At 68.0% G+C, this 57027-nt stretch carries 49 protein-coding genes and 2 pseudogenes (2 of these 51 running past the window's edge); 29 read left to right on the forward strand and 22 right to left on the reverse strand.

All coding sequences use genetic code 11. The annotated features are described in order from the left end of the window. The 5 genes from AUL34_RS13940 to ald all read left to right on the forward strand — a co-directional run. Positions 1-233 carry the 3' portion of an efflux RND transporter periplasmic adaptor subunit gene (locus tag AUL34_RS13940; protein ID WP_061934811.1) on the forward strand. 1051 nt of this gene lie to the left of the window's left edge, so 233 of the gene's 1284 nt are visible here — the last part of the coding sequence; its start codon lies beyond the left edge, outside the window; it ends in the stop codon at positions 231-233. Positions 234-236: 3 nt separating this feature from the next. Further along, on the forward strand, positions 237-3374 hold the full coding sequence (locus AUL34_RS13945; RefSeq protein WP_061934813.1) for an efflux RND transporter permease subunit: 3138 nt from the start codon (positions 237-239) through the stop codon (positions 3372-3374). Positions 3375-3402: 28 nt separating this feature from the next. Continuing rightward, positions 3403-4293 carry a YghX family hydrolase gene (gene yghX / locus AUL34_RS13950; protein WP_061934815.1) on the forward strand — a complete coding sequence of 297 codons (891 nt, stop codon included), beginning with the start codon at positions 3403-3405 and terminating at the stop codon, positions 4291-4293. Positions 4294-4445: 152 nt separating this feature from the next. Continuing rightward, positions 4446-5783 (forward strand): aspartate aminotransferase family protein, encoded by a 1338-nt coding sequence (locus tag AUL34_RS13955; RefSeq protein ID WP_061934817.1) that lies wholly within the window; start codon positions 4446-4448, stop codon positions 5781-5783. Between the two features lie 66 nt (positions 5784-5849). Further along, positions 5850-6965 (forward strand): alanine dehydrogenase, encoded by a 1116-nt coding sequence (gene ald, locus AUL34_RS13960; RefSeq protein ID WP_061934819.1) that lies wholly within the window; start codon positions 5850-5852, stop codon positions 6963-6965. A 135-nt stretch (positions 6966-7100) separates the two neighbouring features. Here ald and AUL34_RS13965 read toward each other — a convergent pair whose 3' ends face one another. Further along, complete coding sequence (locus tag AUL34_RS13965; protein WP_061934821.1) at positions 7101-8123, reverse strand: SDR family oxidoreductase; 1023 nt, start codon at positions 8121-8123, stop codon at positions 7101-7103. 213 nt (positions 8124-8336) lie between these two features. Further along, positions 8337-10025, reverse strand: coding sequence for an MHYT domain-containing protein (locus AUL34_RS13970; RefSeq protein ID WP_061934822.1), 1689 nt, complete (start codon positions 10023-10025; stop codon positions 8337-8339). Between the two features lie 732 nt (positions 10026-10757). On the opposite strand from AUL34_RS13970, the gene AUL34_RS13975 reads away from it, so the two are divergent. After that, a complete protein-coding gene (locus tag AUL34_RS13975; protein ID WP_061934824.1) occupies positions 10758-11117 on the forward strand; it encodes a helix-turn-helix domain-containing protein in 360 nt (119 codons plus the stop codon). A 118-nt stretch (positions 11118-11235) separates the two neighbouring features. Here the strand turns inward: AUL34_RS13975 and AUL34_RS13980 are convergent, their stop codons facing one another. The 4 genes from AUL34_RS13980 to AUL34_RS13995 all read right to left on the reverse strand — a co-directional run bounded on the left by AUL34_RS13980 (position 11236) and on the right by AUL34_RS13995 (position 18774). After that, entirely contained in the window at positions 11236-14589 is a 3354-nt protein-coding gene (locus AUL34_RS13980) for an EAL domain-containing protein (RefSeq protein WP_082653376.1), read from the reverse strand. Positions 14590-15043: 454 nt separating this feature from the next. Then, the gene (gene ligD / locus AUL34_RS13985; protein WP_061934828.1) at positions 15044-17584 is read right to left on the reverse strand and encodes a DNA ligase D; all 2541 of its coding nucleotides are present in this window, start codon (positions 17582-17584) and stop codon (positions 15044-15046) included. A gap of 15 nt (positions 17585-17599) precedes the next feature. Then, positions 17600-18472, reverse strand: a complete 873-nt coding sequence (locus tag AUL34_RS13990; RefSeq protein ID WP_061934964.1) for a Ku protein — start codon at positions 18470-18472, stop codon at positions 17600-17602. 116 nt (positions 18473-18588) lie between these two features. Next, on the reverse strand, positions 18589-18774 hold the full coding sequence (locus tag AUL34_RS13995) for a DUF3606 domain-containing protein (RefSeq protein ID WP_061934830.1): 186 nt from the start codon (positions 18772-18774) through the stop codon (positions 18589-18591). A gap of 421 nt (positions 18775-19195) precedes the next feature. On the opposite strand from AUL34_RS13995, the pseudogene AUL34_RS14000 reads away from it, so the two are divergent. The 7 genes and pseudogenes from AUL34_RS14000 to AUL34_RS14030 form a co-directional block, all read left to right on the forward strand. Next, positions 19196-19624 (forward strand): annotated as a pseudogene (locus tag AUL34_RS14000) (DNA polymerase IV); the annotation flags it as partial. 110 nt (positions 19625-19734) lie between these two features. Beyond that, entirely contained in the window at positions 19735-21120 is a 1386-nt protein-coding gene (locus AUL34_RS14005) for a site-specific integrase (RefSeq protein WP_082653378.1), read from the forward strand. Beyond that, positions 21113-22669, forward strand: coding sequence for a hypothetical protein (locus AUL34_RS14010; RefSeq protein ID WP_139224543.1), 1557 nt, complete (start codon positions 21113-21115; stop codon positions 22667-22669). The genes AUL34_RS14005 and AUL34_RS14010 overlap by 8 nt, the downstream gene beginning before the upstream one ends. After that, on the forward strand, positions 22662-24701 hold the full coding sequence (locus AUL34_RS14015) for a hypothetical protein (protein ID WP_139183986.1): 2040 nt from the start codon (positions 22662-22664) through the stop codon (positions 24699-24701). The genes AUL34_RS14010 and AUL34_RS14015 overlap by 8 nt, the downstream gene beginning before the upstream one ends. Positions 24702-24747: 46 nt before the next feature. After that, positions 24748-25152, forward strand: coding sequence for a hypothetical protein (locus tag AUL34_RS14020; protein WP_061934837.1), 405 nt, complete (start codon positions 24748-24750; stop codon positions 25150-25152). Beyond that, the gene (locus tag AUL34_RS14025; RefSeq protein ID WP_061934839.1) at positions 25149-25550 is read left to right on the forward strand and encodes a hypothetical protein; all 402 of its coding nucleotides are present in this window, start codon (positions 25149-25151) and stop codon (positions 25548-25550) included. Before AUL34_RS14020 ends, AUL34_RS14025 begins: the two co-directional genes overlap by 4 nt. Then, a complete protein-coding gene (locus AUL34_RS14030) occupies positions 25547-27439 on the forward strand; it encodes an ATP-dependent RecD-like DNA helicase (protein WP_090672816.1) in 1893 nt (630 codons plus the stop codon). Before AUL34_RS14025 ends, AUL34_RS14030 begins: the two co-directional genes overlap by 4 nt. Before the next feature lie 354 nt (positions 27440-27793). Here AUL34_RS14030 and AUL34_RS14035 read toward each other — a convergent pair whose 3' ends face one another. The 3 genes from AUL34_RS14035 to AUL34_RS14045 form a co-directional block, all read right to left on the reverse strand. Next, a complete protein-coding gene (locus AUL34_RS14035) occupies positions 27794-28549 on the reverse strand; it encodes a DsbA family protein (protein ID WP_061934843.1) in 756 nt (251 codons plus the stop codon). An 86-nt stretch (positions 28550-28635) separates the two neighbouring features. Beyond that, positions 28636-28959, reverse strand: coding sequence for a hypothetical protein (locus AUL34_RS14040; RefSeq protein ID WP_061934844.1), 324 nt, complete (start codon positions 28957-28959; stop codon positions 28636-28638). 97 nt (positions 28960-29056) lie between these two features. Then, positions 29057-30412: an Nramp family divalent metal transporter gene (locus AUL34_RS14045; protein ID WP_061934846.1), complete on the reverse strand. Its 1356-nt coding sequence runs from the start codon at positions 30410-30412 to the stop codon at positions 29057-29059. 117 nt (positions 30413-30529) lie between these two features. Here AUL34_RS14045 and mntR point away from each other — a divergent pair, with 117 nt between their 5' ends. Beyond that, a complete protein-coding gene (mntR, locus tag AUL34_RS14050; RefSeq protein ID WP_061934848.1) occupies positions 30530-30958 on the forward strand; it encodes a manganese-binding transcriptional regulator MntR in 429 nt (142 codons plus the stop codon). Between the two features lie 64 nt (positions 30959-31022). On the opposite strand, the gene AUL34_RS14055 is transcribed toward mntR, so the two are convergent. After that, the gene (locus AUL34_RS14055) at positions 31023-32039 is read right to left on the reverse strand and encodes a murein L,D-transpeptidase family protein (RefSeq protein ID WP_061934850.1); all 1017 of its coding nucleotides are present in this window, start codon (positions 32037-32039) and stop codon (positions 31023-31025) included. A gap of 143 nt (positions 32040-32182) precedes the next feature. Beyond that, complete coding sequence (locus AUL34_RS14060) at positions 32183-32605, reverse strand: helix-turn-helix domain-containing protein (RefSeq protein WP_061934852.1); 423 nt, start codon at positions 32603-32605, stop codon at positions 32183-32185. Between the two features lie 68 nt (positions 32606-32673). Between AUL34_RS14060 and AUL34_RS14065 the strand changes: the two genes are divergently transcribed. The 6 genes from AUL34_RS14065 (at position 32674) to AUL34_RS14090 (ending at position 37676) form a co-directional block, all read left to right on the forward strand. After that, a complete protein-coding gene (locus AUL34_RS14065; protein ID WP_061934854.1) occupies positions 32674-34857 on the forward strand; it encodes a heavy metal translocating P-type ATPase in 2184 nt (727 codons plus the stop codon). Then, positions 34854-35456, forward strand: coding sequence for an isoprenylcysteine carboxylmethyltransferase family protein (locus tag AUL34_RS14070; RefSeq protein WP_061934856.1), 603 nt, complete (start codon positions 34854-34856; stop codon positions 35454-35456). The genes AUL34_RS14065 and AUL34_RS14070 overlap by 4 nt, the downstream gene beginning before the upstream one ends. 20 nt (positions 35457-35476) lie before the next feature. After that, entirely contained in the window at positions 35477-35920 is a 444-nt protein-coding gene (locus tag AUL34_RS14075) for a DUF411 domain-containing protein (protein ID WP_061934858.1), read from the forward strand. Continuing rightward, positions 35917-36402, forward strand: a complete 486-nt coding sequence (locus AUL34_RS14080; RefSeq protein ID WP_061934860.1) for a copper chaperone PCu(A)C — start codon at positions 35917-35919, stop codon at positions 36400-36402. Before AUL34_RS14075 ends, AUL34_RS14080 begins: the two co-directional genes overlap by 4 nt. Next, positions 36399-37103, forward strand: coding sequence for an SCO family protein (locus tag AUL34_RS14085; RefSeq protein ID WP_244492575.1), 705 nt, complete (start codon positions 36399-36401; stop codon positions 37101-37103). Before AUL34_RS14080 ends, AUL34_RS14085 begins: the two co-directional genes overlap by 4 nt. Before the next feature lie 162 nt (positions 37104-37265). Then, a complete protein-coding gene (locus tag AUL34_RS14090) occupies positions 37266-37676 on the forward strand; it encodes a hypothetical protein (protein ID WP_061934863.1) in 411 nt (136 codons plus the stop codon). 66 nt (positions 37677-37742) lie between these two features. Here the strand turns inward: AUL34_RS14090 and AUL34_RS14095 are convergent, their stop codons facing one another. Further along, positions 37743-38207: a hypothetical protein gene (locus AUL34_RS14095; protein ID WP_061934865.1), complete on the reverse strand. Its 465-nt coding sequence runs from the start codon at positions 38205-38207 to the stop codon at positions 37743-37745. Positions 38208-38445: 238 nt separating this feature from the next. On the opposite strand from AUL34_RS14095, the gene AUL34_RS14100 reads away from it, so the two are divergent. The 8 genes from AUL34_RS14100 to AUL34_RS14135 all read left to right on the forward strand — a co-directional run bounded on the left by AUL34_RS14100 (position 38446) and on the right by AUL34_RS14135 (position 48078). After that, positions 38446-40983, forward strand: a complete 2538-nt coding sequence (locus tag AUL34_RS14100) for a heavy metal translocating P-type ATPase (protein ID WP_061934867.1) — start codon at positions 38446-38448, stop codon at positions 40981-40983. Then, positions 40970-41431 (forward strand): Cu(I)-responsive transcriptional regulator, encoded by a 462-nt coding sequence (gene cueR, locus AUL34_RS14105; RefSeq protein ID WP_061934869.1) that lies wholly within the window; start codon positions 40970-40972, stop codon positions 41429-41431. Before AUL34_RS14100 ends, cueR begins: the two co-directional genes overlap by 14 nt. 59 nt (positions 41432-41490) lie before the next feature. Then, complete coding sequence (locus AUL34_RS14110) at positions 41491-41694, forward strand: heavy-metal-associated domain-containing protein (protein WP_061934966.1); 204 nt, start codon at positions 41491-41493, stop codon at positions 41692-41694. A 128-nt stretch (positions 41695-41822) separates the two neighbouring features. After that, complete coding sequence (locus AUL34_RS14115; RefSeq protein ID WP_061934870.1) at positions 41823-42233, forward strand: hypothetical protein; 411 nt, start codon at positions 41823-41825, stop codon at positions 42231-42233. 89 nt (positions 42234-42322) lie between these two features. Continuing rightward, positions 42323-44011 carry an efflux RND transporter periplasmic adaptor subunit gene (locus tag AUL34_RS14120; protein WP_061934967.1) on the forward strand — a complete coding sequence of 563 codons (1689 nt, stop codon included), beginning with the start codon at positions 42323-42325 and terminating at the stop codon, positions 44009-44011. 10 nt (positions 44012-44021) lie between these two features. Then, positions 44022-47168: an efflux RND transporter permease subunit gene (locus AUL34_RS14125; protein ID WP_061934872.1), complete on the forward strand. Its 3147-nt coding sequence runs from the start codon at positions 44022-44024 to the stop codon at positions 47166-47168. A 20-nt stretch (positions 47169-47188) separates the two neighbouring features. Beyond that, positions 47189-47554, forward strand: a complete 366-nt coding sequence (locus AUL34_RS14130) for a hypothetical protein (protein ID WP_061934874.1) — start codon at positions 47189-47191, stop codon at positions 47552-47554. 74 nt (positions 47555-47628) lie between these two features. After that, the gene (locus AUL34_RS14135; protein ID WP_061934877.1) at positions 47629-48078 is read left to right on the forward strand and encodes a DUF305 domain-containing protein; all 450 of its coding nucleotides are present in this window, start codon (positions 47629-47631) and stop codon (positions 48076-48078) included. 63 nt (positions 48079-48141) lie between these two features. Here AUL34_RS14135 and AUL34_RS14140 read toward each other — a convergent pair whose 3' ends face one another. The 7 genes from AUL34_RS14140 to AUL34_RS14170 all read right to left on the reverse strand — a co-directional run bounded on the left by AUL34_RS14140 (position 48142) and on the right by AUL34_RS14170 (position 53002). After that, entirely contained in the window at positions 48142-48450 is a 309-nt protein-coding gene (locus tag AUL34_RS14140; RefSeq protein ID WP_061934878.1) for a hypothetical protein, read from the reverse strand. A 127-nt stretch (positions 48451-48577) separates the two neighbouring features. Beyond that, entirely contained in the window at positions 48578-49759 is a 1182-nt protein-coding gene (locus AUL34_RS14145; RefSeq protein WP_061934969.1) for an MFS transporter, read from the reverse strand. Beyond that, positions 49756-51060 (reverse strand): arsenic transporter, encoded by a 1305-nt coding sequence (locus AUL34_RS14150; RefSeq protein WP_061934880.1) that lies wholly within the window; start codon positions 51058-51060, stop codon positions 49756-49758. Before AUL34_RS14150 ends, AUL34_RS14145 begins: the two co-directional genes overlap by 4 nt. 22 nt (positions 51061-51082) lie before the next feature. Beyond that, complete coding sequence (gene arsH / locus AUL34_RS14155; RefSeq protein WP_061934882.1) at positions 51083-51808, reverse strand: arsenical resistance protein ArsH; 726 nt, start codon at positions 51806-51808, stop codon at positions 51083-51085. After that, entirely contained in the window at positions 51805-52248 is a 444-nt protein-coding gene (locus AUL34_RS14160; protein ID WP_061934884.1) for a GNAT family N-acetyltransferase, read from the reverse strand. Before AUL34_RS14160 ends, arsH begins: the two co-directional genes overlap by 4 nt. Continuing rightward, on the reverse strand, positions 52245-52652 hold the full coding sequence (arsC, locus tag AUL34_RS14165; protein ID WP_061934971.1) for an arsenate reductase (glutaredoxin): 408 nt from the start codon (positions 52650-52652) through the stop codon (positions 52245-52247). Before arsC ends, AUL34_RS14160 begins: the two co-directional genes overlap by 4 nt. After that, entirely contained in the window at positions 52649-53002 is a 354-nt protein-coding gene (locus tag AUL34_RS14170; protein WP_061934886.1) for a helix-turn-helix transcriptional regulator, read from the reverse strand. The genes arsC and AUL34_RS14170 overlap by 4 nt, the downstream gene beginning before the upstream one ends. A 285-nt stretch (positions 53003-53287) precedes the next feature. Here AUL34_RS14170 and AUL34_RS21945 point away from each other — a divergent pair. Next, positions 53288-53838 (forward strand): annotated as a pseudogene (locus tag AUL34_RS21945) (HAD-IC family P-type ATPase); the annotation flags it as partial. Positions 53839-53940: 102 nt separating this feature from the next. Here AUL34_RS21945 and AUL34_RS14180 read toward each other — a convergent pair. The 3 genes from AUL34_RS14180 to AUL34_RS14190 form a co-directional block, all read right to left on the reverse strand. Beyond that, a complete protein-coding gene (locus AUL34_RS14180) occupies positions 53941-54675 on the reverse strand; it encodes a hypothetical protein (protein ID WP_244492576.1) in 735 nt (244 codons plus the stop codon). Between the two features lie 68 nt (positions 54676-54743). Then, positions 54744-55181, reverse strand: coding sequence for an EamA family transporter (locus tag AUL34_RS14185; RefSeq protein ID WP_061934890.1), 438 nt, complete (start codon positions 55179-55181; stop codon positions 54744-54746). Positions 55182-55260: 79 nt separating this feature from the next. Continuing rightward, positions 55261-57027, reverse strand: partial view of a DUF190 domain-containing protein gene (locus AUL34_RS14190; protein ID WP_061934893.1) — the 3' portion only. It continues 78 nt past the right edge of the window; only the last 1767 of its 1845 coding nucleotides appear in the window; its start codon lies off the right edge, out of view; its stop codon occupies positions 55261-55263.

Consider the following 57027-nt stretch of genomic DNA (forward strand, 5'->3'; position numbering starts at 1 on the left):
CCGACATCGGCGGCAACTGGGTGGTGACATCCGGCGTCTTCGACGGCGACCGCCTCGTCGTCGACGGGTTCCAGAAGATGCAGGCGGGCAAGCCGGTGTCGGCGGTCGAGGTCACGCTGGACGAGAACGGCGTTGCGCGTCCCGTCGAAGCCACCGCACCGACCACCCCTACGCCGGTCGAGGCGCAGAAGGTCGCGGGGCGCGGCGAGACAACCGGCAAGGCGCAGGACTGAACCATGGCCCAGTTCTTCATCCGCCGGCCCGTCTTCGCCTGGGTCATCGCGATCGCGATCATGCTCGGCGGCCTTCTCGGCCTGACGCAACTCTCGATCTCGCGGTACCCCGACATCGCGCCGCCCAACGTGCGCATCTCAGCCACCTATCCCGGCGCCAGCGCCCAGACGCTCGAAAATTCGGTGACGAAGATCATCGAGCAGAACATGACGGGGCTCGACGGCCTTCTCTACATGGCGTCGAACTCGACGTCGGCCGGCACCGCCTCGATCACGCTGACCTTTCGGAACGGCACGGACCCCGACATCGCGCAGGTCCAGACGCAGAACAAGCTCGCCCAGGTCACCTCGCAGCTCCCCGAGGCGGTGCAGCGCCAGGGCCTGACGGTGTCGAAGTCGTCGTCCGGCATCCTGATGGTCGCTGCCCTGACCTCGACCAATCCGTCCTACACCTCGATCGACCTCGCCGATCTCGTCTCTACCAACCTCGAGGATGCGATCCGCCGCGTGCCGGGCGTCGGTGATCTCAACCTCTTCGGCTCCGGCTATGCCATGCGGGTCTGGCTGGACCCGGCCAAGCTCGCCCAGTTCCAGTTGACGCCCGGCGACGTGACGTCGGCGATCGCCGCGCAGAACAGCCAGGTTTCAGTCGGCCAGCTCGGCGCCTCGCCGTCTGCGCCCGGCGCACAGATGAACTACACCATCACCTCGCAGAGCCAGCTGCAGACACCGGACCAGTTCCGCTCGATCATCCTGAAGACGGCGACCGACGGCTCGCTCGTGACGATCGGCGATGTCGCGCGCGTCGAGATCGGTGCGGAAAGCTACAACACCAGCGCTCGCTACAATGGCCAGCCGGCCGCCGGCTTCGGCGTGAACCTGGCAGCCGGGGCCAATGCGATCGACACGGCGGAGGGCGTCCAGGCGGCGATGGAGCGGCTGAAGGGCTCGCTGCCCGCGGATGTCGACATCGTCTATCCTAACGACACGACACCCTTCGTGAAGCTCTCGATCGAGAAGGTCGTTCACACGCTGATCGAGGCGGTGGTTCTCGTGTTCGTAGTGATGCTCCTGTTCCTTCAGAACTGGCGCGCGACGCTGATCCCGACCATCGCGGTGCCCGTGGTGCTGCTGGGCACGTTCGGCGTGCTGGCCGTGGCGGGGTACTCCATCAACACGCTGACCATGTTCGCCATGGTGCTCGCCATCGGCCTTCTCGTCGACGACGCGATCGTGGTGGTGGAGAACGTCGAGCGTGTCATGGAGGAGGAAGGCCTCGGCCCCCGCGAGGCGACCGAGAAGTCGATGCGCGAAATCACGGGCGCGCTCGTCGGCATCGCGCTCGTCCTGTCGGCCGTGTTCCTGCCGATGGCCTTCTTCGGCGGCTCGGTCGGCATCATCTACCAGCAGTTCTCGATCACCATCGTCACCGCCATGCTTCTCTCCGTGGTGGTAGCCGTGGTGCTGACGCCGGCCCTTTGCGCCACCCTTCTGAAACCGACGCACGGCGCGCGAAAGAACTGGTTCTTCCGCGGCTTCAACCGGGGCTTCGGCGCGCTCACGAACGGCTACGAGCGCGCGACCGGCGGCCTCCTCGCTCGCCCCATTCGCGTCCTCGTCGTGTTCCTCGTGATCTGCGGCGGCACGGCCTACCTCTTCACGCGCCTCCCCTCGTCATTCCTGCCCCCGGAGGACCAGGGCGTGCTGATGACGCAGATCGAACTACCCGTTGGCGCGACGCGGGCGCGCACGCTCGAGGTGCTCAATCAGGTCGAGCAGTTCTACCTCACGCAGGAGAAGGACAGCGTCCAGGCGGTCTTCGCGACGCAGGGCTTCTCCTTCGGCGGCCAGGGCCAGAACCTCGCGATGGCCTTCGTACGGCTGAAGCCTTTCGACGAACGCACGGCGAAGGGCCAGGACGCCGCTTCCATCGCCGGCCGCGCGATGCGCGCCTTCGCCAAGGTCCGCGACGCACGCGTCGTCGCCCTATCGCCGCCCGCCCTGCCGGGTATGGGTCAATCCGGCGGCTTCGAGATGTATCTCCAGGATTCGGGCGGCCAGGGCGCGCAAGCCCTCGCCGACGCCGGGCAGCGCCTTCTCCAAGCCGCTGGCTCCGACCCGATGCTGTCGGGCGTTCGCCGCAACGGCACGCCGACGCAGCCCCAGCTCGACGTGAAGATCGACCACCAGATGGCTGGCGCGCTCGGCATCGACGTTGCGGCGGTCAACGGCGTCCTCTCAACGGCCTGGGCCGGCGACTATGTCAACGATTTCGACAACAACGGCCGCATCAAGCCCGTCTATGTCCAGGCCGACGCGCCCTTCCGCATGGTGCCCAGCGATCTCGACCGCTGGTACGCCCGCAACACCAAGGGCGAGATGGTCCCGTTCTCGGCTTTCACGCAGATCGGCTGGGATCAGGGAGCGGCCCGTCTGGAACGCTTCAACGGGCTGAGCGCGATCAACATCCAGGGCTCCGCCGCCGGCGGCACGTCGTCTGGCGAGGCCATGGCGCGCATGGAGCAGCTCGTCGCGGACCTCGGACCCGGCTGGACGGTAGACTGGAGCGGCCTTTCCTATCAGGAGCGCCTTTCGGGATCGCAGGCGCCGCTTCTCTATGCCCTGTCGGTGCTCGTCGTGTTCCTGTGTCTCGCGGCTCTCTACGAGAGCTGGACGGTACCGTTCTCGGTGATCCTCGCGGTTCCGATCGGTGTCTTCGGCGCGCTGGTCGCAGCCAGCGCCAGCGGTCTTTCGAACGACATCTACTTCAAGGTCGGCCTTCTCACGACGATCGGTCTGGCCGCCAAGAACGCGATCCTGATCGTCGAGTTCGCGCGGGATCTGCACGCCGCCGGACGCCCCCTCGTGGAGGCGACGCTGGAAGCGGCACGGCTGCGCCTGCGCCCGATCCTGATGACCTCGTTCGCCTTCATCCTAGGCGTGCTGCCACTCGCGATCTCGACGGGTGCCGGTGCGGGGGCCCAGCGGGCCATCGGCATCGGTGTGATGGGGGGCATGATCGCGGCGACCGCGCTCGGCATCTTCTTCGTCCCGCTGTTCTTCGCGGTGGTGATGCGCCTCGGTGCCCGGCTTGCGCGTCGCCCCGCGACCCCGGAGGCCGTTGCCGCGCCGGCGGAATGATGCTCAGCTTCAGCCGGAGGAGGATCCGATGACCGAACGCCTGACCGCCAAGGACTTTCCGCCCGAACTCCTAGAACTCTACGACGGCTACGCCCACGGGCTCGTCACAAAGCGCGAGTTCCTAGAGCGGGCGGCTCGGTTCACCGTGGGCGGGTTGACCGCCACCGCGCTTCTGTCGGTCATGAGCCCGAACTACGCGATGGCAACCCAGGTCGAGTTCACCGATCCCGACATCACGGCGGAATACATCACCTACCCCTCGCCCGAAGGACACGGCGAGGTGCGCGCCTATCTGGTGCGTCCCGCCAAGGCGACGGGCAAGGTCCCGGGCGTCGTCGTTGTGCACGAGAACCGTGGGCTCAACCCGTATATCGAGGATGTGGCCCGCCGCGTCGCCAAGGCGGGGTTTGTCGCGCTTGCTCCCGACGGCCTGACGTCGGTGGGTTTCTATCCCGGCAACGACGAGAAGGGGCGCGAGCTTCAAGCGCAGGTCGATCCGGAAAAGCTGATGAACGACTTCCTCGCGGCCGTCGACTTCCTCGGCCAGCACGAGGCGACGACGGGGCGGATCGGCATCACCGGCTTCTGCTATGGCGGGGGCGTCGCCAACGCGGCCGCCGTCGCGCGCCCCGATCTCGGTGCAGCCGTGCCTTTCTATGGGCGTCAACCGAGGGCCGAGGACGTCGCCCGCATCCGGGCGCCTCTCCTCATTCACTACGCCGAACTCGACACGCGCATCAACGAGGGCTGGCCGGCCTACGAGGCGGCGCTGAAGGCGGAGAAAAAGACCTTCGAGGCCTACATCTACCCCGGTGTGAACCACGGCTTTCACAACGATTCGACCCCGCGCTACGACGAGGCGGCGGCCAACCTGGCCTGGGAGCGTACGATCGCTTGGTTCCGCAAGTATCTGGCCTGAGCGTTACGTCCTGGCTTCGGGCGCAGCCCGTGGAAGGCGAGCGCGCTTCAACACGCCGGGAGTTCCCTGAACAGGCTTCCCGTCGATGCAGAAAGGGCTTGTCCGCGGCGGTGATCGAGCGCTTCCTTGCGCCATTGCCTAGGAGGTCCACGATGAACGTTCACGCCAAGCCGAACGCCCCGGTGCTCGACAGCTACTGGATGCCCTTCACCGCCAACCGCCAGTTCAAGAAGGCGCCCCGCCTTCTCGTGGCGGCCGAGGGCATGCATTACACGAGCGACGACGGGCGCAAGGTGCTGGACGGGACGGCAGGCCTCTGGTGCGTGAACGCAGGCCACGGCCGCCGCACAATCGCGGAAGCCGTGCAGAGGCAGCTCACGACGCTCGACTATGCGCCCTCCTTCCAGATGGGCCATACGATCGCCTTCGACTTCGCCGAGCGGCTTGCCGAGATCGCACCGGGTCCGGAAGGCGGCAAGCTCGATCGGGTCTTCTTCACCGGGTCCGGCTCGGAATCCGTCGACACCGCGCTCAAGATCGCGGTCGCCTACCAGCGAGCCATCGGCCAGGGTACACGCAACCGTCTCATCGGGCGCGAGCGCGGCTACCACGGTGTCGGCTTCGGCGGCATCTCGGTCGGAGGCCTCGTCAACAACCGACGCGTCTTCCCGCAACTCCCCGGCACCGACCATCTACGCCACACGTTCGACCCAGCGCGCAACGGCTACGTGAAGGGCCAGCCCGAACACGGGGCCGAGCTTGCCGACGATCTGGAACGCCTCGTCGCCCTTCACGGCGCGGAGACCATCGCCGCCTGCATCGTCGAGCCCGTCGCGGGATCCACGGGCGTCCTGCCCCCGCCGAAGGGCTACCTCGAGCGCCTCAGGTCGATCTGCGACAAGCACGGCATCCTCCTCATCTTCGACGAGGTCATCACCGGCTTCGGGCGCCTCGGCGCGCCGTTCGCCACCGACTTCTTCGGCGTCGTTCCCGATCTCATCACGACCGCCAAGGGCTTGACCAACGGCGCGCTTCCGATGGGCGCGGTCTTTGCGAGCCGGAAGGTCCACGACGCGCTGATGCAAGGGCCGGAGGGCGCAATCGAGCTGTTCCACGGCTACACCTATTCCGGCCACCCGGCCGCCTGCGCCGCCGGCATCGCAACGCTCGACATCTACGAGAGCGAGGGCCTCCTTACCCGCGCGACGGAGATCCAGGCCGAGTGGGACGCGGCGATCCATTCACTGAAAGGTTCGGCCCACGTCACGGACATCCGCACCATCGGCCTCATTGCCGGCATCGAGCTTGCATCGCGCGAAGGATCGGTTGGCTCGCGCGCCTACGACGTGTTCGTCGACTGCTTCGAGAAGGGCCTTCTCATCCGCGTCACCGGCGACATCATCGCCCTGTCCCCGCCGCTCGTCATCGAGAGCGGCCAGATCGGCGAAATCGTCGATGTCCTCGGCAAGGCCATCGCCGCCGTGGCGTAGGGTCCGCAACGGCCGCACCGGCCGGGCGCGAGGCGCCCGGTCCGAACACCACCGGGAGGAACGGGCATGCGCGTCGGCGTACCGAAGGAGATCAAGAACAACGAGTTCCGCGTCGGGATGACGCCCGGCGCGGTGTCGGAGCTTACGCACCGGGGCCACGAGGTCGTCGTCGAAACCGGAGCCGGCGACGGGATCGGGCTCGACGACGCCAGCTACCTCGCCGCTGGCGCGAGGATCGCCACGAGCCCCGACGAGGTGTTTGCCGCCGACATGATCGTCAAGGTGAAGGAGCCGCTGGCCGACGAGCGCAAACGCCTGCGTCCGGGGCAGATCCTGTTCACTTACCTTCACCTCGCCCCGGATCTCCAGCAGACACGCGACCTGATGGCGTCCGGCGCCGTCTGCATCGCCTACGAGACGGTGACTTCGGCCACGGGTTCCCTGCCGCTCCTGGTCCCGATGTCGGAGGTCGCCGGTCGGCTCGCGCCGCAGGTCGGCGCGCACTCGCTGGAGAAGGCGCAGGGCGGACGCGGCGTGCTCCTCGGTGGCGTTCCCGGAGTTCCGGCGGCCAATGTCGTCGTCCTTGGTGGCGGCGTCTCGGGCACGCACGCGGCGACCATTGCCGTGGGCATGGGCGCGCATGTCACCGTGGTCGATCGCTCGCCGGAGACGTTGAAGCGTTTGTCGACCCAGTTCGGCGCCTCCATCCGTACGCAGTTCTCCACGCGCTCGGCGATCGAGGAACTGGTGCGCGACGCCGACCTCGTCATCGGCACCGTGCTCATCCCCGGTGCGGCGGCCCCGAAGCTCGTGACCCGCGAGATGGTCGCGGGCATGAAACCCGGCAGCGTCATCGTCGACGTCGCGATCGACCAGGGCGGCTGCGTCGAGACCTCGCGGGCCACCACGCATGCCGACCCGACCTATGTCGTGGACGGCGTCGTCCACTACTGCGTCGCCAACATGCCCGGCGCGGTCGCCCGCACCTCGACGTTTGCGCTCGGCAACGTGACGCTGCCCTTCATCGTGGCCTTAGCGGACAAGGGCTGGAAGCAGGCGCTGCGGGACGATCCGCACCTGCGCGCCGGTCTCAACGTCTGCCAGGGCAAGATAACCTGCGCGCCCGTGGGCGAGGCGCACGGCATCGAAGCGGTGGACGCAGACAGCGTCCTCGGAGGCTGAGCCACTCGGGTTCGAGGGATCGTCGGATTTCTGCAGCGCCTAACGCCCTGATGCTTCGGCGCGCCGATGACGGCCTTTCTCGTAGAGCGCATTCGCCTCGCGATCCGAAACGGATCGCGCTGACGCAGCCGTTAGTCAGCGCCAGCGACGCCGGCGACGTGACAGTTGCGTCAGCACGGTCCCGAAGGCAAGCACAGCGAGGCCGATCGAGATGCCCGGGAATTTCTGCGCCTGAAGGGCCAAGCTCATTCGACGCGCCACGACGTTCTGGCTGCCGCGAAGGGCTCCATCGGCGCGTGGCTCGAAGAGGTTGTCTCGCCGCGCGGGGTCGCCCGGGTCCCCAGGCTTCTGCTGCATTCGAGTTCCGATGAGCTCCATCATGCGGTCCGTGATGCGCGGCGCCAGAAGCGACATGGCGGATCCGAACGGCCCGAAGCCGCCGGCATAGAGGCGTCGACGGGGATGCTCGCACGCGAACAGCACCGCGTCCGCCACCACGCTCGGATGGTAGAGCGGCGGCGGCAGCCGCGGTGGTGCATCCATGTAGTTGCGCGCATGCTCGGGAAACGGCGTGTCGATGGCCGCCGGCTTGATCAGCGTCACCGAGATGTTTGCGCCCTCGCGCTCAAGCTCCATGCGCAAGGTGTCGGTCAGCGCCTGCACGGCGTGCTTGGTCGCGCTGTAGGGTCCCTGCTGGACGATCGCCCGGTCGGACAGCATCGAACCGACGTTGACGATGGCACCACCCCCGCGCGTGCGAAAGTGCCGCGCGGCCGCGAGGGAGCCGAAGAGCACGCCGAAGTAGTTCACGTCGAAAATCCGACGATGATCCGCAACGGGCACTTGCTCCAGAGTGCCGTACGTCCCCGTGCCTGCATTGTTCACCCAGCTATCGACGCCCCCGAAGGCGTCGATGGCGGTCGCGAGGATGCGCTCGGCCGAGGTCTCGTCGGCCACGTCGGCCACCACGATCGCGACGCGTCCGCCTTCCGCACCACGCCCTAGCCGTTCCTGAAGCCGCTCGAGGGCACCGGCCTCCCGGGCCACCGCCACCACCGCCGCGCCGCGTCGGACGGCCTCCTCCGTGATCGCCAGCCCGTTGCCGCTCGTGGCTCCGGTCACGACCAGAACCTGGTCGCGAAGGGGTTTGTGCTTCATGGTTCCGGATGCCTCCTCGCCCCCTGACGGAGCCTCGGTCCGTCAACCTTCGGGTTTGCGGTTCGATCCATTTCGAGCGGGAGCGAAACGTTTGGTTACAAAGCCGTCCACTGATCTCGCGCTGCGGCGGCCTTCCGATTCCAGCCTTCGGTCGGCCATTGGCGCCGAACAGGATGCTTCCCGCAACGGGAAGCCTCGGTCAGTGCGAGGCTGTCACGCTTCCAGACGAAAGAGGCCACGGTCCTGCGTGATCGGCACCATCATCCGCCACACCAGGCCGTCCGGTCCGTGGACCATCGCGACCTCCCCCTCGAGCTCTCCCTCGATGCCGCGCCTGATGAGGCGCGAGCCGAACCCCGCCTGACCCGCAGCGAAGTCCGTCAGGACGCCGATCTCCCGCCATTCGAGGACGAGCGCGTGCGAGCTTTGGCTTTCCTCAAGAGCCCAGGATACCGAAACGCGCCCGTCTGGCTGGCGCAACGCCCCATGCCGCAGGGCATTTGCGGCCAGTTCGTGCATCACCATGCCCAGCGCCAATGCCTGTCGGACGCCGAGTGCCACGTCGCCACCCGACAGGGTCACACGCTCAGGCGGAAGCCCCGCGAGTTCATGACCCAGGATTTCTAAGAGACCCGCGCCTTCCCAGCCATGTTGCGCCAGGACATTGTGGGTCGCCGACAAGGCCATCAGCCTGCCTTCGAAACTGCGATGAAAGGCTTCGGTCGAGGCTGCGGCTCTTGCGGTGTGCAGCGAGATCGACTGGACCGTGGCGAGCGTGTTCTTCACGCGATGGTTCAGTTCGTCCACGAGCAGCCGCTGCCGCCTTTCGCTCGCAAGGATTCGGTTCATCGCCTCGCGCCGATCGGTGACGTCGATGACCACGCCGACCATGCGCATCCGGCCTCCGCCGCCCCGTGCAATCGCCCTGCCCCGCGCGTTCAGCCAGCGACCGTCTCCCGCGAGCTGGAATTCGACGTCATAGTCCGCTCCGGTCAGGATCGCGTCCCGCAGGCGTGCATCGACTTCGTCGCGGTTGACGGGGGCGATCCTCTCCAGGACCTCGGCGTAGGTCAGGGTCTCGTCCTCGGACAGTCCCACCACGGCCTTTCCCCGGGGCGATATGTGCAACCGCCAGTTCCGAAGATCGAGCTCCCAGTAGCCGACCCCGCCCGCGTCGAGGGCGGCGATGATGTTGACCCGCTTGTCGTGAAGCGAGGCCATGAGCGCCAGAAACAGGATCAGCACCGTCGTCCCCGCCACCCCGAAGGCTAGCGGGTACGGCATCGCACCGGAATGCGCCGTGAGCGTTCCCTGGATCGGCACGAGTCGGAGGGCGGCCATCGCGGTGTAATGCATGCCGACGATGGCGAGACCCAGAAGCCCGGCCGCCGCGACACGGGACCAACCGCGCCTTTCGCTGCGCGCCACGAACAGTGCCGTGACCGAAGCGCCGATGGCGACGAGGAGTGAGAGAATGACGAGAGTCGGATCGTAGCCCAGAGACGCAGCGGTCCGAAGCGCTGCCATCCCGACGTAATGCATGGCGCAGATCCCAGCGCCCATCAGGATGCCGGCTGCACCGACACGCCTCTTGTCGGCCTGCTCGGAAGCGGCCACACGGAACGCGATACCTGTGGCGCCGATGGCCAGAGCCAGTGAGGCCACGGTCAGCACCGGGTCGTAGCTGACGGCCGAGCCCGGATCGAACCCGAGCATCGCCACAAAGTGCATCGACCAGATGCTGAGCCCCATCGCCAGGGCCGCCACGACGAGCCAGATCGACCGCGCTCTGCCGAAATTGCCCGACACACGATCGAAGAGGTCGAGGGCCGTCCAGGATCCCAGAACGGCTACGACGAGCGACAGGATGACGAAGACGGGACTGTGGTGGTGATGGACCATTCGAGCTTGCGTTCTTCCGGGGCGATCGCCGGTCCTACGTGAGCGATCGGGTTGGGCCGAATAGGTACGCTATGCCGCCGCCGAACGGAACCGTCCACGACGCACTTCGATCGACGTCTCGGCATGTCGGCATCGCGAGGCGGTTGCTTCGCCAGTCTTGCCCCAAGCCACGTATGGCGCTTGGTCGCTGAACCAAGGGCAATCCCGTCACTTGGCACTGCGGGCCCCACATGCCGACCACGGAGGTCACCCATCATCCCTCGACCGATCCGCCAGGGGATAGCCAGCTTCCAGCATCACGGCCTCGATCAGCTTCCCGAGCACGGCGACATCGAGCCGGGCGGAAACCGCGGGCACGCCATGGAAATCCCTTTCCGTGTGGTAACGCGCGAAAAAGGGGACGTCGGTTTCCATCGAGACCTGTATGCGCCGCGCTCCCCCACTGCACCACTGCCGGATCGGCGTTGAAATGTTCGCACACCGTGTCGCCTGGGACGACGAACCCGATGCCACATCCACCGACCACCAGCCGAGAAGCGGCCGAGGAAACGGATCCGCAGTTCCCTTTCCATCCATTATCCGGCCCTTGGCGGTTCGTGGCCAGCACGTGGAGCAACGAACAGGAACCACCGGCAGTCCTTACGGACCAGTTGGATACATACCAGTATACAGAATGTTAACTTGCGTTCGGGTATCGCGCGCGCAATCTGGCTTTGCTCGAGGTGAGGTCGAATGGCACACGAAGCGATGGAAAAGCGGATCGGCGATCGTCTCCGGAAAGCCCGCGACAGCCGGGGGATGACCGCGCAGGGTTTGGCGAAGGCGCTCGGCGTGAGCTACCAGCAGCTCAGAAAATACGAGACGGGCCAGAACCGTATCAGCGTGTCCATGCTGTTCCGCCTTTCGCAGGTTCTCGACGTCGACATCATGCAGTTCTTCATGGGTCTCGGGTGCGGCGAGCCGAAGCGCGGATCGATGTCGCCGGCGTCGGCCAATTTCGATCTGGGATCTGCTTTGTCGCGCGTCGACGACATCGCCGTCCGCAAGCGTCTCATGGAACTCATCGAAGCGCTGGATAAGAACGTGCGCTGAGGAACGGCGCCAGGTCCGCCCCGCCCGCGAACCGCATCGTTTCGCCTCTCAGGCCCTGCCGAGAAAGCAGCGCGACGTACTTACCGAGCTCGGACGGTTCTCCGCCACCCGACGCCTCTCAGGCATAGCAAGGGTCGTCGGCGCTTTGCGCTCCCGTAGATTCCATCAATCTGGATAGCGCGGAAACGTCCATGGGACGCCCGATCAGGTACCCCTGGGCCTGCGTCCAGCCATTGAGCCGCAACCATTCGAGCTGCTCCGCCGTCTCGACACCTTCCGCCGTGGTCGTCATCGACAGGGCGCGGCCCATCTCGCCCGCCGCGCGGATGATCGCTTCCGACTGCGACGAGCGGCCGATGTCCCCGACGAAACTGCGGTCGAGCTTGAGCTTGTCGAAGGGAAACAGCCGGAGGTAGGACAGGGACGAATAGCCGGTCCCGAAGTCGTCGAGTGCGATCCGCACGCCCAGGTCCTTCAGCGCGTGGAGGATCCGCATGTTGTGCTCGCTGTCCTGAAGCAGCACCGATTCCGTGATCTCCAGCTCGAGCCGGCGTGGATCGAGGCCGGAGCGGGCCAACGCGCCCGCAACCCTCATCGGAAGGCCCTCGCTGCGGAACTGGACGGCGGAAACGTTCACCGCCACGGATATATCCGCCGACCAGAGAACGGCCTGCCGGCAAGCCGTCTCCAGGACCCAGTCGCCGATCGGAACGATCAACCCCGTTTCTTCGGCCAGCGGAATGAAGTCGACGGGCGAGATCAGACCTCGCTGCGGGTGCCGCCAGCGCAGCAGTGCCTCGGCGCAGTCGATCCGGGACGAGCCGAGCTCGAGCAAAGGCTGGAAGGCGATCTCGAGTTCATCTCGCTCCAGAGCGGACGCAAGATCGGTCTTCAAGGCCTGGCGCACACGGATCCGATCGAGCATCGATCCTTCGAACAGCCTCAGACCTCCACCTGTCTCCTTGGCGCGATAGAGCGCGATGTCCGCGAAGCGAAACAGCTCATCCGGCAACAGGTCCGTCGTGGGCGACGAGGCCACGCCCGCACTGCATCCCAGCCTGATCACGTCGGCATCGATGATGAACGGTTCCGCAAACCGGGCCAACATGCGTTGCGGCAGATCCAGCGCCGGCTCACCCGCAGGCAGAATCTGGATCGCCGCGAACTCATCGCCCCCCAGGCGAGCGAGAACAGCGCCGCCGTCGACTTCGTCGCGGAGGCGATCGGCAACGTCCCTCAGCAGGGCGTCGCCGACGTGATGACCCAGCGTGTCGTTGATGTCCTTGAAGAGGTCGAGATCGAGGAGATAGATCGCCACCTCGCGTCCGTTCGCTTGAGCAAAAGCCGCTTCGAGCGCGCGGTTGAAACCGCTGCGGTTGGCAAGCCCGGTCAGCGGATCGTGGTGGGCGAGATGATCCAGCCGCTCGCGCGCCTGCCAAGCCTCGGTCACATCGCGGAAGAAAACGGAAAGGCCACCGCGCCACGGACAGGCGCTCACCTCGATCCAGGTTTCCTGCGCCGGAAGGAACGCCTCGAACCGCACCGTCCGGCCGGTTTCCAGAGCCTCGCGATACCCTTGATAGAACTTGCCGTCGACTTCCTCGGGATAAAGGTCCCACAGAACGTCGCCGACACCACCGGCGCTCGTCTGCGATATGAACTGTTCCCCGCTTTCGTTCAGGTATGTGATCCGCCAGTCGCGATCGAGGACGAGCACGCAGTCGACCGTGCTGTCGAGCACCATCTCGAGATGCTTGCGTCCTGCTTCGACCTCCTCGCGCATGCGCCATTGCTCGGTGACGTCGCGCGAGATCGTCAGAAGATGCGTGACGTCCCCATAGGCATCCCGCACGGGATCCACCGAAACGTCCCACCAGATCTCCCCCCCTTTCCTGTCCGGCGTGGCAACGGTGAAGCGGCTGCCGTTCCCACGGGCTGCGGAGCATATGGCCGACCGAACGACAGGCTGGCTCTTGCGGGGCCACCCGGCGTCCCAGCGACCACCCAGCATACGTTCCGCCCTTCGCGGGCCGACATGCTCGCGAGCAGCACGCCCCATCGTGCGGATGACCCCATGGACGTCGAGCACGAGGAGGAAATCCGGGCTGCTGTCCAGCACACTCCGGGCGAACGCTTCGCTGCTGCGAAGCGCTTCTTCCGCAAGCTTGCGCTCGTGGATGTCTTCCAACGTGCCATACCAGCGCACCACGCGCCCCGCCTCATCGAGCCGCGGGCGGGCGTGCGATCGGGACCATCGGAACGAACCGGATGCGGTTCGCACGCGATACTCGATGTCGAGAACGCTTGCGGAAGCCAAGGCCCGCTCCCAGGTCTCCAATGCCCGGGGAAGATCGTCCGGATGAAGCGCCTCGATCCAACCATGACCGAGTGCCTGTGCTTCCGTCATGCCGGTAAGCGCCAGCCATCGCGGCCCTGCCTCGACGATCTGGCCCTGTGAATCGGCGATCCACGGAATATGCGGGCTGAGTTCGACGGCGTGACGGTAGTTGTTCTCGCTCTCGCGAAGGGCGGCCTCGACGACCTTGGTGTCGGTCACGTCGAACAGGATGCCGACCATACGCTCCGGACTACCCGTTTCACCACCGATCGGGTCTCCCCGGCTGGCGAGGTGACGAAGGCGGCCAGTGGCGTCGATGATCCGGATTTCCAGCGAGAACTGCCTCGCCTTTGCGAGCGCCGCCTCCGCTTCATCGAGAAGGGGAAGGTCGTCAGCCACAACGTAGTGTCGAAACAGGGCGGCTAAATCTTCCTCCGTCCCGGGCGCCAGCCCCAGCAGCCGGTACATCCCGTCGGACCAGGTCAGTCGGCCTGTCGCGAGATCGAGCTCCCAGCTGCCCGACGTCACCGCTGCCTCGGCATGCGACAGGAGAAGCCCGTGGCGATCGCGATCTTCGCCGACGATCTCGTTCTCCTGCGCAAGCCGGAGAAGAGCGGTGCGATTTGCCGCGGCGTCGAGATCGGATTTGTTCCGCCGCAATTCGTCGGTCGCCGCCTCCGCCAGACGCGACAGCAATGCCGACTGTTCGGGTGTCAGCGTCCGCGGCACGGTATCGACGACGCAGAGCGAGCCCAACCGCACGCCCGGCTCGGTGACCAGCGGCGCTCCCGCATAGAACCGGATGTGCGGGCTTCCCGCCACAAGCGGATTGTTCCTGAACCTATCATCCTCCAGGGCATCGGAGACGACCAGCAAACCGTCGTCCCGAATGGTGTGATCGCAAAACGCTTGTTCGCGCGGCGTGGACACGAGGTCGGCGCCCGATCGTGCCTTGAGCCACTGCGTGTCCCTGTCGATGAGGGAGACATAGGAGACCGGCGTGCCGATCACTTGCCGGGCCAGTTCGCAGATGCGGTTGAGGGAGGAGGTCTCGCCCATCTCGACGACGCCGAGTGTCTCCAGCGCTTCCAGCCGTTTTCGTTCGATGGCGTTCGGCAAGTCTTGTCTATGCATGGCATCTACTCTCGATGCGCTGAAGGATGTGCCGGCGGCGCTAGGCTTGAATGGGACGATGGGTCGGAGTCTGTCCAACGTGGTTTCAGCGGCAACGATGGCGGATCGCAGCTTGTGGGGGTCCCGGCCGAGAGCCGCGTCGCGCTATGTTCATCCGCCTCGTGTTGAGCGGGACAGTTGCGTCGGCGACGTCAGAAGCGCCGAAGGCGGCGGTGCCATGCGCTCGCGGGGCCAGGGGAACCGCGGATATCTGCGGGATGCCGAATTCCAGGTCGCGCATCGGTCGTATCCCCGGTCAGCCAAAGCTGACGCCGTGGCCTACATAACTCGTGGTTCTGTCGGGTTTACGCGATTCCATTGAAAAAACGGTTACGTTTCCCACCCCCCCGCAGGGGTCGGACGACGGACGTCGCGGTGGCTTCTGTTTTCAGATGCGCAGCCGAACCGGTTAGACTCAATGCCGATCTTCAACGGCTTCGATCATGGACTGACCGATTGGTTTGCGTGCGCGGTCGTACCCAGTCCAAGGATCGGGTTCGGTAAGGCGTTCGAGCGCGTCGCGCGGGGTGAAGCTGTTGGCGGCCGTCAGGCTCGAAAGCTCCTGCCACGACACCGGCATGGCGACAGGTGCTCCCGCTCTGGCGCGGGTCGAGTAAGGCGCGACGGCCGTCTGACCCCGCTCGTTGCGCAGCCAGTCGATGAAGATCTTCCCCCGCCGCTTCTGCTTCGACATCGTGGCGACGAAGTGGGACGGATCGCTCGCGGCTATCCGCAAGGCGAGGCCCTTGGCGAACCGGGCGACGTCGTCGAATCCCGCCTTCGGGACGAGCGGCGCGACGACATGGATCCCCTTGCCGCCCGTCACCATCGGAAACGACCGGAGGCCCAGCGCCTTCAAGGCACCGCGCACGAGCTCAGCCGCCTCGCGCACCGCCTGGAAATCAACGGAAGGATCGGGATCGAGATCGAAGACCAGGCGATCAGGCGTTTCGATCGCGTCGTTGCGCGATCCCCATATGTGGAACTCCAGCGCGCCCATCTGCACCGCGGACACCACGCTCGACGCGTCGCGAAGGCTCATGTAGCGCGCCGGCTCGCCGCCGCTCTCGGTCAGTTCGACCGTCCCCATCGCCTCGGGGAAACCCTCCCCGACATGTTTCTGGAAGAAGCACGGCCGCGCCATTCCGGACGGGCATCGTTTCAGTGTCAGCGGGCGGTTTCGCGCGTGGACCAGCATGCGCTCGGCAACGTGATCATAATAGCGCGCAAGATCGCCCTTGGTCACACCGCCCTCGCGGTAGACGACCCGGCCGGGATGGGTGACCTTCACCCCGGCGACCTCGATCGCGCCGGTCTTCGGATCGGAGACCGCCGGTGCTTCTTGCGAACCGTCTTCGGCCGGCCGTTCATCCACCACGTCCCGAGCCGGCTTGTCGCCGCGCAAGCCCTTGAACACGCCATGGCGGATCTGCCCCTCGGCCGTCAGCTCGGCGAAATCGACCTCGGCGACGAGTTCGGGCCGCACGAATCGGGCGCCCTTGGCGACAGGCTTCGGCAGTTCGGAAAAGGTGGGCTTCGCGACCGAGAGGGTCTCGAAGCGCTTGGCGAGTTCCGCCAGTGCCGCGGCATCGAAGCCGGAGCCGACGCGTCCGCGATAGACGAGGCGATCGCCTTCACGGACGCCGACGAGGACCGAGGAAAAGGGCCGCCCCGGTCTGTCGGACGGTGACCAGCCCCCGATGACGAACTCCTGCCGCCGCGTGCATTTGATCTTTCGCCAGTCCCCGTTCCGTGCGCCGACGTAACCAGCGTCGACCCGCTTGGAGACGATCCCCTCCTGGCCCGCGCGGCAGATCCCCTGGTACACGGCCGGACCGTTGCCGCGCACATGCTCGCTATAGAGAAGCCGTCCCTCGCCGCCGGCTTCAAGGAGCGTTTTCAGAAGCGCCTTGCGCTCGATCAGCGGCTCGCCCGCAAGGTCGTTCCCGTCGAGTTCGAGAAGATCGAAGCAGAAGCAGGACAGCGGCGTTGCGTCGGACAGAGCCCTCTGAAGGGTCGAGAAGTCCGCCCGTCCCGCCGCGTCGAACGCCACGACCTCGCCGTCGATCACGGCACTCCGGCACGGTAGTGCTAGAGCGGCATCCTTCAGGCTTGCAAAACGGTCGGTCCAATCCTGCCCGGTGCGGGTGGAGAAGCGAACGGTACCGGCGCCGATAGCGATCTGCACGCGGTACCCGTCGTACTTCACCTCGTGCAGCCAGTCGTCTCCGTCGGGTGCGGCACCGGTCAGGAGGGCGAGTTGGACGGGTCGGAACGCCGGCAACTCGTCCGTACCCGCCGCCCGCTTGCGCCGAGAGGGCTTCGCGCCGAGTCGCCCCTTCGCGGGCGAGGACGTCTTGCGAGCCTTCCCCCGTGCCGGCGCTCCCGCCGTGATCTCGTCCAGGCTGCGTCCGGTGGAAACGCTGCGGTCAAGGGCCAGTATGTCCTCGCCGGGCTTTGCCTCTTCGTCGCGCTCCTTGATCAGGAGCCAGTTTTCGCGGCCGCTTCGCTCCCGTCCCTTCATACGCACCAGCGCCCAGCGGCCGTGCATCTTCTCGCCGTGCAGCTTCATCTTGAGGCTGCCGCGTTCCAGCCCCTCGCTCGGCTCCCCCTCGGGCTCCCACCACCCCCGATCCCACAGCATCACCGTGCCGCCACCGTATTCGCCGGCGGGGATCGTCCCCTCGAAGGTTCCGTAGTCGAGCGGATGGTCCTCGACGCGCACCGCCAGCCGCTTGTCGGCCGGGTCGAGACTGGGGCCTCGCGTTACCGCCCAGCTCTTGAGGACGCCTTCCCACTCGATGCGGAAATCGTAATGAAGGCGCCTTGCATCGTGCTTCTGCACCACGAAGCGCAGTCGCTCGCCCAGGGTGCCACCGTCCTCGGGCTCCTTGGTGCGTGAGAAGTCGCGCTTCTGGCGATAGCTCTGGAGGAGAGTGTCGGCCCGGCTCGCCATCCGAAGCGCCCCACCTCAAGCCCGCTTGCGCTTCGGGGACGCCTTGGTCTTCGCGCCGGACTTGCGCGCGGGCGCTCGGCCACCTTCATCGCGGCTTCGCTCGAGGCTCTTCTTCAGGCTCGCCATGAGGTCGACGACATTGGACTTCGCGTCGCCTTTGGGCGCAGCCTCCGGCTCGTCCTCGATCTCGACCTCGCCGTGCTTGCGCCGCTTCTCCTCGACCAGCGCCCGCACGGCCGCCAGATAGTGGTTCTTGAAGGCCCCAGCCTTGAACGGGTGGGTCTTGCGCTCGATCAGTTCCTGCGCGACCGACAGGAGATCGTCGTCCGTCTCGCCCTTCGCGATATCCTCGAACAGCTCGTCGGCCTTTCGGATCTCTTCCGCGTAGTGCAGCGTCTCCAGAAGAAGGCCGGTGCCGTAGGGACGGACCGCCACGAGATACTCCTTGCCGCGCATGGTCAGCTGACCGAGCCCGGTCTTGCCGCCCTCCTTGAGCGCGTCGCGCAGCACGCGGAAGGCATCCTCGGCGAGTTCGTCCTGCGGTACGACATAATGCGGCTTGTCGAAGTAGAGCGGCGGGATCTCGTTCGCGTCGACGAACTGCACAAGTTCGAGCGTCTTCTTGGTTTCGAGCTTGACCGCGTCGAGCTCATCGTCGGTGAGGATGACGTACTGGTCCTTCTTCACCTCGAAGCCGCGCACGATATCCTCGGCCGACACCGGACCATGGCCCTCGACGACCTTCTCGTAATGGATGCGCTTCCCGCTCTTCCGGTCGATCTGGTGGAAGCTCACCGTGCCCGACGACGACGTCGCCGGGAAGATTTCGACCGGGATGGACACGAGGGAGAGACGGATCTGCCCCTTCCAGATGGGACGCCGAGCCATGGCGGGAACTCCGAACAAACGCACGGACCCCAACGCGGTATTTTCCCCGCCGTTCCCGAACATGGTCGGCCGGAACCAGTGCCGGGCAACGAACGAACGCCGAGATATGCTGGTCGTCAGCCGCCATCCTTCAACCGATCTTCGACCTTGCGGCGACTGTTGCCGACTTCCTTCACGGCGTCTCGAACCTCGTCCTTCGACACGCCCTCCTTGCCGGCTTCGTAGCGGACCTCATGGTCCTGCCCGCCTGCGACCCGGGCCCGGTCCTGCGCGCGGCCGCGTGGTGTCTGCTCCTTCGACATGCTGCTTCCTCCAACGATCGGGTTTCGCATCGTCCGCGGACGCTCGCTCCGCCGGGACATCGAACCATCAACGCTGGGAGAAAGCTGAAGTTGCGGCGAAGGGATTGGTCACCTATGGCGCGGGGCACCCACGTCCCGAGCTTCGACGGACGTACCGTCCCATTGAGCGGCGACGTGAGACCGGATGTCGAGGGATCCGCCGCGGTTCCGCGGCTCGACTTTCCAGACTGTTCGTGTTCTGTTCTGACGTCAGTGCTGCCTTGAACGGATTCGTTCGGCTTGGCTTCGAGCGGGAGGCGCGAACGCTGCGGGGCAGGACTGACGCAGACGGAGACGTGTCGTGACGACTTCCCATTCGGTCGATCATCCTTCCGGAACGGACGACCCTGCCGACCCTGCGGCGCCTCCTAGACCCCGCAAGATCATCCACGTGGACATGGACGCGTTCTACGCTTCCGTCGAGCAACGCGATGACCCGGCATTGCGCGGCCTGCCGGTGGCGGTCGGCGGTTCCTCGCAGCGCGGGGTCGTGGCGGCGGCCAGCTACGAGGCCCGCGCCTTCGGCGTGCGCTCGGCCATGCCATCCGTGACCGCCAAGCGTCGATGTCCCGACCTCGTGTTCGTGAAGCCGCGGTTCGACGTCTACAAATCCGTGTCCCTGCAGATCCGCGAGATCTTCGCGGAGCACACCGACATCATCGAGCCGCTGTCGCTCGACGAAGCGTATCTCGACGTGACTGAGAACAAGCAGGGCATCTCGTCCGCCACCGCCATCGCGGAGGCCATCCGGCGGCGCATTCGCGAAGTGACCGGCCTGACCGCCTCGGCCGGCGTCTCGTACAACAAGTTCTAACGCACACCTTCAGGCAGTTTTGTCAACAATTAGGGGCAAGCTGCTGTAAAACATTGCAAAATGCGCGTTTGACAGGGTTTCTTCCCTAGGGTAACTGCGTCCGCCCTATGAAGCATCTGCTGAAACCCGAAGGCATTGCCGAACTAAAGGTCACACTGGTCGTCTTTCCGAATGGCGAGCGGTGCCCGATGCTCGTCACGGGCGACGGCATCCCCCTGTTTGACCCGACGGTCTGGTCGCTCACGAAGTATCGCAGGAGGAGCGCTTCCACCGTGGAGCAAGCCCTCCGCGGGGCAATGCTCATCCACCTGTTCTGCTGGCGACACGGCATCGACCTGGCCGAACGCATCAGGAGCGGCGCGTTCTTCGAGGTCGGAGAACTGGATGCCCTCGCATCGGACGCCTCGAAACCGTTCACCCGGCTACGGGGGGTATCGAAGGTGGTCCCCGTGGCTGCAACTGCGCAGAAGCGCCGTCGCTCCGTCGCAAGACTGCATCGAAGGCTTCCGTCGACCACTCGGGCGCAAGTGGTCATTCCCGCCACCGCAATGATCAGACTGCACTACGCCGCAAGCTACCTGAAGTGGCTCGGAGAACGACAGAGACCCCGTCTCCCCACAGGGGCCGTAAGTGCCGACGAGGCGTCCGCGAGGATGCGGGAATACGGGGCGAGGCTTCTGGAAGTGGTCGAACAGATTGAGGAGCGGTTGCCGTCAGTTACCGACGCGGACCGCACGAGCCTAGAGCCCGAAGAGCGGATCCGCCTTCTCGCGGTCACCCACCCGGACAGCCTGGACAATCCTTGGATCGATCCGTTCGTGCGTCTGCGGAACTGGGTGATCGTGCGCTGGCTCCTCGCCACCGGGATGCGACGGGGCGAGCTGCTCGGCCTCAGGATCAAGGACTTCAACCGGGGTCAAGCCTTTTGCGAGATCAAACGCCGTCATGACGACAAGCGCGACCGTAGACGTAGGCAGCCGAACGCTAAGACATCGGAGCGCCTCGCCCCCTTGGACGAGGGCTTGACCGAGCTCGGGGAGGAGTACCTCGAAGCCCGCAACCGGATCGAGGCTGCGCGCAAGCACGGCTTCCTCTTCGTCGCGCAAGACGGCAAGGCCCTTTCGGAAAGCGCAATCACGGGATTGTTCGCGCTGCTTCGGGAAAAGCATCCGGATGTCGGCCCTGTGAGCGCTCACGTCCTCCGGCATCAGTGGAACGAGGACTTCTCCGCCTACGCCGACGCAATCAAGTTGAGCGCCGAAGAAGAAGTCCGTGAACGCCGCTTGCTGATGGGGTGGTCCCGAACGTCCAAGATGCCGGGCCACTACTTGAAGCGCCGGACGAAGGTCAAAGCCGACGAACACAGTAGGGACATGCAGCGCCGGTTGATGAAGCACGGGTCCGCGATCCGGCAACGCATGCAGGACATGGAACGGGCGACCAAGGCGTTGCAGGACGACAGGGCTTGGCTCGGGGAGGTGATCGGTGCGTAAAACACCCTTCGGCAAGATGCCAGACGTCGAGTCACCTTACGAGCTTCCCGACCAAGCCGAGACCCGCGATGGCTATGTCTACCGTCCCGGCGACGATCATTGGCCGATCGTTACCGACATTGGTCGGCTGAACTTCCACTTCGGCGACCTCGGCGTCGCCCACGCGCTGAAGACCGGATTCAAAGGGTTCGTCACAGCACGACTTCGCAGCGAGAACCCGAGGTCGGTGTATTCGAATTACCAGTTGGTCCGAGGACTGCTCCTTCACATCGCGACCTACGACACGGACGCAGTTGCAATCTCATCCGCCCACCTGATGAATTACTCCGCTTCGTTCGAAGAGGACCAACGCTACCGTGCGACCGAGGCCAACGACATTGTACGAGTGTGGGCGCGCCTCGGCATCCCGGCTGTTTCAAGGGAAGCCTTCGTCACCGCCACCGACATGCCGAAAAGTTCAAGGAAGCGAGCGCTTGCGGTCCGGATGCGGTGCCCGATCCAAGGTGCGTACACGAACCTTGAGTATGACGGGCTTTATAAGGCTCTCCACGCGGCTTTCGCCGCGGGCGAAATCGCTATCGACAACTACGGCCTCTGCCTTCTCAGCGGAGCGATCGGGCCCAGGCCTGTTCAGATTGCCGGCCTGACGGTCGGCGATCTGAAGGTCACGATGGGGCCTGCGGGGAAAACGTACGTTCTGGCGATCCCCCGTGCGAAGCAAAGGGGCGCACGATACCGGACACAGTTCACCGAACGCCCCCTCATCGAAGAGATCGGCATGATCATTGAGGCGCAATCCCTGTTGGTTCGCGAGAAGGCAAGGCTCTGCGGAATGGCTGACCCCAACGAGGCACCCTTGTTCCCGGCCGTGCACGTGAGCAGTACATTCTTCGACGGTGGGACAACCCCTGCCCGCCCGACGCCAGCTTCCATCGCGATGAGGATCATCAACGTGATGGAGGGACTGGGCGTGAATTCCGAACGAACCGGAGAGGCGATCAACGTGAACGCCACGCGGGCGCGACGCACGGTCGGCACCCGTGCGGCACAAGAGGGCAAATCCCTGGACGAGATCATGGTGATCCTCGACCACACGTCACGTACCGCTGCACAGAGTTACATCGAGGTTCGTTCCGATCTTCTCCAGCGCCTCGACAAGAAGCTTGCCATCTTGCTGGCACCCATGGCGCAGCGCTTTGCTGGAACCCTTGCGGCGCGTGGAAACGACGTCGGGCAAGGCATCGAGCGGCATATCCTCGGATCCGTCGACGAGGGCGAAGGGCCCGTGGCCCTGGGTGGCTGCGGGAAGCACGGCTTCTGCGGCCTTGGGAAGCCAATTGCCTGCTACACGTGCCGACTGTTCCACCCATGGCTGGACGGACCTCACGAAGAGATCCTCGACTGGCTTCTCGGGAGGCGCAGGCAGATGGCCGAGGACGGATCCATGGCCGTCGCCGTCACACTTGACGACACGATCGTCGCGTGTGCCGAAGTGGTCCGCCAATGCCGAGCAAGGGCGGCATCGCTGGAAGGCGACCGAAATGGCTGAAGTCATCCCGTTTGTCCCGAAGGCCCATCTCGCCGCCTTGGCGAACATGGAGGAGTTCGTACGCTTTTGCCGCGACGAACTCGCCGTGTTCGGCTCCGATCTCGAATTCGAATCTTTTTCTTGGAACGTTACGCGCTTTTACCATCAGCGAGGCAAGTGCCATGAGCACTTCCTGAACTTCACCGAGAACACTCCCCGGCTGGGCCGGCTGGGTCCCATAATGCCGGAGCCGTTCGCGAGCCAGGTGAAGGCCTACATCCGCTACCATGCAGGTCGAAATCCGTCGAAAGCTCCTCCTCTGAATGAGATACGTGCGTTCAGGGCGTTGCTCGCGGCGTTCCTCGACAAAGGGGTGACGCCGGACCTGGGCTCGGTAGATGCCCATTTGCTCGACCATGCTGTCCAACTTGCTGCCGCAAGGAGACCAGGCAACTATTCAGCGAGCATCGGCGTTCTTTTGACGCCAGTTTCGGAGTTCCTGAGAGAAAACAATCTCGCCGCGAACGCCCCGATCGACTGGAAGCACGGCCAAGCGTGGGAATTGTACAACAACCGCTCGAGAGACGAGCGCCGTGAGGCACTGATGCCTTCAGATGAGGCGCTGCAAGCGCTTCCACGAAGTTTCCGTAAGGCAACCGAACCTCGTGATGTGATCGCCACGTCGGTGATGGCGCTGCTGGCGTGCGCCCCAAGCCGCATAAACGAGATCTTCGCACTCCACCACGACTGCGAGATCAAGCCCCTGACGGATGGCGACGAGGGTTACATGCTGCAATGGGCGGGCTCGAAGGGCCACCACGACTTCGCAAAGGGCATCCCCGCCGTGATGGCCGATGTCGCCAAGGAAGCGCTCGCGCGGCTGAACAAGCATACGGCCGAAGCACGACGCATCGCGGCTTGGTATGAGCATCATCCCGATCGTCTCTATCTGCCGGACGACTGCGTCCACCTGCGGGGCAAGGACCTCTCCGGGGCCGACATCGCACGTATCATCGGCTTCAACGAAGCTGGCAACGGACGAGACTGGGCAACCGACCGGAAGCTCGAGCCGATCAAGGGGATGCGGTCCTCAGCGGGACAAAGGATCTATGCGTTCCGCTTCTCGGACGTCGAAAGCGCCATCTTGTCCGAGTTGCCGCATGGCTTCCCGATCTTCGACAAGCAAACGGGTCTCCGCTACAGCGAAGCGCTGATGGTGGTGCGCCGTCAGGAATTTGCCGACCGCGGACGCGGACGATGGCGCTGCATGATTGCCCCCGTTTCCTATGGCAACATCATGAATAGTTTTCACAAGCCCGACGGCGTCTTCGCGCGCCTTGGACTGTCAACGCCCGAAAATCCGATCGTCCTGAAGACACACCAACTGAGACATTGGCTCAACACGGTGGCACAGCGGGGCGGCCTGACTGAGGCGGAAATCGCGGCCTGGAGCGGCCGCTTGGACCGCCGGCAGAACGAACCCTACGATCACCGTACGCCCGAGGAGATGCTTCAAGCGAAGCGCCGTAGGGACAAGGAGGTCGCAACGATCGCGGGTACCGCGGTGAGGGTGAACCCACCGGTGGCGAGGAATGAGGCTGCGGCTCGCGCCGGGCACGGGCATGCGACAGACATCGGCTTCTGCGGGCACGACTTCGCCTCGTCCCCTTGCATGATGTTCATGCAGTGCCTGCACTGCACCAAGCACACATGCGTCAAGGGTCACGATCCGCGACACCTGGAAAGGGTGGAGTTCGCCCTCGAGCGCGCTCGGCGAAGCCTCGCTGAAGCGGAGGCGGCGCTGGCAAAAGAGTACGAGGGTGCGGACGACTGGGTCCGCGCTCATCGCGAGACGATCGAGCGCCTCGAGCAGTTGTACGGCATCCTGTCCGACCCGACCGTGCCGGACGGTTCGGTGATCCGGCTCGCCAAGTCCGGCCGTTACTCTTTGGTCGAACAGGCCATGCACGACAACGAGGTGGTCACGGGCGTCCTGCTGCGGGGGAACGTCGGCGGCATGCAGGGGATCGGTGCAGGGACGGCCGGTGCCTAGGGGCGTACGCAGGAAGCCCCCTGCCCGCCGTCCCCGCGCGCCTCCCATGACCCCGGAGCGCATCACCCGCATCGTTGCCCTGATCGACGGATGGACGGGGCGCCTCACGTGGGAGGCGCTCTGCGAAGCGGTCGCGCGCGAGACCGGCGCAAGCTACAGGCGGGCGTCGCTCAACAACTACCTTCAGATCAAGTCTGCCTACAAGGCGTACGTCAAGAAGCCCAACCTAGCACCAAGCGGGGATGCGACCCCGGCACCAAAACCAAAGGGACCGAGCAGGACGCAGAAGAAGATCAGCAGGCTGGAAAGGAAGGTCGCCGAGCTGACGGCCGTGAACGATGCCCTGTTGGAGAAGTTCGCCCGTTGGGCGGTGAACGCCGGCTCGCGCGGCCTCGACGAAGCCTTCCTGGATCAGCCACTGGTACAGATCAAGCGCTCCGAGAACCGATGATGGCGCAGAAGTCGTTCCTCGAAGTGAGCGAAGAGAACCATGCCAAGCTGGTCGAGTTCGTGGAGCGGCTCCGCGCGGCCGGCCTGAAACTCCCCGGGCGTCTCGGCAAGGTCAACAAGACTGCCGTCGCTAGGGCTTGCGGCTTCGCGCGGGAGGTTTTCCAGCAGAACTCCCGCTTCGCCCGCACCCTGGAAGAGGCCGTCGCGGACCTCGGCATCGACGTGCCGCAGGCGGAGGAGCCGGAGCCGCGGGACAGCGGGGACAAGTCCAGGATCATGCGTCTCGAGCAACAGCTCGCCGCCGCCCGCAGCGAGAACCATGAGTTGAGGCGGCGCTTGCGCCGCTACGAGGCCATCGTGGACCACGTGGCGTCGTCGGGGCGGAGGGTGATCCCGTGAGTTCCTCCCCTGGGGCGGCATGGGGAACGGAGCTGCCGCGCGGCCAGCATCTTATCCGGTTCCTGGCGGGACGACCGGAGTTCGTCGGCGTGGGCCCCGCGACGGCCCGGCGGATGTGGGATGCCTTCGGGGAAAGCCTCCACGACATCCTCGCCGAAGGCAGTGTCGAGCGCCTGACGAAGGTCCTTCCGCGGACACAGGCCGAGATCGTCTGCGATGCATGGCGGAACCAGAGGGCCGTCACCGAGGCGGTCGCGTTCTTCGACCGGCACGGCATCGGCATCCGTTACGCCCGAAAGGCCGTGGAGCTGTGGGGCGACGAAGCCATCGCCAAGCTCCAAGAGAACCCCTACCGCCTGTTGACGCTCTGCGCCTGGAGAGAAGTGGATCAGGCCGCGATGCGACTCGGGGTCCGACTGGACGACCGACGACGGCAGGTCGGGGCGGTGGAGGCGGCGCTCTACGAGCGGCTCGACGGGAAACACACGGTCACGTCCCTGGAGAAGCTCGTCCGCCATGCATGCACGCTCCTCGGCGCGACGCCTGCGGATGCGGAACGCGCCGTGACCATCGCGGTGGACGACGGCGCGGCCATCCCTTGTCCGGGTGGCTACCAGCCTGCGGGGGCCGCCTACGCCGAGCGGTTCATCGAGACCCGCATCCGTGCGGCGCTGGCCGATGACGGACAAGCGAGGGACCTGCTGGCGAGCCGACCCACGCCGGTTGCGATGTCGACCTTCCTCGAACGTTACAACAGTCTCGCCTCCCAGCGACTGACGAGCGAGCAGGCAGACGCGGTGACGATGGCGTTGAACCATCGGTTCGCGATCCTCGTCGGGGGCGCGGGGGTCGGCAAAACCACGACGCTCCGCGCCATAAACGAGGCCGCCGAGCAATTCGGATTCCACGTACACCAGCTCGCGCTCGCCGGGAGGGCCGCGCAGCGAGTGGCGGACGCGACCGGCCGGGCGGCCCGTACGATCGCCTCTTGGCTCTGGGATGCCTCGAAAGGCCGCGCGGGAACGGGAGCGCACACGCTCGTCGTCGTCGACGAAGCGAGCATGCTGGACCTACCCACGCTCTACCGCATCCTGTTCCATCTGCACGAGGATGCGAGGCTGCTGCTGGTCGGGGACGTCGCCCAGCTCGCCCCGATCGGATACGGCCTCACCTTGCACCGTCTGGTTTCCAGCCCCCGGATCCCGCGTGTCGAGTTGACCCGCATCATGCGGGCCGACGAGGCGACGGGAATCCCGGCGGTGTCCAGAGCCGTACGCGAAGGCAGGTTGCCCGAGCTACCGACTTACAGGGACGGTCGCACAGGGTGCAGCGTCGTCGGATGCGGGCCGGAAAGCGTCATCGACGAAATCGAGCGGATCCGCGACGACCTCCGCGACGAGGAAGTGCAGGTCGTGGGAGCGACCTATGCCGGTCCCGCCGGGATCGACGCGATCAACACGTACTTCCACCGCTACAACGCGCATGGCCGCTTGCGGCTCGCGCGCTTCGCCGAGGGGGACCCGGTCATCTGGACGAAGAACGACCACGAGCGCGGCCTTTGGAACGGAACCATGGGGCATGTCCTCGTCGTGAAGGAAGACCGCCTTACTGTCCGGCTCGACGGTCGGACCTTCGACCTCTTGGCTGCCGACCTGTCCGGCCGGATCGACCTCGCCTACGCTATCAGCACGCACAAGGCGCAAGGGTCGCAGTGGGGCACGATCATCGTGCCGTTGAGTTCCAGCCGTCTTTTCGATCGGGCTCTCCTCTACACGGCGCTGACCCGAGCCGAGCGACGCGTGGTCTTGGTCGGCGACCTCGGGCACCTGCACCGTGTGGTGACACAGCAGCCGAGTTCGCTTGCGCGCGACGTCGCGCTTGCCGTCTGATGGATCTCGCCTCGTCAAATGGGCGGATGATCGCGCGGAGCCAGGACCCTGGATCCACGGTCCTGCCAGCATTCGCGCTGTTCCAGAATACCCTCAGGGCGGACGCGGCCCGGTCCGGCGCGCTCCCCATAGCGCCGTAGCCGGACCGGGCCGCGTCCGCCCGTCCCCGTGCCCAGCACCTCGCAGCGGCGGCGCCGGAGTCGATCGGCGGCCCGGTAGTGAACGACCGGATGCCGTCCAGCCTTCAAGACACGCGTCGGGACAAGCTTTAGCAGGAGCCCGCCGACGCGTCCCGGCCGCTTCATGCACAAGAGCGTCCAGCACTGCGTCGGCAAGCATTTCGCGGGAGGAGCCTTACTTTGCCGCGGCGTCGAGGATCGCCGCGAACTGCTCGGGCGGAAGCGCCCCGCGGTACTTCTTGCCGTCGATGAAAAAGGTCGGCGTTGAATCGACACCGAACTCGCTCGCGCCCCTGTCCTTCGTCGCCACGACCTTCGCCTGGAGGTCGGCGTCGGACAGGCATGCCCTAAAGCTTTCCTCCGTGAAGCCCGCGATGCGCGCGATCGACAGAAGCCTGTTCGCCGCGTCGTCCGCGTGCGCCCAGCTCTCGGATTGCGCGAACAGGGCGTCGACCATCGCCGTGCGCCCGTTCTCGCCAGGCGTGCAGCGCGCCAGCATGGAGGCGGCGACCGCGCGCGGGTCGAACGGGAACTCGCGGACGATCAGCTTGGCCTTGCCCGTGTCAAGGTAGTCCCGCTTCAGCGTCGGGTAGGTGTTGGCGTGGAAGGCCGCGCAGTGGTCGCAGGTCATCGAGGCATACTCGACGATGGTGATCGGCGCGTCCGTGCGTCCGATCACCACGTCGGGCAGCACTTGGCCGGACATCAGCGCGGCGACGTCGACCTCGCCGTCGGCTTCGGGAGCGGGTGTGGACGGGGATGGCGCGGACGGCGCTGCCACCGCAGTCGGCGCCGCCGGGGCCTCGCCCACCGCCGCAGCGGGTGACGTCGTCTCGTCCGAGCATCCCGCGAGCGCGAGGAGGACGAGGCAGAGGGCGGGCGCAAGGGATCGGTGCGCGCGCCGACGGGCGCCGCGGATGGATCGGGTCATGGGAATGGTCCTCTATGCGCGCGGGCGGCCCTCGGGCGGCGGCGCGGGAAACGGAAACGGGGACTGGTTGGCCGAAAGGGCCGGGTTCAGGTCCGCGTCCGGTCCGGGGGGCGCTCGTCGGGCATGCGGTCGCGCCCGAGCAGGAGATCGGCCGGAACGGTGCCGATGCGCGCGGCCGAGAACCAGGGCGAGCCAATCTCCGGATGGACGTTCCCTACCAGCCCGAAGCCGCAGTGCACGTCGTCCGGCATGTCGTTGCCGTCCGTGCCGTCGGCGGGCGCGGCATCGCCGGTGTCCGTCCCGACCCCGACCACCACGGTCTCGGCGCAGCCGGGCACCGTCGCCGCCCCGTGGGCGAGGGAGGCGAACAGGGAGGCCAGCAGGACGAGCGCGAGCGCGGCGAACTTCATGCGCCCATGATCCCCGCTCGGACCCCCGCGTCAACCGCGGCGATGCCGCAGTCCGGCAAGCACGAGGGGTTCCGGCAGCCCGGGACGACGCGACGGGTCAATGCGACCGGGCGCCCAGGACGAAGTCGAAGAGCAACTTCACGTTCAGGAGCGCGATGGCCACGGCGATCGCCAACGCCACGCCGGCCAGCCAGCGCGGAGCCACGAGCTCGCCCATCTTGCGACGATCCATCGTGAACATGACCAGCGGGAACACCGCGAACGAGAGCTGGAGGCTGAGGACGACCTGCGTGAGGATCAGGAGGCGGGCGGTGCCGCTCTCGCCGAACCAGATCGTCACCGAGGCCGCTGGGACGATGGCGATGATCCGGGTGATCAGGCGCCGGAGCCAGGGCGCGAGCCGGATGTCGAGGAAGCCCTCCATCACGATCTGCCCGGCCAGCGTCGCCGTGACGGTGGAGTTGATGCCGCAGCACAGGAGCGCGACGCCGAACAGGGTCGGCGCGACGGCGGCCCCGAGGATCGGCGCGAGCAGGCTGTGCGCCTCGCCGAGCTCGGCGATCCCGGTCCGTCCCGTTGTGTGGAAGGCCCCGGCCGCCAGGATCAGTATCGACGCGTTGACGAGGAGCGCGAAGCAGAGCGCGACGGTGGAGTCGATCGTGGCGAAGCGCAGCGCCTGGTGCTTCTCCGGCAGGGTCGTCCCGTAGGCGCGCGTCTGCACGATGCCCGAATGGAGATAGAGGTTGTGGGGCATCACGGTGGCCCCGAGGATTCCGAGCGCGAGGTACAGCATCTCGGGGTTCGACACGATCTCGGTGGTCGGGGCGAACCCGCGGATCACGTCGCCCCAGTTCGGGTCGACCATGGCGATCTGGACGGCGAAGCACACCGCGATGACGCCGAGCAGCGTCACGATCAGCGCCTCGACCCATCGGAAGCCGAGCCGCTGGAGCCATAGGATCAGGAACACGTCGACGGCGGTGATCAGGACGCCGATCTCGAGCGGGATCCCGAACAGGAGGTTGAGGCCGATGGCGGTGCCGATGACCTCCGCGATGTCGGTGGCGACGATGGCGATCTCGGCGAGGAACCAGAGCGGCAGCGCGACGTAGCCCGGGTATGCGTCGCGGCAGGCCTGTGCGAGGTCACGACCCGACGCGATCGCCAGGCGCGCGCAGAGCGACTGCAACACGATCGCCATGACGTTCGACAGGAGCGCGACGAAGAGCAGGGTGTAGCCGAAGGCCGAGCCCCCGGCGATCGACGTCGCCCAGTTGCCGGGATCCATGTAGCCGACGGCAACGAGGTAGCCCGGACCGAGGAAGGCCGCCGCCTTGCGCCATGGCGGCGCGTTGCGGTCGACGCGGACGGTGCGGTGCACGTCGAGGAGCGATCCGTCCCCGCGGTCCCGCTTCCACCCCGCCTCGTCCGTGCATTCGTTCGAACCAGACATCGTTCCGCGCCCCACTCCGAGATCGCGTAGAGTTGTTCCTCAGCACATGGTTTGTCCAGTAGCAAACTTTGTGCCCGGAGCCGATTTCCGCTAGATGAGGGAGACGGAGGACGGCGGATGACGGGCGGGATCGACGGAACGGATGCGGCAACGACGGCGGCGCGGTTCGCGCGCGTGCGCAAGGCCAACCAGTCGGAGCTGTCGGAGGACTACGTCGAGATGATCGACGACCTGATCGCGGAGCGCGGCGAGGCAAGGGCGGCCGACCTCGCCGAGCGCTTCGGCGTCTCCCCCGGCACTGTCGCCCGTACCGTGCAGCGGCTAGCCCGGGACGGTCTGGTCAGCTCCGAGCCGTACCGGGCAATCTTCCTGACGGCAGAGGGCAAGGAACTCGCCGAACGGGTCAGGGCGCGGCACCGCCTGGTCGTCGACTTCCTGAAGGCGATCGGCGTGGCGCCCGCGTCGGCGGAGATGGATGCCGAGGGGATCGAGCACCATGTCGGGAAGGACACGCTCGACGCCTTCCGCAGGTTCCTGACGCGCTGAGGGTTACGCACGGCGGGACGTCCGATCCGGAGCGACGGCGCGGGGCCGCCCGGGCCTTGCCGCCTCAGCGCTCCGCGTCCGCCGGATCCTCGGCCAGCGCTTCGGGCCGGCTGACGGGCACGGCGTCCATCGACGTCTCGACGGAGAGGCCCTTCGTCCCGAGCCGCTTGAGCATGTCGCGATACCGCGGGTGCATCCCGCCGTCGACGTAGGACATCGGCATGCCCGCCCGGCCCTCGGACAACAGGGACTGGAGCAACCTGTCGTCCCTCTCGCGCTTGGCGGCCACCTCGGGCGCGACGCGCGTCTCGAGCGGCGGGCAAGAGGCCGCCGGATCGATCGGCTGGCGGTCCTTGCGCCGCGCGTCGAACACGTAACGCCCGCCGCAGGCAGCGACCTCGGGCTCCCTCCGCGTCACCTCGAAGATGTCGTACCCGAGCTTCAGGTTGCGCCAGAACGCAATGTTCGGGTCGCTCCGGTGGCGCGCCATCTGCTCGGCGGTCATCCGGAATGGGAAGGACTGAACCTGGAAGTCGCCCTGGCCGAGCGCGAAAGCCCTCTCCGCGTCGGCGTAGACCTCGCCGACGCCCTCGTCGGTCATCGCGAAGCACCCGGACGACGAGCAGGCCCCGTGCACCATCAGCGAGTCGCCCGTGTAGCCGAGCGACTTCTCGAGCGGGTTGGGGTAACCGAGGTTGAAGGAGCGGTGGTACTTCGAGTTCGGGTTCATCAGCGCCCGGGTGACCCGGTAGAAGCCCTCGGGCGCCTGGCGGTCGCCGTTCGTCTTCTTGGGACCGAGCTTTCCGGACCATCGGCAGAGCGGATGGGTCTTGTGCGGGGCGTAGCGACCGTCCGCGCCGAGCTTCCAGACCTCGAGTTCGCTCTCCTCCTTGAAGATGCGCACCAGGATCGAGCCTGGCGGACGGGCCTTCGCCTCGGCGTAGGCCGTGGGCACGAGGTCCTTGTAGGTCTCATCCGACACCGACATGCAGCCGCCCATGGACGCGAGACCGAGAAGGGCGACGGCCAGCGCTGCTCGTCGCGTGGCGGTGCGGGCGCGGCGTCGTGCGGGAAGGTGCATCTCGTTCCGAGGGTTGGTCGTGGCGGGTCTCCGTCCATCATCGACGGCCGGGCTGTCGCGGGGATGACCCGGGGCCGCAACCGTCGCGGCCGCCAAGAGACGCCTCGATCCGGCGGAAGTGAGGCGACCGCAGCCGTCGGTCCTCAATGCGTCTCGTGCAGGCACTCGCCGTGATCGCCGAGGACCTCGATCACCCGGCACTCCGCGACCGAATGGTTCGAGCAGTTCGTCATCCGCGCGATCTCCGCACGCAGCGCCGTCAGCCGGGCGATCTTGTGGTCGATGTCGGCGAGATGCGCGGCGGCGATCCGGTCGGCGCTCTCGCACGGACGGTCCGGCTCCCCGGCCAGCGCCAGGAGTTCGCGGATGGGCTCGATCTCGAAGCCGAGCTCGCGGGCGTGCCGGATGAAGCGCAGGCGGCTGAGGTCGCCCGCGTCGTAGAGGCGGCGGTTGCCCTCCGTCCGCGGCGGCGCGGCCAAAAGGCCGATCTGCTCGTAGTACCGGATCGTCGGCACCTTGATGCCGCTCGCGCGCGACGCCTCGCCGATCGGAACGCCTTGCGTCATTTTTCCTCTTGCTCCTCTAGCCGCTAGAGGAAGTACGCCTCTCCCGACACGCACGCAAGGAGAGCGCCATGAGCGCCGTCATGAACGAGAGCCGCTACAGGGTCACCGGGATGGACTGCGCGGCTTGCGGGAACAAAGTCGATACCGCCATCCGTCGCCTCCCGGGCGTGGAGGACGTCTCCGTGTCCGTATCCGCCGGGACGGTGAGGGTCAGCCACGCCGACGGCTTCGACACTGCCGCCGTCGTCCGCCAGGTCCGCAACCTTGGCTACGGCGCGGAGCCGGCCGGGGGCCATGCGGCAGCCGCCGACGGGCATCCGTCCGCTTCCCACAGCGCCGGCGGCCACGACCATGCGGGCCACACCCACGACGACCTCGGCGAGGCGGGCAAGCCGTGGTGGCGGACGCGCAAGGCGGGCCTCACCGCCGCCTGCGGCGTTGCCCTCTTGGCCGCCTACGTCCTCGGGCATGCGGTCCCCTCGCTCGAGCGGCCCGCGTTCCTCGCGGCGCTCGCCATCGGCCTGGTGCCCGTCGCGTGGCGGGCCATCACGGCCGCCCGGTTCGGAACGCCGTTCTCGATCGAGGCGCTGATGTCGATCGCCGCCGTCGGCGCCGTGTTCATCGGGGCCGAGGAGGAGGCCGCCGCCGTGGTTCTGCTGTTCCTGGTCGGCGAGATGCTGGAAGGGGTCGCTGCCGGGCGCGCGAGGGCGAGCATCCAGGGACTGACCGCATTGGTGCCGAAGACCGCGATCGTCGAGGCGAACGGCGAGACCTCCGAGGTGGCCGCCGACAGCCTCGCCGTCGGCACGGTCATCCTCGTCAGGCCCGGCGACCGCGTCCCGGCCGATGGCGCGGTCGTCGAGGGGTCGGGCGAGGTCGACGAGGCCCCGGTCACGGGCGAGAGCGTCCCTAAGCGCAAGGTCGTCGGTGATCCTGTCTTCGCGGGCACGATCAACGCCGGGGGCGTGCTGCGCGTCCGGGTGACCGCCGCGGCGGCCGACAACACGATCGCGCGCGTCGTCCGCCTCGTCGAGGAGGCCCAGGAGGCGAAGTCGCCGACCGAGCGCTTCATCGACCGCTTCTCCAAGGTCTACACGCCCGCGGTCCTCGTGGTCGGCTTGGCTGTCGCCGTCGTGCCGCCTCTGGCCTTCGGGGCGGACTGGAGCGAGTGGATCTACAAGGGCCTCGCGATCCTGCTGATCGGCTGCCCCTGCGCGCTGGTCATCTCCACCCCAGCGGCCATTGCGGCCGGCCTGTCGGCGGGCGCCCGGCGCGGGCTCCTGATGAAGGGCGGCGCGGTGCTCGAGAGCCTCGGCCGGATCACCGCCGTCGCCTTCGACAAGACGGGCACGCTGACCGCGGGCAAGCCCGTCGTGACCGACATCGTGGCGGGCAGCCGCTCGGCCGCGCAGGTCCTGTCGCTGGCAGCCGCGCTCGAGAAGGGATCGAGCCATCCGCTGGCGGTCGCGATCCTCGAGCGTGCGAAGGCGGAAAGGGTGCCGACCCCGCCCTCGTTCGACGCGAACGCAGTGGCCGGCGAAGGCGTCGAGGGTGGGGTCGGCGGGGAGCGGGTGTTCCTCGGGTCGCCGCAGGCGGCCGGGAGGCGCGTGGTCCTCGCGCCCGAACAGGAGGCCGCGATCGCGGCGCTGAACGCGGACGGCAAGACCGTGTCCGTGGTCGTGGTCGGCGGGGCCGTCGCCGGGTTCATCGCGATGCGCGACGAGGCCCGGCCGGATGCCGTGGCGGGCCTGGCAGCCCTGAAGGCATCCGGCGTCCGGGCCGTCATGCTGACGGGCGACAACAGGCGCACGGCCGAGGCGGTGGCGGCAGGTCTCGGCATCGAGGCACGGGCGGAGCTCCTGCCGCAGGACAAGCAGCGCATCGTGCGCGAACTCCAGTCCGAAGGGCTCGTCGTTGCCAAGGTCGGCGACGGCATCAACGACGCGCCGGCGCTGGCGGCCGCAGACGTCGGCATCGCCATGGGCGGCGGCACCGACGTGGCGCTGGAGACCGCGGACGCGGCGGTGCTCCACGGCCGGGTGAAGGACATCCCCGACATGATCGCGTTGTCCAAGGCGACCATGGGCAACATCCGGACGAACATCGCCATCGCCCTCGGCCTGAAGGCTGTCTTCCTGGTGACCACCGTCCTCGGCATCACGGGCCTATGGCCGGCGATCCTCGCCGACACGGGCGCGACGGTCCTCGTGACCGCCAACGCCATGCGGCTCCTCGGCTGGAAGCCCCGGTGAGCGCCGCCGCCGACGACCTCCTTCGCATCGGGCCGGCGATCGTCCTCGCCGTCACCGTGGCGTGGCTTGCGCTCGCCACCCGTCGGACGTCCCGGGAGATCGGCGGGCGTGCCTATGGCTTCGGGAGGAGTCCCCGCCAGACGCTGGCGCGCGTCCTGTTCGGCGCGACCGTCGTGGGCGGTCTCGCGGCCCTCGGGCTCCATGCGGCGGGGAGCGCGTCGGCCGCGATCGCACCGCTCGCGGGCGAGGCCTACGCCGTCCGTCTGTCCGGTCTGGCGCTGGCCGTCGCGGGGCAGGTCCTGACGGTCGTGGCCCGGAGCGGGATGGGCCGACGCTGGCGGGTCGGCATCCCGGACGAGGCGCCTGACGCCCTGGTCACGACGGGTTTATTTGGCCTCAGCCGCAACCCCGTGTTCCTCGGGATGCTCGCGATGGCGGCAGGGCTCGCGGTGGCCGTGCCGTCCCCGGCGATGATCGGCTGCGCGCTGGCCTTCTGGGTCGCCTGCGAGGTCCAAGTCCGGGACGAGGAGCGCTTCCTCGAACACTCGTTCGGCCCCGCATACACCGCATACCGAAGCGCCGTGCGGCGCTGGATCTGACATGGAACAGGAGTGACCCCATGGGACGCAGACCGACGACGATCATCGCCGGGGCGCTCGCGCTCCTCACCGTACCCGCGTTCGCAGCCGAGACCGTCGACGTGTTCTCGACGTCGGGCTGCGGCTGCTGCATCGGCTGGATGAAGCACCTCGAGGAGGCAGGGTTCGAGGTCTCGAACGAGAACCTCGCCATGGCGGACCTCTACGCCAAGAAGACGGGCGCCGGACTGAAGCCGGGCCAGACCTCCTGCCACACGGGCTTCGTCGGCGGCTACGTCGTCGAGGGCCATGTCCCGGCAGCCGAGGTGAAGCGCCTGCTCGCCGAGAAGCCGGACGCGATCGGGCTCGCCGTTCCCGACATGCCTGCGGGAAGCCCGGGCATGGGGACCAGCGACGAACCCTACGAGGTGCTCCTAGTCGCCCGCGACGGCACGTCGACGGTGTTCGCACGGTACCCGAAGTGAGGTTCCTTGCCGCCGCGACCACGCTTGGCCTTGCCGTCCTGCTCGGGCCAGCCAGTGCGCACGAGTTCAAGGCCGGCAGCCTCACGATCGACCATCCGTCCTCCCGCCCGACGCCGCCGAACGCGAAGGTCGGGGTCGGCTACCTCTCGATCCGCAACGACGGGACGGAGCCGGATCGGTTGGTCGGGGGTTCGGCAACCGTCGCCGGCCGCTTCGAGGTCCATGCCTCCACCGTCGAGGACGGCGTCGCCCGCATGCGCCGCGTCGAGGACGGGGTCGTGCTGGAGCCGGGGGCGACCGTCACGCTCGCCTCGGGCGGTACCCACGTCATGCTCCTCGACCTCAAGGAGCCGATCGTGAAGGGCCAGTCCTTCGACGGCACCCTCGTGTTCGAGCGTGCCGGAGCCGTGCCGGTCCGCTTCTCGGTCGAGGGCTTCGGCGCCGGCGCGGCCGCCCCCTCCCACGGGGGACACCAGCCGTGAACCTGCGCACCGTTCGGATCGCGCTCTGGGGCGCGGTGGTCGTCGTCGCCGCGGGCGCCCTCGTCGGCGCGGCATGGACGCTTCCGGGCGGCGTGTCGGCGCCCGCCGCCGGAACCTCGGCGGCCGTGCCGATCGGCGGAGAGTTCGCGCTGGTCGACGAGGACGGGAAGCCGCGGACGTGGTCCGGCTTCCGCGGCAAGCCCGTTGCCGTGTTCTTCGGCTTCACGCATTGCCCCGACATCTGCCCGACGACGCTGGGCGAGCTGTCGGTCCTCCTCGCGGACCTCGGCCCTCGCTCGGACGGTCTCCAGGTCGTGCTCGTCAGCGGGGACCCGGAGCGGGACACGCCGGAGGTCCTGAATGCCTACCTCCAGTCCTTCGACCCGAGGATCTTGGGACTCACGGGCACCGAGGCGGAGGTCGACAGGGCGTTCGACGCCTTCAAGGCCTACCGCCGGAAGGTGCCGACGGAGGGTGGCGACTACACGATCGACCACTCCGCCGGGGTCTACCTCTACGACCGCGACGGCGGCTTCGTCGGCACGCTGGACATGCACGAGGACGCGAGGATCCGGCGGGAGAAGGTGGAACGCCTCCTTGAACGGCCGGGCGACGCAGCCACCCGGGACAGCGGCAGGCGGGCGGCGGAAGCGGGAAACGTCAGCAAGGGGGAGGCCATTGCTACTGGGGCGAACGGCTGATCGACGAAACGGGCCGAGGGGACTGCGCCTCCGCGTCCAACCCGGTCCCGACGCCATCGCAGCCGGACCGAGCCGTTCGAATGCGAACGGTTTTCTCCATCGGAAACCAATCCTCCGCCCGCATCCTGCCGCCGCTTGAAGGCAAGGGACCGGAGCGATCGCATGGCTGGAGACGTCACGGCTGAACCGGACCGCCGCAAGGGCATGCTGCCCGCGTGGATGGTCTCGAAGGGAGGCCTCGCGGCGATAGCGGGCGGAACGCTGCTCCTCGCCTGCTGCGGGGCCTACGCCGCCCTGAGAGGCGACGGCGAGGCCCCGCCGGCAGTGACGGAGGAGAAGGTCGAGATCCCCGTCCCGATGCCCGTGGCGAGCAAGCCGCAGGCGATCAAGGCCGACGCCTACTCCATCGTCTCCGTCTTCGAAGGCGAGGCGTTCCTCGCGACCCCGAACGACCTCGTCCGCGTCGTGGTGGGGGCCGTCGTGCCGGGCCTCGGCACGATCACCTCCGTCGAGACGTTCCCGAACGGGGGTGGCACCGTCGCCGGCACGGAGGCGGTGCTGCGCACGCGCTGAACCGCCCGACGGATCCGGGCGAGCCTTCCTGGCAGGCGCACGGTCGGGAAGGCTCGCGCCGACGGGTCACGCCGACCTAGCGAGCGCCTCGGTGAAGATAGGCGAGAACGGACGCGCCGCCGCGGCGGCCGAGGGCGGGGGATCGTCGTTCCGATCCGTCCACGGCGTCGGCCTGCGGCGCACCAGCCTCGCGACGAGGCGGTTCGTCCGCCGTGCCGCGAGGCTGTCGGCTGTTCCCGATGCCGCGAGTTCCCCGTCCCGGTCGAGCGCCGTCATGGCCTCGAGGATCTCGTCGATCGGGATCACCGCGCCGCTGTCGAGCCGACGGAGCGAAGGCTTGTCCTCGACGGTTCGGCGGTCCGATGCCCACGAGGCCAGCAGCATGCGCTTCTGGCTCTTTGTGAGCCCAGCGGCCGAGACGACCTGGTCGGGATGGTTGAAGGTGTCCGCACCGGGCACCGAGGAGCTTTCAAAGCTTGCGGGCAGTCCGTCGGCGATCCGACCGGTGTCCGTTTCGTATGGGGTTTGCATAGCCACATCCTCCGTTGAGCAACATGGATACGCTGCGCCGCCGCGAGACGTGGCGGCGGCACAGGCCCGTCTCCCGCGAGCCGGGCAATGCCCGATTTGGAAACCGTCGGCAGCGACGTCAAGACGACGGACGTTGGTCTGAAGGAAAGCGTCGCGAAAGACGTTCGCGTGTCCCTTGACCTTCCCATGGTGGGAAGCCCCATCTTCCGGCAAGTCGCAAATTTCCGGGACGAAACCGATGAACCAGACCGTTCCCTCGGAGAAGTTCGGGAAGTCCGCCGGGGTCCTCCGCCTCGACATCGAGGGCATGAGCTGCGCGTCCTGCGTCGGCCGCGTCGAGCGCGCCATCGCGGCGGTGCCGGGCGTCTCCTCCGCGTCCGTGAACCTCGCCGCAGAGCGCGCCGACGTGACTTTCGCGGGCACCGTCGACGGGGCCGCGGTCCTGCATGCGGTCGAGGAGGCCGGCTACGGGGTCCGCCAGGAGACGCGGGAGCTCGGCATCGAGGGCATGAGCTGCGCGTCCTGCGTCGAGCGGGTCGAGCGGGCGATCGCCGCCGTCCCCGGCGTGTCGACCGTCGCGGTGAACCTCGCGACCGAGCGCGCCACGGTGCGTGCGCTTCCCTCCGTGGACATGCGGACGGTCGAGGACGCCGTGCGAGGTGCCGGATACGAGCCGCGCGCCGTCACGGCGCCCGCCGCCGATGCCGAGGACCCGCGCCGGGCCGCCAAGGAGGCGGAGTACGCGCTGCTGCGCCGCGACCTCCTCGTCGCCGCGATCCTCACCGCGCCGCTCTTCGTGCTCGAGATGGGCTCGCACCTCGTCCCCGCCTTTCACGACCTGGTCATGGACCGCATCGGGATGTGGGAGAGCCGCGTCCTCCAGTTCGTCCTCGCCTCGCTCGTGCTGTTCGGCCCCGGCCTGCGCTTCCTGCGCAAGGGACTGCCCGCGCTGGCGCGCCTCGCGCCCGACATGAACTCGCTGGTTGCCGTCGGCACGCTCGCGGCCTGGGGCTACTCCGTCGTCGCCACCTTCCTGCCCGGCGCGCTGCCCGCCGGGACGGCGAACGTCTACTTCGAGGCGGCCGCCGTCATCGTCACGCTGATCCTCCTCGGACGCCTCCTCGAGGCGCGGGCCAAGGGCCGGACGGGCGAGGCGATCAAGCGCCTGGTCGGGCTGCGCCCCAAGACGGCGCGGGTCGCGCGCGGCAGTGGATTCGCCGAGGTGCCGCTGGATGCGGTCGTGGTCGGGGACACCGTCGAGGTGCGCCCCGGGGAGCGGGTGCCGGTGGACGGGACGGTGCTCTCCGGCTCGTCCTTCGTCGACGAGTCCATGATCACGGGTGAGCCCGTTCCCGTCTCCAAGGAGGGCGGCGCGTCCGTGGTCGGCGGCACGATCAACAAGACCGGCAGCTTCACCTACCGCGCCGACCGCGTCGGCGGGGACACGGTGCTGGCGCAGATCATCCGCATGGTCGAGGAGGCGCAGGGCGGCAAGCTGCCGATCCAAGCGCTCGTGGACCGCGTGACGCGCTGGTTCGTCCCCGCGGTGATGGCCGCCGCCGCGCTAACCTTCCTCGTGTGGATGGTCCTCGGACCCGACCCGGCGCTCGGTTTCGCCCTCGTGAACGCGGTCGCAGTCCTCATCATCGCCTGTCCCTGCGCGATGGGCCTCGCGACGCCGACCTCGGTCATGGTCGGAACGGGACGCGCGGCCGAGCTTGGCGTGCTCTTCCGGCGCGGCGAGGCCTTGCAGTCCCTGCGCGAAGTCGACGTGGTCGCCCTCGACAAGACCGGGACGCTGACGGAAGGCCGCCCCGAACTGACGGACCTCGTCCTCGCGGACGGTTTCGGTCGCGGCGACGTGCTGGGTCTCGTCGCCTCCGTCGAGGCGAAGTCGGAGCACCCGATCGCCGCCGCCATCGTCGCGGCGGCGAAGGCGGAGGACGTGCCCGTCTCGCCCGTCGACCGCTTCGAGGCAGTCCCCGGGTTCGGCGTGGAGGCCACCGTCGGCGGGCGCGCCGTCGCCGTCGGGGCGGACCGCCTCATGACGCACCTCGGCCTGGATCCGTCCGCGTTCGCCGCCGAGGCGGAACGGCTGTCGCTGGAGGGCAAGTCACCCCTCTACGCCTCCGTCGACGGACGCCTCGCGGCGCTGGTCGTCGTATCGGATCCCGTGAAGGCGACGAGCGCCGCCGCGATCGGGGCGCTCCACGGCCTCGGGCTGCGCGTCGCCATGGTGACGGGCGACAACGAACGGACCGCCAAGGCGGTCGCCGCCCGTCTCGGCATCGACGAGGTGTTCGCCGAGGTCCTGCCGGAGGGCAAGGTCACGGTCGTCCAGAGCCTCGGGCTGTCGGGCAAGGTCGCCTTCGTCGGCGACGGCATCAACGACGCCCCGGCGCTCGCCGCGGCGGACGTGGGCCTCGCTGTCGGCACGGGCACCGACGTCGCGATCGAGAGCGCTGATGTGGTGCTGATGTCCGGCGACCTCAACGCCGTCGTCACGGCCATCGCCGTCTCGAGGGCGACGATCCGGAACATCCGGCAGAACCTGTTCTGGGCCTTCGCCTACAACGTCGTCCTCGTCCCCGTCGCGGCCGGCTTGCTCTACCCGCTGAACGGCACGCTCCTGTCGCCGGCGCTGGCGGCGGGCGCCATGGCGCTGTCCAGCGTCTTCGTGCTCGGCAACGCGTTGCGCCTGCGGCGCTTCTCCGCCGTGGTCGCGGCACCGCCCGTCGACCCCTCAACCCGGGAGGTGACCCATGAACATCGGTGAAGCCGCCAAGGCCTCGGGCGTCAGCGCCAAGATGATCCGCCACTACGAGGCGGCGGGGCTCATCCCGGCGGCCGAGCGCGCCGAATCCGGCTACCGCATGTATTCGTCGGCCGACGTGTCGACGCTGCGCTTCATCCGAAGGGCCCGCGACCTGAACTTCTCCATGGAGAGGATCGGGCATCTGCTTGCCCTGTGGCGCGATCGCGGCCGCGCCAGCGCCGACGTGAAGCGCATCGCGTTGGAACAGGTCGAGATGCTCGAGGCCCGCATGCGCGAGCTGGAGGAGATGGCGGGCACGCTCCGCCACCTCGCCCGCAACTGCCATGGGGACGACCGACCCGACTGCCCGATCATCGGCAGCCTTGCCGACGGGGCCGCCCCGGAGGCGGCATCGCAGCCACGCCGCCGTGCGTCGCGGGCGCTGACGAAGGTCGGGGGGATCCGATGAACCCGGCCCTTGACCTTCCAACGATGGAAACCCCCATCTTCCCCGGAAAGGAGACTGCCATGCTGAAGCTGAAGGTGCAGGACATGAGCTGCGGCCACTGCGCGTCGACCGTGCGGAAGGCCGTGACGTCGGTCGACCCGGCCGCCGAGGTGACCGTCGACCTGCCGTCGGGCACGGTCACCGTCGAGAGCGCGGCCAGCGAGGCCAGCATCGGGGAGGCCATCAGGGCCGCGGGCTATCGGAACGAAACGTTAACTGCTTGACCCTTTTCGTCGGCTTGTGCCTCCCCAAATTCCGGCGGGGGGATGACGCCGATCCCCTTCGAGCCCAAATTCGGCTCGATTTCGCTGACTTGAATCCTGCCCCGTCCCTCGGAGATCCATAGGCCCGCATGTCGTTCGTCCTGAACAAGATGGCATCGCTGTTCGCGACCCTCGTGGTCGTCGGCATCGTGCTGTTCTGTTCGTCGGCGGCGCAGGCCCATGCCAACCACGACGCCCCTGCCGTCCGGGCTGCCGCCGAGGCCGTTGCCACGACCGATGCCGTGGACGAACCCGCAGATGGCGCCAGCACGCGCGAGTTGGCCGCCGCGAAGGACGCGAAGGACAGTCCCGTCGATTCCGGCCTGGCAGGCTCCTGCTGCGGCAAGGGCATGTCCAACTGCATGACGGCCGCGGTCGCCAACCCCTCGTGGACGCTCCCTGCGGCCCGTCCCGCTGGGCATGGCCGCCCGCTGGAGCCGAACGCCATCCACGGCGCCGTCGTCGACGGTCCGGTCCGGCCTCCCCGAGCCCTCGTCTGACATTCTGAACGGGCGCGTCCGCGCGCCCCGAGCGATGTTCCAGACCGTGGGCTTACCCCGTGACCCTCCGTATCCTGACCGCGGCCGTGATGGCCGTCATGGCGCTTGCCGCGCCTTCATCCGCCCATGAGGGCCACGACCACGGCGGGCCACCGCCGCCGACAGCCTCGGCGCAAGCGGCCCCCCGTGCCGAGGCGCAGAGCGCGCTGTTCGAGTTCGTCGCCGTGGCGCGCGGCAACGCCCTCGAGATCCACCTCGACCGCTTCGACACCAACGAGCCCGTCGTCGGGGCAACGATCGAGATCGACACGCCCGCCGGCCCGGCGACGGCAGCCGCGGACAGGGACCTATACCGCCTGGAGGCGGACTGGGTCCGGCAGCCGGGCGCCCACGACCTCATCGCGACGGTCACTAGCGGAACCGACGTCGACTTCCTCACCACGACCCTCACCATCCCCGAGGCGCCCGCGCCGGTAGTGACGGCGGGCGGCGGCTGGCTCGTCGGCTCGGCGCTCGCGACCGAGGTGCGGGAGGCCCTGGCGGTCGACCTGAAGGGGCGGCTGTCGCGCAACGACCCCGCCCTCCTCGCCGTCGGTGCCCTCGGCTTCGCCCTCGGCGTCCTCGCGATGGCCCTCCTTCGCCGGAAGGTCCTGCTCGCGGCCGGCACGGCGACGGCCCTCGTCCTCCTGTTCGGCGGATCGCTCGCCCTCGCGCACGAGGGGCACGACCACGGGACGCCCCCGGCAGCCATGCCGACGGCGGCGGGCGGCGCCGGGGCGCGGGACCTGGCGCAACGCCTTCCCGACGGATCCGTGTTCGTGCCGAAACCCTCCCAGCGGATCCTCGCGATCCGCACGGTAAAGACCGCTCCCGCCGACCATCGCCGCAGCGTCGAGATGCCGGGCCGCGTGATCCCCGACCCGAACGCCAGCGGCTACGTGCAGGCCTCCGTCGCCGGGCGGCTCGCCCCGCCGCCCGGGGGCTTCCCACGTCTCGGCTCGAGGGTCGAGGCGGGGGACGTCCTCGCCTACGTCGCGTCGGCGATCCAGACGATCGACCAGTCGGACCTCCAGCAGCGGCTCAGCGAACTCGATCAGGCGATCTCGATCGCCGAGCAGCGGGTGCGTCGGTCCGAGACGCTGGTGAGGAGCGGCGCGATCGCGAAGACGACGCTCGACGAGACGAGGATCGAGCTCGAGGGCCTGCGCGACCGCCGGACCGCGATCGACCAGGTCCAGGTGAAGCCCGAGGCGCTCGTCGCCCCCGTGTCGGGCGTGGTCGCCGCGGCCAACGCCGTCGCGGGGCAGATGGCCGAGAGCAACGCCGTCGTCTTCCACATCGTCGATCCCGCCCGCCTCTGGGTCGAGGCGCTGGCCTACGGCTCCTCCGGGGCGTTCTCGGACGCCTCGGCGACGGGCGGGGGCACGCAGGCCCTCGCGCTGCGGTTCGAGGGCGCCGGGTTCGCCGACCGTTCGCAGGCGCTCCCCGTTCAGTTCTCGATCGAGGGCGGCGCGAAGGGGCTCCGCCTCGGCCAGATGCTGACGGTGCTCGCGCGGACCGAGGAGACGCAGACGGGCGTCGCGCTGCCGCGCACGAGCGTCCTGCGCGGCTCCAACGGCCAGGACATCGTGTTCCTCCACACCGGGGCCGAACGCTTCGAGCCGAGGGAGGTCCGCGTCCTGCCGCTCGACGGCGATCGCGTCCTCGTCGCCGCGGGGATCGATGCGGGCAGCCGCGTCGTGACCGAGGGCGCCGAACTCCTCAACCAGATCCGTTGAGGCCGCGCCCATGTTCACGTTCCTCGTCACGCAGTCCCTGCGCAACCGCATGCTCGTCCTCGCGATCGCGGCGGTCCTCGTCATCTTCGGGGCCTTCGTCTCGTCGCGGCTGCCCGTCGACGTCTTCCCCGACCTGAACAGGCCGACCGTCACGCTGATGACGGAGGCCGAGGGCCTCGCCCCGCCGGAGGTGGAACAGCTCGTCACCTACCCGATCGAGACGCGGATGAACGGCCTGCCGGGCGTCAGCCGCGTGCGGTCGGTCTCGGGCGTCGGCCTGTCGATCGTCTACGTCGAGTTCGACTGGGACACCGACATCTACATGAACCGCCAGCAGATCGCGGAGAAGCTGGCCCTCGTGCGCTCCCAGCTCCCAGCCGGGGTGACCCCGCAGATGGGGCCGATCTCCTCGATCATGGGCCAGGTCATGCTGGTCGCCATGACGGCGCCCGACGGGGTCTCTCCCATGGCCCTGCGCGAGGCCGCGGACGCGATCGTGCGCCCGCGCCTCCTGTCCGTCCCCGGCGTCGCCCAGGTGATCCCGATCGGCGGCGAGGTGCGGCAGTACCGCGTCGCGCCGAACCCGGCGGCGCTCCGCGCCCTCGGGGTTACCCTCGAACAGGTCGAGGCGGCCCTGACCTCCTTCGGCGCGAACACGGGCGGCGGCTTCACCGACCAGTATGCCCGCGAGTTCCTGATCCGGAACGTCGGACGCAGCCTCAGCCTCGACGACCTGCGCAGCGTCGTCGTTGCGACCGTCGGCACCCAGCCCATCCTCCTCGCCCAAGTGGCCGACGTCTCGTTCGGGGCCCGCCAGAAGCGCGGCGAGGCGGGATACATGGGCAAGCCCGCCGTCGTCGTCTCGATCGAGAAGCAGCCGGACGTCGACACGGTCACGCTGACCCGGCAGTTGGAGGCGGCGCTCGGCGAGATTACCGCCTCGCTGCCGGACGGCATCAAGGCCGACCAGGTCCTGTTCCGGCAGGCCGACTTCATCGAGACCTCGGTCAAGAACGTCGAGACCGTGCTCCTCGAGGCCATCGCCGTCGTGGCGGTCGTCCTGTTCGCCTTCCTCCTCAACGTGCGCACCACCGTCATCTCGCTGACGGCCATCCCCGTCTCGATCCTGGCGACCGGGATCGTCTTCCACCTCATGGGCCTGTCCATCAACACGATGACGCTCGGGGGGCTGGCCATCGCCATCGGCGAGCTCGTTGACGATGCGGTGGTGGACGTCGAGAACATCTTCCGCCGCCTCCGGGAGAACCGGGAGCTCGGCAACCCGCGCTCCGTCTTCGACGTCGTCGTCTCCGCCTCGCAGGAGGTGCGCTCGGGCATCGTCTACGCGACGGTCATCATCGTCCTCGTGTTCGTGCCGCTCTTCGCCCTGTCCGGCATCGAGGGGCGCCTCTTCGCGCCGCTGGGGCAGGCCTACATCGTCTCGATCCTCGCCAGCCTCGTCGTGTCGATCACCCTGACCCCGGTGATGGCCTACTACCTCCTGCCGGGACTGAAGCGCCTCGACGAGCACGAGAGCTTCATCGTGCGCTGGCTTAAGGCGGGCAACCGCGCGCTGCTCGACCGCGCCTTCCGCTGGCCGCGGCTCCTGATGGCGTGCGCGGTGCTGGGCGTCGGCGTCGCGGCCGTCGCCGCGACCGCGCTGCCGCGCGCCTTCCTGCCGCCGTTCAACGAGGGCACGCTCACCATCAGCATGGCCTTCAACCCCGGCATCTCGCTGGCGGAGTCGCACCGGGTCGGCCTGATCGCCGAACGCCTCATCATGGAAGTGCCGGAGGTGTCCGTCGTCGGGCGGCGGACGGGACGCGCCGAACTCGACGAGCATGCAGAGGGCGTGCACTCGTCCGAGATCGAGGTGGACCTCGACACGGGCCGCCCGAAGGCGGCGATCGAGGCGGACATCCGCTCGCGCCTGTCGGTCCTCCCGGTCTCGGTCAACGTCGGCCAGCCGATCTCGCACCGCCTCGACCACATGCTGTCGGGCGTGCGCGCCCAGATCGCCCTGAAGGTGTTCGGCGAGGACATCGACACGCTGCGCAGCGTCGCCGAGAGCCTGAGGGCGCGTCTGGCGACCGTCCCCGGCGTCGTCGACCTACAGGTGGAGAAGCAGGTCCGCATCCCGCAGCTCGAGATCCGGGTCGACTACGCCCGCGCGGCGCTGTTCGGCATCCAGCCGGCGAAGGTCACCGAGGAGCTGGAGCAGCTCTCCAACGGCCGCGTCGTCTCGCGCCTCGTCGACGGCAACCGGACCTACGACGTCGTCATGCGTCTCGGGGACACGGAACGCACCACGCAGGCGCTGGGCGATCTCCTGATCGAGACGCCGTCGGGGTGGATCCCGGTGCGGGAACTCGCCGAGGTACGCGAGACGGACGGGCCCAACCAGATCCTGCGCGAGAACGGGCAGCGCCGCGTCGTCGTGCTGGCCAACGCGGCCGGGGACGCGGACATGGCCGAGGTGATCGGGCGGATCCGGGCCGAGGTCGCGGCGGCGGCCCTGCCGCCGGGCTTCTCGACGAGCCTCGAGGGCACCTTCCAGGCCCAGGAGGAGGCGAGCCGCACCATCGGGCTCCTGTCCCTCGTGTCGCTCGCGATGATCTTCGCGATCCTCTACAGCCGCTACCGCTCGGCCGTGTTCACGCTGATCATCCTCGGCAGCATCCCGCTGGCCCTGATCGGCTCGGTCGCGGCCCTGTGGATCTCGGGACAGCCGCTCTCCGTCGCCTCGATGATCGGCTTCATCACCCTGACGGGCATCGCGGCCCGGAACGGCATCCTGAAGATCAGCCACTACATCAACCTGTCGATCCACGAGGGCATGCCGTTCGGGCGCGACCTCGTGATGCGCGGCAGCCTGGAACGGCTCACCCCTGTGCTGATGACCGCGCTGTCGGCGGGCGTCGCGCTGGTGCCGCTGATGGTCGACGCTTCGGCGCCGGGCAAGGAGATCCTCCACCCCGTCGCCGTGACGATCTTCGGGGGCCTCGTGTCCTCGACGCTGCTCGACACCTTCCTGACCCCCGTCCTCTTCCTTCGCTACGGCAGGAAGCCGCTGGAGCGACTGGTCGAGGCCGCCCGCCAAGCCGTGCCGGAGGAAGCCGACGCGGCTTCCGGCAGGGTCGCCGCCCACTCCTTCTGACCCCCATGGAGACCACAACCATGACCATTCGCTTGACCGCCGTCGCCGTCGCCTTGCTGGCGGCCGGGGCGGCGCATGCCCACGAGCCCCGCAAGGGCCCGAACGGCGGCACGCTGGTCGACGCGGGCGCCCACCACGTCGAACTCGTGGCCTCGGGGACGGACGTGAAGGTGTTCGTCAGCGACGCCTCGGACGCGCCCGTCGCCCCAGACGGGTTCAAGGGCACCGCCGTCGTCCTCGTCGGCGGCAAGCCGACGCGCGTCACGCTCGCGCCGGCCGGCGGCTTCCTCTCGGGGACGCTCGCCGCCCCCACCGAGGGCCCGGTGAAGGGCGCCGTCCAGCTCACGGGCCCCGACGGGAAGACCTCGCAGGCCAAGTTCGACTGAACCTCCGGGGCGGCGAGCCGCCGTCCCGCGACAGACACCCCCAACGGCCCGAGGGCCAACCAAGGAGAACCACCATGCGCAAGATCCTCATCGCCGCCGCCGTCGCCGCGTTCCCGCTCGCCGCGGCCGCCCAGGATAGCCACTCGATGGCCGGGCACGGCGACGCCGCCATGGCGCTGCCGGCGGCCTGCGAGGCCGCGGCCGGCTCGATGGACATGTCCAAGATGATGGAGGGCATGCAGGCCTCGATGTCGGGCGGCCAGATGGACGAGGTCCAGAAGGCCAACCACGAGGTCATGATGCAGATGCACGGCCCGATGATGAAGGCGGCCATGATCAAGGACCCGGACCTCGCCTTCAACTGCGGGATGATCGCCCATCACATGGGGGCCATCGCCATGTCCGAGGTCGAGCTGAAGATGGGCAAGGACGAGAAGTCCAAGGAGATGGCCCGGATGATCATCGACGCCCAGAGACAAGAGATCGAGGAGATGACGACCCGCGTCGAGGCGCTCGCCAAGTAGGCCGGGTACGCGTCATCCGAGGGAGCGGCCCTCGGGCCGCTCCCGAATGCGCTCCGGCGCTGTCTACTGGCCGTTGGCCGGGGGTGTCGCGGGCATGTCCATGCCGGGCATGGCGTCGCCCTTCGTTTCCGGCATCTTCATCGATGCCATCTTCGCGCAGCAGGGGCATCCGCCCGCGCCCTCGGCGGACTGGCCGGGCGTCGACTGCGGTGCCGCCTCCGCGGACTTGCCGCACATCATTCCCTCGGCGGCCGGCGCGGCCTGGGACATGCCCGGCGCAGCGGCCTGCTCCATCATGCCGCATCCGGCCGCGGCGGCCGGGAACGTGCCGATCGCCGTGAATGCGGCGGCGGCGAAGACCAGGTTTCTCATGGGTATGCCCTCTCGTTTCGGTCGTGCGACCATGCCGACATTCCCGATGATCCGCCAGCGTCCCCGATGACGCGGACGATGCCGGGGAAGGAAGTCGGGCCCATTCGCCGTATGGCTCGATGCGAGGCTAGATGTGCCTCCCGCTGTGCGGGTCGATCCCACGCTCTCTTAGAAGCGGCACGACGCCCAAGGCGGCCATCGACAGCACGGCCAAGGTGACGAGCGTCGCATGGGGTCCCATCCGGGCGAGGAGCACTGCCCCGACGGTCGGCGCCAGCGCCTGCGCGACCTGGGCCGGGCGCGCCAGCCGACCCATGACGCTCGCGTAGCCGTCCGGTCCGAACAGCGCCAGCGGCACCGTCCCGCGGGCGATGGACAGGATCCCGTTGCCCGCCCCGTAGAACACCATCGCCGCGGCGACGGGGAGGATGTCGAAGGCAAGCGCGCACACGCCGACGGCGGTGAGCGCGACGGCGGCCCGCAGCGTCCACAGCGGGTGGTGTCGCCCGCGCCCGGCCATCTCAATGACACGAGCACCGACCTGCGAGGGGCCGACCATCGCGCCGAACGCCACCGCCGCCGCGAGCGTCTCGCCGCGGGCCTGGAGGAGCGTCAGGAGGTGGACCGAAACCAGCCCGAAGATCGTGCTGCACAGGACGAGGACGCCGACGAGCAGCAGGAAGTCGCGGCGTTCCCCGGCCGACTGAGACAGGGGTTCGTCGCGCCGTGCGGACGGGAGGGCCAAGCCCGCGCCGCTGGGGACGAAGAGCAGAGCCAGCGGAAGCGTGACGCAGACATGGAGCGCGGCATAGGCGAGGCAGGCGCCGCGCCAGCCGACGTGCTCGACCATGAACGCGGACAGCGGCCAGCAGACCGTGCTGGCGAACCCGCCCCAGAGGGTCAGCGTCGTGATGGCGGACCGGGCATCGGCCCCGTAGAGCCGCCCGAGCGTCGCGAAGGCCGGATCGTAGAGGCCCATCCCCATGCCGAGGCCGACGACGACCCACCCGGCGAGGAATACGGGCAGGTTCGGTGACAGGCCGAGGACGGCAAGGCCGAGCGCCAGCAGCACGGCGCCGAGTGCCAGCACGGGACGCCCGCCGCGCGCGGAGATGGTCGCGCCGACCCGGGGCGAGGCCGCGGCCGAGACGAGAAGACCGACGCTGACCCCGCCGACGACCCACGGAAGGGGCCAGCCCGTGTCCCGCGAGATCGGGAGCGCCAGCACGGCAGGGAGATAGACCGACGATCCCCAGGCCAGGATCTCGAAGACCCCGAGCGCCGAGATGACCTGCCAGCGCGGCCTCACGACACGACCGGAAGCCAGACCCAAAGGGCGACGAGCGTCGCCAGCAGCACGGGCGGGGTCAGGACGAGGCCGACCCGCATGTACTGGCCCCAGGTGATCCGCTGCCCCTTGCCCGCGAGGACGTGGAGCCACAGGAGGGTCGCGAGCGAACCGATGGGCGTGAACTTCGGCCCGAGGTCGTTCCCGACGACGTTGGCGTAGACCATGAGCTCGCGGGTCAGGGGCGCGACGTCCGCCCGGTCGATGGCGAGCGCCCCGACGAGCGTGGCAGGCATGTTGTTCATGACGGAGGCGAGCGCCGCCACCACGAAGCCCGTGCCGACTGTGGCGACGAGCGCGCCCTGCTGGCCGAGCCAGACAAGGACCCCGGCGGCGATGTCGGTCAGCCCCGCGTTCCCGAGGCCGTAGACGACGAGGTACATGCCGATCGAGAACAGGACGATCTGCCACGGCGCCCCGCGCAGGACCTTCGGCAGGTCGACCACCGCCCCCTGTCCGCCGGAGAACCAGCGTCCAGCGATGGCCATCAGGACAAGGGCGGCGGCCCCGGTGACGAAGGCGATCGGCACGCCGAGCGGCCCTGTCACGAAGTAGGCAACGAGCAGGAGCGCGAGGAGCGGGAAGGCCGCGCGGAATACGGCCGGGTCGCGGATCGCGCTGCGCGGCTCCTCGAGCTGGCGCACGTCGTAGGTCGCCGGGATGTCCTTCCGGAAGTACGCCCACAGGACGAGGAGCGTCGCCGCCAGCGAGACGAGGTTCACAGGCACCATGACCGCGGCGTAGCGGCCGAAGGACACGTCGAAGAAATTCGCGGTGACGATGTTCACGAGGTTCGACACCACGAGCGGCAGGCTGGTCGTGTCGGCGACGAACCCGCAGGCGACCACGAAGGCGAGCGCCCCGGCGGGCGGGAAGTCGAGGCGCAGGAGGATGGCGAGCACGATCGGGGTGAGGAGCAGCGCGGCCCCGTCGTTCGCGAAGACGGCGGCGATCGCCGCGCCCAGAAGGACGACGAGCGGGAACAGCCGCCGCCCGTTGCCTCCGCCCCAGCGGGCGACGTGGAGCGCGGCCCAGGCGAAGAACCCGGCCTCGTCGAGGACGAGCGAGATGACGATCAGCGCAACGAAGGTGAATGTCGCGTCCCAGACGATCTCCCAGACCGTGCCGACGTCGCCCCAGCCGACGACGCCGGTCGCCAGCGCGACGGCGGCGCCGGCGAGCGCCGACCATCCGATGCCAAGGCCCCGAGGCTGCCAGATGACGAGGACGAGGGTGGCGACGAAGATCGCGAGGGCGAGCATGGACGGTCCGGGGACAAGAGGATCAGAGGGTGCGCTGGTTGACGCGCGTCGCGAGTTGCTCGGCGCTCTCGACGCGCTCGGAGTAGCGATCCGTCAGGTAGTCCGAGCGACCGCGCACCAGCCAGGTGAACTTCACCAGTTCCTCGCAGACGTCAACGACGCGGCTGTAGAGAGCCGACGGCTTCATGCGTCCCGCCTCGTCGAACTCGAGGAACGCCTTCGGTACCGACGACTGGTTCGGGATCGTCACCATGCGCATCCAGCGGCCGAGGATGCGCATCTGGTTCACGGCGTTGAAGGACTGCGAGCCGCCCGACACCTCCATGACGGCCAGCGTCTTGCCCTGCGTCGGGCGCTTGGCGCCGAGAGCCAGCGGGATCCAGTCGATCTGCGCCTTCATAATCCCGGTCATGGCGCCGTGGCGCTCAGGAGTGACCCAGACCATGCCCTCGGACCAGTCGGCGAGGTCACGCAGCTCCTTGACCTTCGGGTGATCGGGTTCCGCCCCGTCGGGGAGCGGCAGGCCGCGGGGATCGAAGGTGCGCACCTCGCAGCCGAACCAGCGCAGGAGGCGACCAGCCTCCTCGGATAGAAGGCGCGAATAGGATCGCTCTCGGATCGAGCCATAGAGGACAAGGATGCGCGGCGAGTGCGTCGGGGCGCCGGGGCCGGCGAGCGCATCGACATCGATCGCCTGGAGCTGGTTGAGGTCGACGGAGGGCAGGTCGAGGGCAGCGGGGTCCGTCATCGTCCGGTCTTCTTCCACCAAAGCACGGCCGAGGCCGCACAAAGGCCCGTGGCCTGCCGGGTCGCAAGGACTGCGGCGGGTGCCTTCGTCCGTTCGACGCGCTGGAAGCCGAGCGCCGCGAGGAAGGTCCGTTCCCCTGTCGTGAAGGCGAACGCGTCGGCCGCGCCCTGGACGCGGCCGCGCTCCATCAGGTCCGCCGTGATCGCGCCGCCGACGCCGCGCCCGCGGTGTTCGGGGACGACGGCTATGGATCGCAGGAGGACGGCGGAGCCGAGGGGTTCGAAGCCGCCGATCCCGACAAACTCGCCGTCCTCGGTGGCGTAGCGCAGGAACACTCGGCCGGGCTCGGTCACGTCCTCGGTCGGCAACCCTGCCGTGGACAGGAGGCCGACGAGACCGGCCGAATCGTCGACGGCGGTCGTGACGAGCGCTGGGGTCATGCCCGGGTGCCTCCGACGGTCTCCCCGTCCTCCTTCGTGAAGGTGGCAACGGGGTTCGCAAGGAGCGGCAGCACCTTCTCGGACGGGCGGCAAAGCGTGGCACCCTTGTCCGTGACGACGATCGGGCGGTTGATGAGGATCGGGTGCTTGATCATCGCCGCGAGCAGTTCCTCGTCTGTCAGCTTGGGGTCGGCAAGCCCGAGTTCGGCGTAGGGCGTGCCCTTCTCGCGCAGGATGTCCCGCGGCTTCATGCCCATCATGTCGAGGAGTTCGGCCAGGACCTCGCGGCTCGGTGGATTCTTTAGGTACTCGATCACCTGCGGATCCTCGCCGGACTGGCGGATCATCTCCAGCGTGTTGCGCGACGTGCCGCAGGCGGGGTTGTGGTAGATCGTAACGGTCACGAACAGGTCTCCGACGAGCATGAGGGGGCGAGGAGGTCGGCGCTGAGGTTCCCGCAGATCTCCGGGTTCCCCGAACAGCAGTCCTCTGTCAGGAAGGCGAGAAGCTGGCGCATGTCGTCGTAGCTCGCCGCATAAAGGATGCGGCGTCCGTCGCGCCATGAGCGCAGGAGCTTGGCGCGCTCCAGTGTCGCGAGGTGGAAGCTCATGCGCGTCGGCGGGATGGACAGCGCCTCGGCGATTTCCCCCGACGCCATGCCGTTCGGGCCGGCGCGGACGAGCATCCGAAAGGCCGAGAGACGGTCGGCGTGGGCAAGGGCAGACAGGGCAGCAACGGCTGAGTCGTCGTTCATCGCTACGATATTGCAAACATCATTGTAGTGTTCAAGCTGGGCGTCTCGGATGTCCGCTGCAAGGTCGGACGCGAGCTACGCTAGACGTCTCTTACGCCAGACGTCTCTAAAGGGTGGATAGCTGTCAGTCCGCTCTGGAGACGCAGGTACGGACAGCCGACATTGTCGGTCTTACTGAAGCTGTACTCAGTGAGCTCCGGCAGCGCATTGGATGCTCGCCCGCCCGCCGCCCGCGGCGACGTCGTCCAGCATCTCGCCGACGAGAAAGAGGAGCACGACCGTCGCGGCCTCTTCCTCGGCGTCGATGAAGACGGTGCCTATGGCGGCAATGCTCATCAACGTCTGAGGGCGTCCGGCACCCGATCCGCCAAGCTAACGGGCGACAACAGGCGCACCGCGGAGGCGGTCGCCGCAGGCCTCGGCATCGAAGGGCGCGCCGACCTCTTACCGCAGAACAAACAGCGCATCGTGCGCGAGCTTCAAGCGGATGGCTTCACGGTCGCCAAGATCTGCGACGCCATCAACGACGCACCGGCGCTGGCTGCCGCCGAAACGGTATCGCAATGGGCGGCGGAACCGACTTCGCGTTGCAGGCGGCCGGCGCGGCCGTCCCGCACGGACGGCTTCAAGACATCCACGACATGATCGCACGGTGGAAGAGCATCATGGGCAACATTCGGACGAACATCGCCATCGCGCTGGGCCTGGAGATGGTGTTCCTCGTCACCACCGTCGTCGGCATCACGCGCCTCTGGCCGGCCATCCTAGCCGACACGGGCGCGATCGTCCTTGCCACCGCGAAGGCCATGCGCCTTCTCGGCTGTAGGCCCGGTTAGCCACGCCAACCAAACCCTGCGGTCGCTCCGTTTGTGGGTCAAGGCCTTCGCTGGGCGCTGACACCAGCGGAGAGGGCATTGCCTCTACGGCCGATTTGAGGACTAGGCAGGGTCGTCCTCGACGGCAGCGGTCGATCCGACGGCGGAACCGCCGCCCCCGCCCATGCCACCCCCTGCGCTGCCACCTCCGCCACCGCCGCGCGCGCCATCACCCCTCTCCCGATCTCCTTTGCTCCGTCCGCCCGAACCCGACGGGTGGGCCGGACCTTGCCGCGGCAGGACAAGACCGACCGGGACCGGATCGAGATCGAGCGCTTCACGGATGAAGTCGCGCAGCGATGCCACGAGCCTGTGCGTATGGGCGGGGCGCCCGGCAACCAACTCGCGGGCCGCCTTCTCGGCGAGCCTGACATGCTCTTCCGTCCCGAGCAGGATGATGTCGGCGAGCGAAGCCTCCACCGCGTCCCGGATCCGACGTCCGCGGTCCCATGCTGTCGGGTCCACGATAACGACGTCGGCCGTTCCGGCACCCATGGCTTCTCCTGCTGAAGCGCTCTGGCGCATCAAGTCGCAGAGATGCCGGGGATCGACCGTCAGGGTACCCGTGAAGGATCCTCCGAGCACCTTGTAGGCCGCAATCAGGGTGCGCAGGCGCTCGTTGATCTGGCGGTTCAGGCGCTCGCGCTTCTGCTGAACCGTCAGCATGACCAGCAGTCGGATGCCGACACCGACGAGCGTGACAAGCGCCAGACCGAGGAGAGAGACGAACAGGCCCTGCCGAACAAGAGGTCGACGTTGCGCAAGGAATTCTCCTGTCAGCTTTCTGGTGCAATGCACGAACGGCTGACGAGACGTTTATGGGCCGGCTCAGGCACAATCTTTTGGTCGCCAGGGCATTCATCCGTTCACCCTCGATAGGCAACGAGGATCGCTCCCGCGGCTATGAAGGCAACGCCCAACCAGTTCGGCGCGGACAGTCGCTCGCCGAGGAAGACGACGCCGAACACCGCGACAAGGACGACGCTCAGCTTGTCGATCGGCGCGACCCGGGCGGCGTCGCCGAGCTTCAGGGCACGGAAGTAGCAGAGCCAGGATCCTCCCGTCGCGATCCCCGAGAGCACCAGGAACAGGTACGTTCGCCCCGAGATGGATCCCGGCGACTGGAACTGGCCCGTCATCGCGAGGATCGCGCCGAGCACGATAAGGATGACGACTGTCCGGATGAAGGTGGCGAAGTCGGAGTTGACGTTCTCGATCCCGATCTTCGCGAAGATCGCCGTGAGGGCCGCGAAGGCCGCGGACGAGAGTGCCCAGAACTGCCAGGAGGCGACGGCGAACTTCATCGGGATTGCTCCATTTTGAGAGGCGACAGCGGCGGAGGTGGTTGCCGCCGGTCGCGTCCGGGAATGCCAGTGGACTTCGTCATCCGATCTGCGGAATGGGGCCGGCTGCCCCATCTTCTGCGACGGTGGTCTCCTCAAGGGACTCGTCACCCTCTCCGACCGTCCAGTGCTCGATGTGCTTGAACACGATCACCTTGTCGCGGAGGAGCGAGCCATGCTCGCGGCAGAAGGTCTCGAGCACCGGACGGTGCCCGACCAGTTCGACACACATCGTCAGCTCCGGATTGGAATACTCCCCGCTCGGCTCCTGCGCGACGCCGTGGTTGCTGTAGCCGTAGTGGGTGTGGTGGGCGATGGCGTTCATGATCCCGGCCTTCTTGGCGAGGAGCACGAGCTCGCGGTAGAGGGGCTTGCCGCCCCACAACGCGAACCGCCCCGACCCCGACGCCTTGTCGCCGGGCTTCAAGTAGATCCGGAGCATCCCGATGTCGCTCGGGCTGAGGTGGTGCGAATGGGTCATGTCGGTTCCTGTCGAGGGAGTGAAGGAGAGTGGTTCGGCAACCCGGGCTGCCCGACGGCGGCCAGGCAGGGAGAAGTCGGGCGTCGGCCTGCCGATGGTGCGCACCTCCCGCAGCGAGACGTCGGGCGGCAGGAAGCCGTGGTCGATCTTCGGCACGCCGACGCGCTGGGATAGGTAGATGCCGGAGTGGCCGCTGAAGACGTAGGCGAGGAAACAGGCCGTCGCGATGTAGACGGCGTTCTCCGCGCCGAAGAGCTCGATGCCCATGATGGTGCAGGCGATCGGCGTGTTCGAGGCGCCGGCGAAGACGGCGACGAAGCCGATCCCGGCGAAGAGGTCGACGGGCGCGCCGATCGCATGGCCGATCGCGCTGCCGAGGCCGGCTCCGATGAAGAAGAGCGGGGTGACCTCGCCGCCCTTGAAGCCGCAGCCCAGCGTCACGACGGTGAAGAGCAGCTTCCACGCCCAGGCCCACTCGTTGGACCGGGCAGGATCGAAGAAGCCGGAGATCGTCGCGTCCGCCGGGTTGGGGGACCAGACGCCGAGGCCAAGATACTCGCGGGTCCCGAGGACGTAGACGAGACCGATGAGGAGGAGGCCGCCGAGGACGGGACGCAAGGGGGCGAAGGGCAGGATGCGCTTCACGAGGCCCTGCACGGCGTGGAGGCTCTCGGCGAAGAACTGGCTGACGAGGCCGAAGGCGACGCCCGCCAGCGCGACCTGGGCGAATAGGAGGATGTCAAGCCTGAAGCCTTGCATCCCGTCCCCGAAGCCAATGAGGAAGTGGGTGTGCTCGATGCCCCATTGCAGGCAGACCCAGTCGCCGACGACGGCCGCGACGAGGCAGGGCACCAATGCCTCGTACTGGATGCGACCGACCGTCAGGACCTCAAGCGCGAAGATCGCGCCGGCGATTGGTGTTCCGAAGACCGCGCCGAAGCCTGCGGCGATGCCGGCCATGAGGAGGAGGCGGACCTCCTTCTGTCCCAGCCGCATCGCCTTGCCGAAGGCGGACGCAAGGCTGCCGCCGAGCTGGACCGCCGTCCCCTCGCGTCCCGCCGATCCGCCGAAGAGGTGGGTGACCACCGTTGAGACCAGGATCAGCGGCGCCATGCGCAAGGGCACGCCGCCGCCCGGCTCGTGGATCTGTTCGACGATCAGGTTGTTGCCGCCCTCGGCCGACCGACCGAACCAATGGTAGGCAAGGCCAACGGCGAGACCGGCGACGGGAAGCCAGTAGAAGAGGTCGGGGGTCTCGAACCTTGCTTTGGTGGCGACGTCGAGAGCCCAAAGGAACAGGGCGCAGGCCGAGCCGACGGCAGCGGC

The organism is Aureimonas sp. AU22, assembly GCF_001463745.1.
GTDB lineage: Bacteria > Pseudomonadota > Alphaproteobacteria > Rhizobiales > Rhizobiaceae > Aureimonas.

Bases quoted from the DNA above. Each gene is read 5' to 3' on its own strand.
- AUL34_RS13945 (WP_061934813.1), top strand. From the start codon at position 237: ATGGCCCAGTTCTTCATCCGCCGGCCCGTCTTCGCCTGGGTCATCGCG.
- yghX (WP_061934815.1), top strand. From the start codon at position 3,403: ATGACCGAACGCCTGACCGCCAAGGACTTTCCGCCCGAACTCCTAGAA.
- AUL34_RS13955 (WP_061934817.1), top strand. From the start codon at position 4,446: ATGAACGTTCACGCCAAGCCGAACGCCCCGGTGCTCGACAGCTACTGG.
- ald (WP_061934819.1), top strand. From the start codon at position 5,850: ATGCGCGTCGGCGTACCGAAGGAGATCAAGAACAACGAGTTCCGCGTC.
- AUL34_RS13965 (WP_061934821.1), bottom strand. From the start codon at position 8,123: ATGAAGCACAAACCCCTTCGCGACCAGGTTCTGGTCGTGACCGGAGCC.
- AUL34_RS13970 (WP_061934822.1), bottom strand. From the start codon at position 10,025: ATGGTCCATCACCACCACAGTCCCGTCTTCGTCATCCTGTCGCTCGTC.
- AUL34_RS13975 (WP_061934824.1), top strand. From the start codon at position 10,758: ATGGCACACGAAGCGATGGAAAAGCGGATCGGCGATCGTCTCCGGAAA.
- AUL34_RS13980 (WP_082653376.1), bottom strand. From the start codon at position 14,589: ATGCATAGACAAGACTTGCCGAACGCCATCGAACGAAAACGGCTGGAA.
- ligD (WP_061934828.1), bottom strand. From the start codon at position 17,584: ATGGCGAGCCGGGCCGACACTCTCCTCCAGAGCTATCGCCAGAAGCGC.
- AUL34_RS13990 (WP_061934964.1), bottom strand. From the start codon at position 18,472: ATGGCTCGGCGTCCCATCTGGAAGGGGCAGATCCGTCTCTCCCTCGTG.
- AUL34_RS13995 (WP_061934830.1), bottom strand. From the start codon at position 18,774: ATGTCGAAGGAGCAGACACCACGCGGCCGCGCGCAGGACCGGGCCCGG.
- AUL34_RS14005 (WP_082653378.1), top strand. From the start codon at position 19,735: ATGAAGCATCTGCTGAAACCCGAAGGCATTGCCGAACTAAAGGTCACA.
- AUL34_RS14015 (WP_139183986.1), top strand. From the start codon at position 22,662: ATGGCTGAAGTCATCCCGTTTGTCCCGAAGGCCCATCTCGCCGCCTTG.
- AUL34_RS14020 (WP_061934837.1), top strand. From the start codon at position 24,748: ATGACCCCGGAGCGCATCACCCGCATCGTTGCCCTGATCGACGGATGG.
- AUL34_RS14025 (WP_061934839.1), top strand. From the start codon at position 25,149: ATGATGGCGCAGAAGTCGTTCCTCGAAGTGAGCGAAGAGAACCATGCC.
- AUL34_RS14035 (WP_061934843.1), bottom strand. From the start codon at position 28,549: ATGACCCGATCCATCCGCGGCGCCCGTCGGCGCGCGCACCGATCCCTT.
- AUL34_RS14040 (WP_061934844.1), bottom strand. From the start codon at position 28,959: ATGAAGTTCGCCGCGCTCGCGCTCGTCCTGCTGGCCTCCCTGTTCGCC.
- AUL34_RS14045 (WP_061934846.1), bottom strand. From the start codon at position 30,412: ATGTCTGGTTCGAACGAATGCACGGACGAGGCGGGGTGGAAGCGGGAC.
- mntR (WP_061934848.1), top strand. From the start codon at position 30,530: ATGACGGGCGGGATCGACGGAACGGATGCGGCAACGACGGCGGCGCGG.
- AUL34_RS14055 (WP_061934850.1), bottom strand. From the start codon at position 32,039: ATGCACCTTCCCGCACGACGCCGCGCCCGCACCGCCACGCGACGAGCA.
- AUL34_RS14060 (WP_061934852.1), bottom strand. From the start codon at position 32,605: ATGACGCAAGGCGTTCCGATCGGCGAGGCGTCGCGCGCGAGCGGCATC.
- AUL34_RS14065 (WP_061934854.1), top strand. From the start codon at position 32,674: ATGAGCGCCGTCATGAACGAGAGCCGCTACAGGGTCACCGGGATGGAC.
- AUL34_RS14075 (WP_061934858.1), top strand. From the start codon at position 35,477: ATGGGACGCAGACCGACGACGATCATCGCCGGGGCGCTCGCGCTCCTC.
- AUL34_RS14090 (WP_061934863.1), top strand. From the start codon at position 37,266: ATGGCTGGAGACGTCACGGCTGAACCGGACCGCCGCAAGGGCATGCTG.
- AUL34_RS14095 (WP_061934865.1), bottom strand. From the start codon at position 38,207: ATGCAAACCCCATACGAAACGGACACCGGTCGGATCGCCGACGGACTG.
- AUL34_RS14100 (WP_061934867.1), top strand. From the start codon at position 38,446: ATGAACCAGACCGTTCCCTCGGAGAAGTTCGGGAAGTCCGCCGGGGTC.
- cueR (WP_061934869.1), top strand. From the start codon at position 40,970: ATGAACATCGGTGAAGCCGCCAAGGCCTCGGGCGTCAGCGCCAAGATG.
- AUL34_RS14110 (WP_061934966.1), top strand. From the start codon at position 41,491: ATGCTGAAGCTGAAGGTGCAGGACATGAGCTGCGGCCACTGCGCGTCG.
- AUL34_RS14115 (WP_061934870.1), top strand. From the start codon at position 41,823: ATGTCGTTCGTCCTGAACAAGATGGCATCGCTGTTCGCGACCCTCGTG.
- AUL34_RS14120 (WP_061934967.1), top strand. From the start codon at position 42,323: ATGGCCGTCATGGCGCTTGCCGCGCCTTCATCCGCCCATGAGGGCCAC.
- AUL34_RS14125 (WP_061934872.1), top strand. From the start codon at position 44,022: ATGTTCACGTTCCTCGTCACGCAGTCCCTGCGCAACCGCATGCTCGTC.
- AUL34_RS14130 (WP_061934874.1), top strand. From the start codon at position 47,189: ATGACCATTCGCTTGACCGCCGTCGCCGTCGCCTTGCTGGCGGCCGGG.
- AUL34_RS14135 (WP_061934877.1), top strand. From the start codon at position 47,629: ATGCGCAAGATCCTCATCGCCGCCGCCGTCGCCGCGTTCCCGCTCGCC.
- AUL34_RS14140 (WP_061934878.1), bottom strand. From the start codon at position 48,450: ATGAGAAACCTGGTCTTCGCCGCCGCCGCATTCACGGCGATCGGCACG.
- AUL34_RS14150 (WP_061934880.1), bottom strand. From the start codon at position 51,060: ATGCTCGCCCTCGCGATCTTCGTCGCCACCCTCGTCCTCGTCATCTGG.
- arsH (WP_061934882.1), bottom strand. From the start codon at position 51,808: ATGACGGACCCCGCTGCCCTCGACCTGCCCTCCGTCGACCTCAACCAG.
- AUL34_RS14160 (WP_061934884.1), bottom strand. From the start codon at position 52,248: ATGACCCCAGCGCTCGTCACGACCGCCGTCGACGATTCGGCCGGTCTC.
- AUL34_RS14170 (WP_061934886.1), bottom strand. From the start codon at position 53,002: ATGAACGACGACTCAGCCGTTGCTGCCCTGTCTGCCCTTGCCCACGCC.
- AUL34_RS14185 (WP_061934890.1), bottom strand. From the start codon at position 55,181: ATGAAGTTCGCCGTCGCCTCCTGGCAGTTCTGGGCACTCTCGTCCGCG.